We start from the raw sequence: 56,172 nt of genomic DNA, 5'->3' as shown, positions 1-56,172 counted from the left end.
GCCGGCGAGCAGCTTGGCAACGTTACGGATGGCGGTGCGGCCGATTTCCGCCGGCTGCTGGGCGACATCGGCGCCGGCCGGCGAATTCGGATCGGCGATGAGCTGCAGCACTTCCGGGCTGCCATCGACACCGTAGGTGCGGATCTCTGTCCGCCCGGCTGCCGCCAAGGCCTGGGTCGCGCCAAGCTGCGGAATGTCCCAAGCTGACCAGATCGCCTTGATCGACCCCTTTTCCGGATATTTGTTGAGGATGGCCGTGATCTGCGTGAAGGCGTCCTGCACGGTATTCGGGATGACGTCGCGCAGTTCCGGCTGGAGGATTTTCACCTTCGGGAAATATTTGACGACATTGACCAACTGGTCGTAGCGGATCGCGCAGGGGGTTACGCCGTAGAAGCCGTTGAAAACGACGATATTGCCTTCGCCGCCGATATCGGAGACGAGCTGCAGCGCCAGATCCTTGCCGATGCCCCAGTTATCGGAGGTGGTGTTGTTGATCGAATTGGTCGAACCGACGTCGACGGTCAGAACCGGGATCCCGGCATCGCGCGCCTTCTTCAGCCAGGGATCGATGACGCTGAGCGTGCCGAGGATTTGAACGATCGCATCCGGCTTCTGAGCAATCAGCGTCTGCAACTGCGAGACCAGCTTGCCGTCGTTGCGTCCGGCATCGACGGCGATCGGCTCGCCGCCGAGGCGCTTTACCTCCTCGATCTGGGCATTGTAGGCCTGCAGATCGAAGAAGTGATCGGTGCCGGTTGCGCTGATGGCGATGCGCTTGCCTTTCAGCGACAGTTCTTCGCCGGCGGCAAAAGCCGGCTTCTGCCCGATGAGGGATGCACCGGCGACGGCGACCCCGGCCGCGGCAGACAGTTTCAGCAGATCTCGTCTTCCGAGACCCTTTTCAGACTTTTCGATACTCATCGCAATTTCTCTCCAATTAATTATGTCTATAGATTAAATGGATTAATGCGGATGGATAGGAACGAATTTCCAAAAGAACGATCTCCGGTGGAAAGAGTGGACGGAACGAAAGCTCATCCCTGGCCGCGGTTTCCCGCGACCGGGAATGATTTCGGATGCCTCGGCAGTTTTCAGAGCGGTCAGATGAGTCTGCAGCCACCGATCAAGAAGAATATGCACTGCATAATTCTTGCGCATGCGACCAAATTTGCCGAAGGTGAACTCCTGCTAGGCCGCGGTGCCGCGTGGCGCGACAGCAGGCGTAAAGTCACGATTTCATGGGCACCGTCGGGTTTTATGCTGCGACGTTGATATCTAGCGAGAAGCTTGGCTTCCACTTGGCGCGCAACTTGCCTCTCTGCTGCCAGGGAGAATGAAACAATGCCCGATATCGACCCGCAGATTTTCTCAATAAGCCGGCCATCCCTTGGAGGCTACAAGGCCTTCGTACAACGCGACATGATCGTCGAGACCTATCGCAGCGCCGCAGGGCAAATGGTGTCGAGGGGCTCCCTTCATAGAATTTCGATCAACCGCACCGCGCACGGCAAATATGCCTATCGGCTTGGAAGCGGGGCGTTCCGCAAGGTTGAGAGGCCGCCGTTCACCCTGGGATTTCAACCGGCCGCCACGGTCCTCGAAGTCGAGGGCGATGCGGCGGATTATATCTCGATCTTCCAGTCACCTGCGCTTTACAGCGGCATCGGGGGCTCTCGCTTCGATCCCGAGCATTGGGATAGTGACGCGCTCAGCGCGACGACTGATCCGACAACGCTGCAGGTCGCGCTCTCCCTCGCATTTGCCGCCGAGAAGACCGGGCGCGACGACCTGCTTTTGATGCAGCATCTGGGGATGGCGCTCGCCTGCTGCGTCGTAAAACTGCTGGGCGCCAAACCTGAAACCGGCGATCGTCCGCTGACATCGGACAATCTCCGGCGTGTGATCGATTACATCGAGAACCTGCTTGGCAAATCCGATCTGAGTGTCGAGGAGCTGGCCGGGGTGGCCCATATGAGCCCCTTTCACTTCAGCCGGGAATTCAAACGGGCGGCGGGTTTGGCGCCGCATCGCTTCGTTCTCGAACGCAGGATCGAACGAGCACGGCTTTACCTCGCCGATGGCAAGGAGACGCTCGCAAACATCGCTTATGCCACGGGCTTTTCAAGCCAGGCGCATTTCTCCAGCGTCTTTCGCCGTCTGATGGGGGCGTCCCCGAAAGAATACCAGCGTTCGGTCCGTCTTTGAGCCGGCTCTTGCCGATGACAGATCAGCAGCTTTGCGAAAGACAACCGCACGAATTTGAAATCTCTTGAGGCTGCGGTCTGCGAGGCTTTTCCCATCAGGAGGCCCATATGACCGCTTTTGCCCAAACCAATCCGATTACCGACATTTGCTTCCTGGTCGAGGATATCGACAAAGCATCGGCTTTCTATGTCGAGCGTCTTGGCTTCAAACCTCGCCGCCGTGCTCCCGGCTTTGCCGATTTTAAAGGGGCGGGCGTGACGCTGGCGCTCTGGGAGATCGAGCATATCGCCGAGAATACCGGTGTCTCAAGCCGCCGTGCCCCTCCAGGTGCGCACAAGGCCTGCGCAGCCATCGAGCTCGCCTCGCCAGAGCAGGTCGATGCTGCCTATACGGAGCTGAAAGCCGCGGGCGTGCTCTTCCATGCGCCGCCGCAGGACTATGTCTGGAACGCGCGATGCGTCTATTTCGCCGATCCTGACGACAATCTCTGGGAAATCTATGCGTGGTCCGCAGGCGGCCCGATTGGTGACATCGACCCGCAATAGCGAGCGCAATCGGCCGGTCGTCCAAAAATCCAACAAGGGGAAAGGCAAGCAAAATGAGCGGGGATGACAAACAAATCGTGGTCGGCAGGCGTACCGTCCTGAAGGGCGGAGCCTTTGCCCTTGCTGCAGCGACGGCAGGGATCAGCGTGTTCGTGCCGCGTCACTCCAAAGCCGCCGCATCCAAGGTCGTCATCAAATATGACTGGCTGATGAGCAACGGACAGATCGGCGATATCGTCGCAGTCAAGCAGGGCCTGTTCCAGGCCGAGGGTCTCGATGTCGAGTTTTCCCCCGGCGGTCCCAATTCTGCAACGGTGCCGCCCGTGATCACGGGTGATGCGCAGCTCGGCCAATTCTCGGATTCGGCACAGCTTCTTCTAGCCCGTTCATCCGGCGTGCCGATCAAGATCTTCGCCTGCGGTTTCCGCATGGCGCCTTTCGCCTTTTATTCGCTGCCCAAGGCGCCGATCCGCACCGTCAAGGATATGATCGGCAAGCGCATCGGCATCCAGCCGACGGCCCGTTATGTGCTCGATGCCATCCTGCTGAAGAACAATATCGATCCCTCGAGCCTGACTATCACCAATATCGGCTTCGACATGACGCCGCTGATGACCGGCCAGGTCGATGCCGTCACCGGATGGATCACCAACACGCAGGCCCTTTCCATCATCGGCCCCGACCGCATCGATCTGATGATGAAGGATACGGGCCTGCCCTCCTACGCCAACGTCTATTTTGCCACCGACGATGCCGTGAGCGGCCATGCCGAGACACTGGCAAAGGTGCTGCGTGCCGTCGCCAAGGGCTGGGCCTGGACGCATGAACATCCTGAAGAGGCAGTCAAACTGACGGTGGAAGCCTATCCGCAGCTCGATCTTGCCGTAGAGCTGAAGACGGTGTCGCGCATCCTGTCGCTGAGCTTTGACACGGCGACCGGTAGGGATGGCTGGGGCAGCTTCGATCCGGCCGCGCTTGCCGAGCAGATTTCCGTCTACGACAAAATCGGTCAGTTCAAGAGCGGCGCGCCGAAGCTGGAGGATTGCTATACGACTGAGATACTCGACATGACGGCGGACGACCGTCCGAAGATTGCGTGAGAGCGGATTTGCCTGAAGCAGCGGCCATCGAAACCAAGGATCTGGCTGTCGGCTATGCCGGCACCGCCGAGACGACCCGCATTCTGTCCGGCGTCGATCTCAGCGTCGGCAGGGGCGAGTTTCTGACCATTCTCGGTCCTTCCGGCTGTGGCAAGTCGACCTTGCTGCGTGCGGTGGCGGATCTTCTCCCGCCGCTCGACGGGCGGCTGTCGGTGCTCGGCAGGACAGCCTCGGAGGCGCGCCGGCGGCGCGAGGTCGCCTTCGTCTTTCAGGACGCAACGCTGCTGCCGTGGCGGACTGTGAGGGAGAATGTCGCGCTGCCGCTGCAGGTGGGGAAGAACAGCGTCTCGCGATCGGTCGATCCGCGGCCCGACCACTGGATCGAACTGGTCGGCCTGTCGCATCTGGCCGACCGCTATCCGCATCAATTGTCCGGGGGCCAGCGCCAGCGTGTCGCCATTGCGCGCGCGCTTCAATGCGAGCCGGATATCCTGCTCATGGACGAGCCCTTCGGTGCGCTCGACGAGATCACCCGTGAACGACTGAACGACGAGCTTCTGGACGTCTGGCGCCGGACCGGCACGACCATCCTGTTCGTCACCCACAGCGTCGTCGAGGCGATCTATCTCGGCGGACGCGTGCTGGTCCTGGCCGCCAATCCGGGCCGCGTCCAGGCGCTGATCGACCTTGCACCGCTGAAAGACGAGCGTGGGCTCTGTCGGCGCGAGAGTCTCGATGTCCAGGAGACAGCCGCCCATCTGCGCCATTTGTTGCAGCTGGGGAGTTCGGCTGCATGATGCATCGTCCGTTGTCATTCGCCGAGGCAATCGGCCTTCCTGTTATCGGCGCCCTTTCGCTGCTCCTCGCCTGGCAATGGCTGGTGCCGGCCCTCGGCGTTCCGTCCTATATCGTTCCAACGCCGCTGGCGATCCTGCGCACGCTTGGCATCGAATGGCGCTTCCTGCTGTCGAACGCCGTCCCGACATGGGGTGAGGCGGGCCTCGGCTTCCTCCTGGGCAATAGTCTCGCCGTGATCCTGGCGGTTGCCTTTGTCTATAATCCGCGGTTCCAGGCCGCCTATTTTCCCGTTGTCCTGCTCTTCAACACCATCCCGGTGCTGGCGCTCGCGCCGATTATCATCCTCATCTTCGGCCTCGGCATGCTGCCAAAGGTCATCATCGCTGCTCTCATCTGCTTCTTCCCAACCCTGGTGAATACCGCCCGGGGCCTCAATCTGGCAACTGCGAGCGAGCTTGACCTGATGCGTGTGCTTTCGGCGAGCGGGTGGGAGACGTTCTGGCGCCTACGCGCCCCACGATCCGCCCCCTTGCTCTTTGCATCGCTGCGCATTTCGGCAACCACCTGTGTGATTGGCGCGATTGTCGGGGAGTGGATCGGCTCGAACCAGGGGCTGGGCGCTGTCATCATCCAGTCCACATTCAACTATCAGGCGGAAAGGCTCTTTGCCGCCGTCGTGCTCGCCTCTTTCTCCGGCATCGTCTTTTTTGCCGCTGTTGCCCAGATCGAGCGGATTTTCCGTCGGCTGCAGCCGGCTCGCAACTGAAAGCGTTCAATGCGGGCAGCACATCTCCATGACTGGCTCCTCGCCTGGGCAAACAGGGGATGGCCGAAACGCTGACGCTTTCCAGGATATGGCAAGGCCTCCCGCTTTATCTGCGGGAGGCCTTGTTTCCGCTATTCGTCCATCGTCTTCCCGATGTCGGAGAGATCGATGCCATGGGTGTCGAACCACCAGTCGGGACTCATCTCGGAATGGCGGTCACGCAAACGCAGATATTTGGCACGCAGTCGCTTCTGGCGTTCGACCTCTTCCGCGAAGAAGGGATGATCGAGCGTGCCGCCCATCTTGTGGATGCGACGGAGCAGTTTTCGCAAGACGTATCCCTGCTCCTTGTTGCCCGGCCGGTAGCCACTTTCTACGATTGTCATGACCGTCTCGCACAGCGTTTCGAGCGCATCGACCTGCGGCGTGCCGTTGACGATCATGTCGAGACGCTCGAGACCGAAGCCGACGTCGATGCAGGTTCCGAGCGGATTGACGATGTTTCCGATCTCGACGCCTTCCTTATAGAACTCGGTGCAGTATCCGCTGATGCTGCCATCGCTCCACATGCATTCCGGATCCGGCACAATGGGCACGCGCCCGCGATAGAGCGGCGTCCATTCCACCAGGCGGTCGGGATGGATCGTCACATGATCCGGCACGAGCCGCACCGTTTCCAGAAACTCGAGCCAGAAATCGATGGCAACGCCGACGGCCATTTCCCTAAACGAGAAAAGGCCGAGCATGGTGAAGTGGAGAAGGTGAGTTCCGTCGCCGATCTCGTCGAGGTCGCCCATGCGCAGGCAAGCCTGGCTGTTTGCGACTGTTCCACTATGGGAGGGATCGGTGAAGAGGGGCTTGTACTGCTGCATTCCAGCGCTGCAGAAGAGTGTGGTATCATCATGCGGCCGTACGGATTCTATGCGTATGAAATCGATGCCCTTGGAAAGGCAGAAGTGTTGATATTGCTGGATCAGGCGTCCCGCGGTGACATAGGCAACCTCCTTTGCTGTTCGTGTGCCTTCGGGGAAGATAGCGATCTAGTGCGCCTGCGGCAATCCGCTGCTCGGCTGGCGAGGATCAAAAACCGGAACGGTGCACTTGATAACAGGATCACTTGAGACTAAATATAGCCTCAAGTGAAAAGGAGCCGTTACCATGATGGGATTTGCCGGTATCGCCGATGTTCTCGGGCTGCCCGCCAGGGAGCCGGTATCGCGTTCGGCCTTCGGCCTGCTCTCCAGCATCGAGGAAGGATTGCCGGTCAAGGCGCTCGACCGCATGGCGCTGCTTCTGGCGCCTGATGACGCCCAGTTCAAATACCGGCTGGTTCCGAAGGCCACCTATGAACGGCGCAAGTCCAAGCATCGGCTCTCCTCAGATGAAGGCATAAAGCTTGCCCGTCTCGCGCGTGTCTGGGGTCAGGCGCTCGATGTCTGGCAGACCGAGATCGAGGCCCGCGATTTCCTGTTTCGGCCGCATGCAATGCTTGAGGACAGGCGGCCCATCGACGTGGTCATTCAGAGCGAGATCGGCGGCGAGCTCGTGCTCGATATTCTCGGAAGCCTGAAATACGGCAGTGCTGCGTGAGCGCACAGGTTCTTGATCGTACGCTGACATCCGTTCGCATCGGAGATCCCCATGGAAACTATCCGATCTTCGACGCCACCGGCTCGACCATCGCGCCGGGGCGGTGGAACACGTCGGGCAGCCCGATCATCTATACGAGCGAGCATTATTCGACCGCACTGCTCGAAAAGCTCGTCCATGGCAGCGGAAGGCTGCCGCCCAATCAGCACTATGTCACGATCACCCTGCCGCGTGGGCTAAGCTACGAGGTCTTCTCCGAACCCGCGCTGCCCGGCTGGGACAGCATGCCGGCAAACGTCAGCAAGGCTTTCGGCGAAAAATGGTGCCAGGAAAAACGCAGCGCCATCCTGCTGGTGCCAAGCGTCGTCGCCCGCGTCGACAACAACATATTGATCAATCCGGCCCACCCGGAATTCCCGTCGATCACGGCAAGCCTTCACCAACCGGTTTTCTGGGATCGCCGTTTGTTCGGCATGTGATGGGGTTGGCGGTGCAATCAACGTTTCCGCAGAGCAGAACCAAAACGCCGGCCAGATGAGCCTTGCCCCGCCGATTTACGATGCAGCCACCAAACGCATCGACGGCATCATCTCTCGGCTCGAGGTAGCCGAGGCCTCTACCCATTGCGACGTCAGAAGACTGAGTTTCTGCGGTGAGCGCTGGTTGCGGGGCTGCTCACGCGTCCGTCTCCCATGGATTTATCACCGCTGCGCCGGTATCGTCGAAATCGCCGACATTGCGAGTGACCACAATCAGATCATGAACGATTGCGGTTGCGGCGATCAGCCCGTCGATATCGCCACGCGGCCGGATGGCGGCGATGCGGCCCCATTCGACGGCGATCTCGTCGGTCACCGGCAGGATCCGGTCACCATGATCATAACGCAGCTTGCGCAGCCACTCGGTGAGATGGGCCGCGGTCTTCGGATCCGACTTCTGTTTGAGGGCAATGCCGCGCATGATCTCGCCAAGCGTCAGCGCGCTCAGGTGGATGGTGAGCGGATCGACGGAGCGCAGCCAGGAGACCGCCTGCGGCGTGCCGCGTCGCGCCTCCGAGACGATGTTGGTATCGACCAGATACATCAGAAGGCAACGTCGCGGCTTGGAGTCTTGTTGCGTGCTTCGACCGCATCGGCGAACTCATCGTCCCAGGCGGGGCCGCCGAGCAGGTCGTCGACGAGCGTCGGCCTGCCGGCGCGCAGGGCGTCGTAGTCGCGGGCGGACAGAACGACGGCCGTGCGTTCGCCCCGCACGGTCACCACCTGCGGCCCTTCTTGTCGGGCCTTCTGCACGACCTTCGAAAATTGGTTTTTGGCGTCCTGCAGTTGCCATTCCATCGATTCTGCTCCTGGCTAGACTGTCTAGCTATGTACGCGCGGAATGCTGGTGCGTCAATGGCGGGACGTTCCTGAACGACAGAGTCCGGCTCTGCTATTAGGTGTCATAACGAAGTTCGAAATCGTTGTGTCGGCGATCGGCGCCAGTCGGCCCTTCTAGAAGCCGCAATCACACCTCCCGCCGCGGCGAGCGGGCCATCAGCCGGGCATAGGCGATGGCCGAGAGCATGTTGACGTGGTTGGCCTTGCCGGTGCCGGCGATGTCGAAGGCGGTGCCGTGATCGACCGAGACGCGGTCGATCGGCAGGCCGAGCGAGACGTTGACCGCGGTGTCGAAGGCGACGAGCTTGATCGGGATATGGCCCTGATCGTGATACTGGGCGATGACAAGATCGAAGGCGCCGTTATAGGCGCGGGCAAAAACCGTATCGGCCGAGATCGGACCGACGACGTCGATGCCCTTTGCCTGCGCCTGCTCGACGGCGGGCGCCAGGAATTCCGTGTCCTCGGTGCCGAACAGGCCGTTTTCGCCGCAATGCGGATTGAGGCCGGCGACGGCGATGCGCGCCGTTTTGCCGAGCCGCAGGAAGTGCCTGTGGCCGGCTTCGATGGTTGCCAGCACCCGCTCGGTCTTGGCGCGCTCGATCGCACCCTTCAGCGAGATATGGGTGGAGACGTGGATGGTGTTCAGCCGCTCGGAGGCAAGCAGCATGAAGGAACTCTTCGAGCCGGTGAGATGCGCAAGCAGCCCGGTATGGCCGTCATGGTGATGGCCGGCGAGGTTCATCGCCTCCTTGTTGATCGGCGCGGTGACGATGACATCGGCTTGACCAGACATGGCGAGATCGACGGCGCGGGTGATATAGCGCACCGAGGCGTCGCCGGCGACGGGACTGACCTTGCCGATCTCGGGCAGGGCGGCGGCGAGCGCGACTTCGTCGACGGCGATCCTGTCGTCACCGGGTGCATCGGCAGGCCCGAACCGCAGTCCGGTGCCGGTGACGCGGTCGGCGCGCTCCAGCGCTTCGACATTGCCGACAATGACGAAATCGCGGCGCTCTTCTCTTGGAAGGGCTGCCAAGGCCTTGACGATCACCTCGGGGCCGACGCCAGAGGGATCACCGAGCGTCACAGCGACTTTCGCATTCCTGTCCATCGATCGAGTCCCTTCTAAAAAACCTTACCGCTTAAAAAGCAGCCGCGTAAATCGCGCGGATGTCGGCGCGCGCGAGATCGCGCGGATTGTTATCGAGCAGACGGCGAATGGCAAAGGCGTCGTCGGCCATGGCGTCGAGATCGCTTTCCGGCACGCCGAGGCCGGAAAGTTTCATCTCGATACCGAGTTCGGCGCAGAAAGCGTAAGCCGCATCGAAGACGGAGGTGACGTTTCCGGAGGTTTCACGCCCAAGCGCTTCCATCACCGCCTTGGTTTTTTCAGGCGCGGACGGTGTATTGAAGGCGAGAACATGCGGAAAAATCAACGCATTTGCCGCGCCGTGGGCGACATGCCAGCGCGTGCCGAGGGGATAGGCGAGCGCATGGCCGCCGGCGGTGTTGACCGGGCCGAGGCAAAAGCCGCCGTAAAGCGAGGCGAGTGAGAGGCCGGCGCGCGCCTCGGCGTCATTGCCGTCCCTGACGGCGCGAGCGAGATACTTGCCAACGAGGCGCGTTCCCTCGATCGCATAGATGTCGACCATCGGATGGGCCTTGCGGTTGGTGAAGGCCTCGACGCAATGGGCCATGGCATCGACGCCGGTGGCGGCCGTCGTGCGGGCAGGGACGCTGAAGGTCAGGGCCGGATCGATGACGGCAATATCGGCCAGCATATGCAGGCTTTCGACGGCAAGCTTTGCCATCGTCGCCGGATCGGTCACGAGCGCACGGATGCCGGCCTCGCTGCCGGTGCCCGATGTCGTCGGCACCTGGGCGAGCGCCACCTTGCGCGGCCCATGCACCTTGTTCGGACCGACGACCTCGTGCAGCGTCTGGGCGGAGCCGGCAAGCACGGCGGCAAGTTTTGCCAGGTCCATGGCGCTGCCGCCGCCGAAGCCGACGATCAGCTCGGCATCGGCGCGATTTGCCGCCGCCAGGACCTTTTCGAGATTGGCCGTATCCGGCTCGGGCGTCACTTCGGCAAAGACGGATACCTCGCCCTTCAGCTCCAGCACGTCGATGCGCGAGGCGTTGAAAGCATCGGAGATGACGAGCGTGCGCCGATAGCCCTTTTCGGTCGCCCATTTGCCGAGCTTTCCCGCCGTGCCGACGCCGAATTCGATCAGATGCGGCCGAACTATCGTGATCGGCGAATCCAAGCTGGCCATGAACCGGTCCTCCCTGCAAGATCTTGCGGCACTATCGTCGCCCTCTTTAATGTAAAGTTGTAAGATAAATGTCAAGCCGGCATTCCAGGGGGCGGAATTTTTTATCTTTCGATGTGCGATCTGTCGCGCTTCAAGTTAGCGTTGACGCGCAAATATCGACAAAAATATCAATGCGTTATAGGAACTGCATCGATGAAAACGGCATTTCAGGCACAGCTGGCCATCATCTTTGCCACGGCGGCGAATAATCCGACCCTGTTGTCAATTTCTCCCGTCACTAAACCCACAGCCGTTGTCATCCTGAATCTTTCCGCATGCGATCGGATGCAGGTTTACAATTTTCCTGCTGCCGCTTTGCTCACGGCAGGGAGTGCGGGGCGAGGCTGATATATTTGATGGCGCGCCGGTAGTAGGTGTAGGCGATATGGAGCGTGCCGTCGTCGCCCTGGACGATCGAGGGATAGGAGAATTCGCGGTTCAGCGAATCCTTCGAATTGTTGCTGAGGCAGAAGCCGTCGCCGGTATCGAGATCGATGCGATGCGGAAAGCTCTTGCCGCCATCCCTTGATATCGCCAGGCTCAGCGGCGCACGCGGAACCCCCCAGACAGCCTTGCGTGCGCTGCTATCGGCAAAGACGGCGGTCCCTCCAGCCTCGCCACCCTCGATTTCGTCATAGAGAGACTGGCGCCGTGCATCCGACATGCCGGCATTCGAATGGTTGTAAACCATTGCGATGGCTCCGTCATTCAGGAGCGTGGCCTGGATCGAGGAGTTGTTGTTCGGCAATTCGGCGGGCTCGGGCGCACTCCATGTCTCGCCGCCATCGGAGGATCGGCTGAACAGGATGTTTTCGGCGAAACGGTTGCGGTAGAAGGCGATCATCTCGTCGCCGCCAAGCGGCAGGATGTTCATGTGCACCGCGCCGATACTGTCTGGAATATCACGCATCTGCCAGCTCGCGCCGCCATCACGCGACATCAGCACCGCAGCCGTATCGGCATCGCCGCTCCAGCGCTGGCCGTTCAGGCCAACGCAGCGGAAGATCGGAAGCAGCCAGTCGCCCCTGCCGTTGACGACGATCTGCTGGCGAACGAAGGTGCCGGGACTGTCGCTGAGGATACGAACCGGGCCGAAGGTCTGGCCGCCATCGCCTGAAATCCGGCATTTGACAACCGAGCCGTCCTGATTTCCGGAAGTCTGCGAGGTATAGAGCAGCCATATTTTTCCGTCTGGAGCGTTGAAAATCAACGGGTTCTGTTCGGATTTCTCCGAATCGTCGCTCATCTTTTCCGGCACGGACCAGCGCTCGGAGCCCGGCGCCAGCCGCGACATGTAAATCGAGATATCACCCATGCCTTCCATCGTGCCGCCGAACCAGACGCAGGTCAGCGTGCCGTCGGGCAGAAAGGCGAGATTTGCGGCATGGTTCTGGATGCAGGGGGAGGGCAGATAGGCATCCGCTCGACCCTCGACCGTGGGGTGAGGGGCGATGGCCCCGGTCATCAGGGCCGGAACGGCTTCCGGAGGCAGGCCGGTAAAACTCATGACGGATCTCCTCAAGGCAGCTTGGCATAGCTTTCGGCGAGTGCGGCATAGTCGGCATCGCCGAGCGGCATCAACGGCGCGCGCGTGCGCTTCCAGGCGGGATTGCCGGTCTTCAGCCCAACCATCGCCTTGATGGTCGGGATCTGGACGTAGGAATTGGAAAGCGTGCGATAGGCGTTGATGCGCGCCTGCGCCGCCTCGACATCGGCGGCGCGCGCCTCGTCATGGACATGGTCGTAGACGGTGCGGAGCGAATTCGCCACGAGATTGGAGGTGGCGGTGATGCAGCCGGCGCCGCCCGCCTTCAGCAACGGCAGCAGCAGCGGATCGGCGCCTGCGAGCACCGAGAAGCCGGGATAGGCGGCGATGATCGCCTGCATGTTATTGAAATCGCCGGCAGATTCCTTGATGCCGACGACCGTTTCCGGGAAGGCCGCAATCAGCCGTCCGATCAGCGGAATGGACAGCGGAACGCCGGAGACCTGCGGAATATGATAGAGGATGACCTGCAGGCGGGTGTCGGCGACCTTTTCCAGCACTTGCGAATAGGCGGCGAAGAGACCGTCGTCGGAGACGCCCTTGTAGTAGAAGGGTGGCAGCATCACCACCTTGGTGACGCCAAGCGACAGCGCGTGCCGGGTCAATTCCACAGTCTCGGGAATGGCGACGACGCCGGTGCCCGGCAAAAGCCTGTCGGCGGGAATGCCGGCCTTCAGTGCCGCTTCCAGAATGGCGCGGCGCTCGGCGCCGGAGAATGAATTGGCCTCGCCCGTCGTGCCGAGCAGCGCCACGCCATGGCATCCCTCGGCCAGCAATTGCCGGCAGTGATCGGTGAAAAGGGCGAAATCCGGCCTGTTGTCCGCCGTCAGCGGCGTTGCGGAGGCGCTGAAAACGCCGGTAATCCTGTGATGGCTCATTCCGCCCTCCTCGGCGCGTCCTGTCTTGCCGATCCGTATTCGAACCGGCGCGCTGCGCATTGCAATTGTCATCCGTCCGTCGCGATGGAGTGCAAAGAACTTTTATATTGCCGCGCTTTTGTCAAGAAGACAAAATGCCGTGAAGCCGACGCGAAAAGTTATCCATCTGTTATGACTTATATATTTTCAGTAGAAAATTTTGTTCGAATGGAAATTGCGATTTTTTGTTGACATATTTACAATAACGAGAGAACGATACGGAACGGATTGTGCTGCGCCTGGCAGGTGCAGGGAGAGCGCTGCCGAATTCACTCTGGGAGGAATGCCATGTCTGATCAATCGGATAAAACCAATATATCACGTCGTAACGCGCTGAAGCTCGGCCTTGCAGCCGGCGTCGGACTCACCGTTTTCGGGATGAATGCCCGCATCGTCATGGCCGATGAAGGCCAGGTCCTGAAGGTCGCGCATCCGGCCTTCGACCAGGACTGGTCGCCGCTGCGCGGCGGCGGCAGGACGTTCCGCTGGAATTCGATCTGGTGGGCATCGCCGATGTATTTCGACAGCCAAGGCAATATCAAACCCTACGTCTTCACCAGCTGGGAATCGGCTGACAACACTGTTTGGACCTTCAAAATTGACCCCAAGGCCGTCTTTTCCGACGGCAGCAAGATCACCTCGGCCGACGTCAAGGGATCGTGGGAAGTCGCCTCGATGCCGAACACCAAGAGCCAGCGCGCCGACCAGGTGCTGAGCAAGGTCAAGGGTTACGCCGAAATCTCCGCCGGCTCCGGCAACGAGCTGACGGGTGTCGCGACACCCGACGAGGGGACGGTCGTCGTGACGCTTGGTGCCGCCGACCCGATCTTCTTCATGCGCCTGGCAAACCACATCGCGCCGATCACCAAGGCATCGCAGTCGCGCGGCAGCGACGGCGAGGAGATCATCGATTGGTATAAGCCCGATAGCAAGCCGGTCTTCTCAGGTCCCTTCAAGCTGACGAGCATCGATATCGACGCCGGTAAACTCACTTTCGAGCCGAATGAGAACTTCTTCGGACCGAAGCCAAAGCTTGCGCGCATCGAGGTCACTTCGATCGAGGACAATGTCAGCGCGACGTCGCTGATCAAGTCGGGAGAGTTCAACGCCCATACCGAACTGATCACCTCGACCATCATCCAGGATCTCGGCCCGGAATTCTCGGCCGGCCCGCTGATCCCGACGAGCCAGCACTTCTGGTTCAACATTTCCCGTGCGCCGATGGACGATCCGAAAGTCCGCCAGGCACTGATCATGGCGGTCGATCGCGATGGCCTGTTCAAGGCGTCCTATCCCGACGGGCCGCATAAGAAGGCGGACCAGATCCTCAATTCGGTCCCGGGCGCGGAGAATTCCGGCTTCGAGCCCTATCCCTATGATCCGGAGGCTGCCAAGAAGCTGCTTGCGGAATCGACCTACGGCGGCCCGGAGCGCCTGCCGAAGATCCTGTTCGTCGGCATCTCGGGGCCAGCCATTCAGGCCGCCGCCCAGTTCATTGCCGAGCAGTGGCGCCAGAATCTCGGCATCACCGCCGTCGACATGAAGCCGCAGCAGGATTCCTATGCGGGTCCGGATCAGAACTCGGTCCAGATCTTCCGCGACGACGTCGGCACCCGCGTTCCCGATGCCGTCTCCTATCTGGCGGGCAGCATCGCCTCAACCTCGTCGAACGCCCAGAACAAGCTCGGCGGATACAAGAACGACAAGGTCGACAGTGCCCTTGCCGAGGCCACGACCAAGGCTGCGGATGATCCGCAGCGTATTGCTCTCGCCCAGGAGGCCCAGAAGGCGTTCCGCGAGGATTGGGCCTTCATTCCATGGTATTCTCAGGCGATGTCGCGCTGGGCCACCAAAGAGGTCAAGGGCCTGGAAAAGAACCTTGACTGGCAGGTCGTCGAACCCTGGAACATTTCCATCGGTTGATCCGGCGGAAACCGTCCCAATCGGCAATAACCCGCGCGAAGGCCGCAAGGCCTTCGCGCAAGTTTCAAGAAGAAGAGATGCGATCGCAGCCAAAAGCGGGAACGCATCGAACAACAGGTGAGAGGTGGCCATGCTGCGCTACGTGCTAACCCGATTTGCCATCTGGATTCCGTCCGTTCTGGTGGTGATGCTGGCGGTCTACGCGCTGGCCTTCTATGGCGCCGGTGATCCGATCAAGCTGATCTTTCTGCGCGCGCCTGGCGACGTCGCCTATAATCCGCAGCGCATCGAAGCCATTCGCGAAAGCGCCGGCCTCAACAAACCCTTCATCGTCCAGTTTGGCCTTTACATCTGGAACCTGCTGCACGGCCAGTTCGGCAATTCGCTGACCTCGGGCCGCTCCGTCTGGGCGATGGTCTCAGCCGCGGCACCTGTCTCCTTCCAGCTTGCCATCTGTTCCATCATCCTGACGGCCGTCGTCGCGATCCCGCTCGGCATGATCGCCGCGCTCAACCAGAATTCACGCATCGATTATGCCATTCTGGGCTCCGCACTCTTCCTCTGGGCGATCCCGGCCTATGTCGCCGGCCCGCTGCTGATGGTCGGCCTCATCGTGCTGCTGCCGGGTGCGAGCGTGCCTTATGGCTGGGGTGGCATCCTCGATGTCCGTATCCTGCTGCCGCTGCTCGTCCTTTCTTTCCAGCCGATCGCGCTGATCGTGCGTCAGACGCGTGCCGCCGTCATCGAGGTACTATCGGAGGATTTCGTCCGGACCGCCCGCGCCAAGGGCGTACCCGAAATCATGGTGGCGTTGCGCCATATCTTGCGGCCGGTGCTGACGCCCGTCGTCACGCAGCTCGGCCTGATCATGATCACCATCGTCAATGGCGCGATCTTCGTCGAACTCGTTTTCGGCCTGCCGGGTCTCGGCCGGTTGACGGTGCAGGCGCTGATCAATTCCGATTATCCGGTCATTCTGGCGATCACGCTAATCGGATCGTTTCTGGTGATGGTGTCGAACCTCCTGGTGGATGTGCTCTATCCGCTGCTCGATCCGCGCGCCAATGATTCAAGAAGGAGCCGCTGACCATGTCCGCAATCCCTCTTTCGACCATCGAAACCGTCGAAGAGCCAGTCAGCCTGTGGCGCGACGCCTGGTATCGGCTGAAGCGCAACAAGCTCGCCGTCTTCGGTCTCGTCATCGTCGTGATCCTCGGCTTCACGGCTATCTTCGGGCCTTATCTCACGCCCTATGACTATCTGAGCCAGGATCTCAACGCCCGCAATGTATTGCCGTCGATGAGCCACCTCTTCGGAACCGACGATCTCGGCCGCGACGTCTTCAGCCGCGTGGTCTTCGGCACGCGCACCGCTTTCCTCGTCGCCGTCATCGTCACCGTCTTCGCCGTGTTGATCGGCCTCGTGCTCGGCGCCGTCGCCGGTTTCTTCGGCAATCCATTCGATCGCATCATCATGTGGCTGACCGACGTGACGATGTCGGTTCCCAACCTGCTGCTCGTCGTCGTCATCAACGCCTCGCTGAAATCGCCGATCAGCAAATGGATGGAAGCGCGTTATCTCGAGACCCTCAATCCCTTCTATCGCGAAACCATGTGGGTGGATTTCGCCCTCGTCTTCGGGTCTATGGCGCTGATCTCCTGGCCGCCATACGCTCGGCTCGTGCGCGCCCAGGTGCTGTCGATCCGCAGCCGGCCCTATATCACCGCGGCCCAGGCGCTCGGGCTTTCGAACTGGATCATCATCAAGCGTTATGTCATTCCGAATGCGCTAGGCCCTCTGATCGTCTCGGTCAGCGCCGGTCTTGGCACGGCGATGGTGCTGGAAAGCGCCTTCAGCTTCCTTGGCGTCGGGGTCAATCCGCCAACGCCGAGCTGGGGTAACATGATCTCGGATGGCCTCCGCGTCTGGCAGCATTATCCGCATCTTCTCGCCGCTCCGGCGGCCGTGCTCGGCCTTGCCTCGGTTGCCTTCAGTTTCCTCGGCGACGGCCTCAACGACGCGCTCAATCCGCGGGGCAGCAAATGATGGACACGAAAAGCACCACCCGCCTGCTCGATGTCAGGGGCCTCACCGTCGAAATCGACGGCCGCAACGGCCCCGCCATCGTCGTCGACGGCATCGATCTCCATGTCGACAGGGGCGAGACCCTAGGCGTCGTCGGCGAATCCGGCTGTGGCAAGAGCCTGACGATGCTGAGCCTGATGCGGCTCCTGCCGAACAAGATCAAGGTCACCAAGGGATCGGCGACATTCGACGGCCGCGACCTGCAGACGATGTCGAATAGAGAGCTGCGCAAGGTGCGCGGCGGCGATATCGGCTTCGTCTTCCAGGATCCGATGACCTCGCTCAACCCGGTCATGCGCGTCGGCGACCAGATCTGCGAGCCGCTGGTCTATCATCGCGGAATGAAAAAGGCGGCGGCCCGCGCCCGCGCCGTCGAACTTCTGCGGCTTGTCGGCATTCCCGGCCCGGAAGAGCGCCTCCAAGCCTATCCGCACGAGCTTTCCGGCGGTATGCGCCAGCGCGTGATGATCGCAATCGGCCTTGCCTGCAATCCGAAGCTTTTGATTGCCGACGAGCCGACGACCGCGCTCGACGTCACCATCCAGGCCCAGATCGTCGATCTGGTGAAGGACCTCAGGACTAAGCTCGGCATGTCAGTTGTCTGGATCACCCATGATCTGGCGCTGATCGCCGGCCTCGTCGATCGTGTCGCCGTGCTCTATGCCGGAACGGTGGTCGAAGATGCGCCGGTCGACGAGCTCTATGCCCGCCCGAGCCATCCCTATACGCGCGGCCTGCTGTCATCGATCCCGAAGCTCTCGGACCCGCCGGCAAGCCGGCTGAGCTCGATCGGCGGCACGCCGCCGGAGCCCGGCCGCCGGCCGAAGGGTTGCCCATTTGCGCCGCGCTGCCCGCTTGTCGAGAACATCTGCCGCGAGAAGGTGCCGCAGCTCGAACCGTTGAGCGGCAGCAGCAATCACCGCGCCGCCTGTTTCGTCGTCCAGAGAATGCAGGAGGCCGCGTGATGGGTGCTCAGCCGCTGCTCAAGATCGAAAACCTGGTCAAGCATTTCCACGTCAAGCTCGGCGCCTTCGGCGAACGCTCGGCAACCGTCTATGCACTCGACAATGTCAACCTCGACATCATGGAAGGCGAGACGCTGAGCCTGGTCGGCGAATCCGGCTGCGGCAAGTCGACGACCGGTTTCACCATCCTCAACCTCTACAAGGCGACCAGCGGCAAGGTCGTTTACAAGGGCCAGGATCTCGCGACGCTCGACGAAAAACAGATGCGGCCCTTCCGCCGCGACCTGCAGATCGTCTTCCAGGATCCGTATTCGACACTCAATCCGCGCATGACGGTGGGCGAGGCGATCGGCGAGCCAATCCTCTTCCACAAGCTCTGCACCAAAGCCGAACTGAAGGATAGGGTCGCGACGCTGCTCACCGATGTCGGCCTGCCAACACGGTTTGCCCAGCGTTACCCGCACGAGCTTTCCGGCGGCCAGCGCCAGCGCGTCGTCATTGCCCGGGCGCTCGCCTGCCAGCCGAAATTCATTGTTTGCGACGAGGCGATTTCGGCGCTCGACGTGTCGATCCAGGCGCAGATCATCAACCTGCTGCTCGATCTGCAGGAAAAATATGGGCTGACCTATCTCTTTATCGCCCATGATCTCGCAGTCGTGCGCCATATCAGCACCCGTGTCGGCGTCATGTATCTCGGGCGGCTGGCCGAACTTGCCACCCGCGAGGAACTCTTCGACAATCCGCTGCACCCTTATACCAAGGCACTGCTATCTGCCGTCCCGGAGACCGATCCGGAACATGAGCGCACCCGCCAGCGCCAGATTCTTCAGGGTGATGTGCCGAGCCCGCTGAACCCGCCGACCGGCTGCCGCTTTCACACGCGCTGCCCGATTGCCATGGATGTCTGCAGCAAGGTCATCCCCGCCTGGCAGGAAGCAAAACCCGGCCACCTCGTCGCCTGCCATGCCGTCAACACCGGACAGACCGCATGACGCTGAAGGCCGCCATCATTGCCGATGATCTGACGGGCGCGCTCGATACCGGTACGCCCTTCGTCGAAGCCGGCCTTTCGGTTGCGGTCGCCGTCGATGTCGAGGCCGCAGGGGATGCGATCGCCACCGGCTGTGACGTTGTCGTTATCAATACCGCCTCGCGCGCGCGCGGTGAGCGCGAAGCTGCCGAAAGGGTGCGCTTGGCGACCGAGGCGCTTCGCGGCGTGAAGCCGGCAGTCGTGATGAAGAAGATCGACTCCCGCCTGAAGGGCAATGTAGCAGTGGAAAGCCTTGCTCTGGCAGATGCGCTCGGCCTGGAGACTATCCTCGTGGCGCCCGCCGTTCCCGATCAGGAGCGTGTGACCTATCGTGGCTGTGTCGTTGGCCGCGGCGTCGACAAGCCGCTGCGGATCGCCGATCTGTTCGAGAGCCGCACGGGCAATGTTGCTGTTGCCGATGCGGAGGATGATAGTGATCTCGATCAGATCGTTGCCGATCATGACTGGCGGCGGGCACTTGCGGTCGGCGCACGGGGTCTGGGTGCCGCACTTGCCCGCCAGCTCGGCGAAACAGGTCGGCAGCCGGTGCCGGAATTTGTAGCGACCCCACGCACCCTGTTCGCCTTTGGCTCGCGCGATCCGATTACCGCTACCCAGATGGAGCGGCTCGAAGCCTCGGGGGTTCTGCGCATGGTGGTGGACGCGCCGATGGGGCAGGTCGAAGGCGGGGAGGGCATGGCGCTGCCGGCGCTGTTGCGCTGCACCGGCGATATGGCAGCCGATGCGGCATTGGTCGCCCGCCGTTTTGCGGCAGGCGTCAGATTGGTCATCGACGATACCAGGCCTGACATGCTGATGGTCGGCGGCGGCGATACGGCGCTTGCCGTTTTCCAGGCGCTTGGGGTCCGAGTGCTGGCGCCGAAGGGTGAAATCGAGGCCGGCGTGCCGTGGTTCGATGTCACGGCAGCCAACGGGCGGCATTTTCGGTGCGCCGTGAAGTCCGGGGGCTTCGGCAAGCCCGATAGTTTGCTAAGACTGGTTCTTTGGAATCGGGCGGCATAGTAAGATACCGCCGGGGAGAATGACGTGGCTGAAGTGAATGGCGAATCTTTGAACGCGGAAGCCGGCCCACCGGGCAAGCCCGAACGCGGCAAGGCCGTCAAGCTGGTCGATCGCGTCTTCGACCAGTTGCTCGAGCGTATCCGCGGCGGAAACTATCCGCCGGATTCACGCCTTCCCGGCGAGCATGAGCTTGCCTCGATGCTGGGTGTGTCGCGGCCGATCGTCCGCGATGCGCTGGCGCGCCTGCGCGATCAGGGTATGGTCTATGCCCGGCAAGGCGCCGGCACCTTCGTCAGCGCGCACGGATCGCCGACGACGCAGCTTGCATATTCGCCGGTCAAGACGATCGCCGACATTCAGCGCTGCTACGAATTCCGCCTGACGATCGAGCCGGCGGCCGCCTATTTCGCCGCCAAACGCCGCAATGAGCAGGCGATTCAGAAGATCGCCAGCGCGCTTGCGGATCTGCGCGAGGCGACCAGCCATCAACTTCACCGCACCGACGCCGATTTTCTCTTCCACCGCGCGGTGACGGAGGCTGCCAACAATCATTATTACACGGCCTCGATCGATGCGCTGAAGGCCCATATCGCCGTCGGCATGCATCTCCACGGCCTCTCTTTGCTCGGCCCCCGCCAGGGGTTGGAACAGGTCTACGAAGAGCATAACGCCATCTACAAAGCGATCGCCGATGGCCGGCCGGACGATGCGCAAAGACTGATGAAGGCGCATCTCGAAGGCTCCCGGGACCGTTTGTTCGAGGGCAGGGTGCTCGACCTATCCTTCTGACGCGCATCCCAGGCGGCTATCAACTCAAAAATGGCAGCGAGTTCATGCCCCCTCCCTGTGCGTCTTGCGGAGAGCTTGGCTCGGAGGCAACCGTTTTCGGCAATGAGGGGGCCGTGGCCGTATACATCGGATGGGTAGCAGTCCAGGCGTCTTCACCGATCAAGGGAACGAAGCGCACGCCGCCGAGGTCTTCTTCCTCGAATGCCGCGGCGCTGGTGCGCGTGAGCCGTTTCAGGCGCTGCCCTTCACTACCGCCGACCGGGATGATGAGCCGCCCTCCGAGGTTCAGCTGTTCTATCAAGGCGGTTGGCACCTCGGGTGCGCCCGCGGAAACGATAATGGCATCGAACGGAGCGGCTTTCGCCCAGCCCTTGCTGCCATCGCCGACGCGAACGTCAATGTTGCGGTATCCCAGTGTCTCGAACCGTTCCTTGGCCTGAAGCGCCAGCTTTTCATGTCGCTCGATGGAGTAGACATGCCTTGCTATCCGGCTGATGAGGGCCGAAGCATAGCCGGAGCCCGTTCCGACCTCGAGCACTTTGTCACCGGCATTCAGATCGGCCTTTTCGAGCATCAGAGCCACGATGAACGGCTGCGAAATTGTCTGGCCCTCGCCGATCGACAGCGGCGCATCCTCGTAGGCGAATTCCTCGGAGCCTGGAGGAACGAATTTTTCGCGCGGTACCATGCGCATCGCCTCGATCACGCTTTGATCGCGAATGCCACGACGCGTCACGTGGTGCTCCACCATGCGATTTCGGATGCGCGTCATATCCATGGATCAGCTCCATTGTCGCCGATTGCATTTGGGGGCAAACTTCTGGGCGGTGCAAAATGTAAAACAAATGGGCGACCGGGGAGTTCCTACGAGGAGCAGGTTTTCGGCAAGCATCGAGACCACCGGGCTAAGGCCGTGTGGTGTGGAAGTTGGAATGTCCGCTTTCTGGGCAAAGTAGAAAGCCACTTTGAGCTCCCACAGGCATGACGACCAGCCCCGATCTGAGCGGCTGGTCCGTGTTGCAAGATCAGATCGGGTCGGGTCGGGTCGGGTGAAGGGCATCTCTCGGCTATTGCTTTGAGCTTATGAACCCAGACCGTCATTCCGCTGCATCAAGCCTAGAAAGCGCCCGCCGACGCCGGGCTATCACCGCCGGATCGTTCATGAAGTCCTCCGACATCACGGCCCCCAAGCACGCGGCACACAGCCGTTCTTCTCGCCAATGCTCCCGACCTGCCCATGCCTTCGAATGCCCAGCGAGGAAGGCCCGAAAGATTCAGGGTCGATCCGATCCATCAAATGGCGGGACGGCCTCGCGCGAGATCGAGCGCGGTTCACTCGAAATAGTCAAACTCGTGTAAATCCATGATGACGTCCTGCGCAAACCGGATCATGGCTCCGCAAAGGAGCATCGTCGCCGTGATGAAAAGAATTCCGGCTCCATACGAATACTGAAGAGCGAAAAATCCAGTAACGAAAACTGTTCCGAGCAGCAGACCTGCGCATAAGCCGCTACCCAGCGATAGTAGGATACCGCTTTTAAGTAGCCTCGCTCTTGTCTTGAGACGCGGAATGTCATCTCTCATATGCGCTTTGTCCGAGTCTTGCGGGATTGCATTTAGAAGTCTGGCTCGGGCAACCACTGTACTCATTCTCGCTGTCAGCAGGGAGATAAAGGCCGCAACCGCTCCAAGGAAGAAAGCGGGAGCTGCGGCTCGCGAAAACATCTCCGTCATTGCGGCGACCGTCGGTACGAAGCTCATGGTTTCCCCTATCGCGCCACAAAGTCTTGCGGTTCGACATAACCTGCCACGCCGGCAACAATATGGGTACGGAAAGCATGAATGCATATGGAGCGAAAACCAACACGCTAGAGGCTCGGGCCCGTGGCCGCCAACTGCATTTACATGGCCCTGCGACATCGTCGTTCACTATCTCAGCAACCTCAAGCCGTCGTATCTCAACCAAACTCTACGAGCCGCTGGTCGAAACAGAATCGCAGGCGTGATAACTCGAACGCGAGCAACGTTGTCGAGGGAAGCCCATCGTGCCGGGCAAAGTCGCGACGATCACGGCGAACGCCGGGAGCCCATCGATGGGGTGTGCGGCGTGAGCGCGGAACGAGGTGGCGAACGCAGCGTACGAGAGGGGTCGCCCATCTAGGGGCCATTGTTGTCATTGCTGGCCGGTCAACGCTTAGAAGGCAAGATCGCACCTGTGGATCGCAAGCGAGATCGGGGGCCCTTGCACCTTCTCGGCCTGCCATCAGTTCGTGCAATTCACGGAGGTAACTGTTTTGCAGACGGCCTTGGATTTTGTGCCCGGCACACGCTTCGGTCCCAGCGCTTCGATCTGGCTCGAAAAGTTGTCGCGAGTATGCCACAGTATCCACCCCACCCTGTGCTCCGATGGCGACGATGCACGTCCGTGGTTCCTCGCCGTTCCTATCTCCGGCTGCGCTATACGCCCGCTTGCCGACAACTTGAAGGGTGACCCGGCGCCCTGGCGCTTCGGCGTCGTGAATGATGCCTTTGCATCGGTAGACGCTGGCCGGGAGTTTGCGCGCGGCTTCGCCCAGTGCCTCGAGCGAGAGCGGCTCTGACGCTTCGTAGTTCCAGGTGCTGAAGCCTGCGCGTGGTTATGCCTGTGATAGTGAAGGCGATGCCCGCAATTGTGATCTCGGCAGTCAGAAGAATGACCGGAATCCCTGACCGGCGGGCTGGCGTCGAGATGGAAAGGATTAAACCGACCGACTGACAGCAGGACTTCCAGCGGCACGTTTCCGTGCGACGCCTGCACGAGTCGATAACGGCTGAGCCGGTCGTCGAGCCATGCCTTGGTCGTTTTCGGTTGTCATAGTTTTTCTCCTCGATTGGTCAGGCAAGGTCGACGGCTGCATGGAACGCTTCAAATGTGGACGTTGTCCACCAATGGCGGGCGACCTGCGCGGGCCTCGGCGCTCGAAACAAAGCCCGAAACGCCGAACGACGTCTGCTCCCCGATTCAACTTGGCTGTAAGCGGAAAGCTTCCCGGCTTATGGGGTGTACCAAATCGGCGAGGTGTAAGCTCGCTCCTGTATCTTCATCGCTGCTTCCGCTGGCATTTCTCTGCCAAAATATTTGGCATCATACGCCGTCCATCGCGGCGTTGGAATCTCGATGACGCGGCCGTAGTAGAAAGCCCGTTGGGCGCCATCGAATTCAGGATCCTTCCACACCGAGATCAACTCCGTTGCCCCTACCGTATTGCTCCAGGTTGCGTTAGCGATGTCCACAGTGTCGCCGACCGGTGGCAGTTTGCCGTCACCGCTTGGCTTGCGATCTCCCGACCAAGCCACGTCATACACTTTTTCATGGACCTCACCCGCAGCATCGAGCCAGCCCTTGACGATCTGGTATCGATCGAGATTGGCCCCGATTGGATCCTTCAGCGCCGCGACGAGGAAGGTGGGCACCTTTCCGGCTGGCGCTGGACCTATGTCGCCCCCCATCGGCACCCCCTTGGTGTAACCGGAGATCGCAGGACTGCGCGTATTGGCGTCACTTGCTTCGAAGTCGAAGCCACCGAAGAAGCGGACCAGCATCCGGGGACCAGTGGTGGCGTAGGTCTCGCGACGTTGCATCGCATCGAAAAGCGCCTCGCGCGTGTTTTCGGTCGCCCACACACCAGCGTAGCCGGAAGCCGTCTGCTCCCATCCCATGATGACGCGATCCCCTTGCTTTATGAAGGGGTGCGAAGCCCGCTCCGCGCCTGGTTCACTGCTGGATGTCTTGCCGAAGAAATTGTCCTCCTCGACCGCCGTAAGTCCGGTATGGGCATCGGTTGATCCCACCAGTCCGAACTTGTAGGGGTTGACGCCGAGTTTCTCCTCCAGCTTGAGGCCGTTCTTGAAGGCCGAGCGCGCATATTCGTATTCGAGCATGTCGGGCGTCTTTGCGACAGTCAGGTCGAGATTGCCCTTGTCCCAGCGCTCGAAATTGGCGAACTCGTCATTAGGCGACAGGAAGGGATGGCTCTCGCCGTCGCCCTTGATCTGCGTCACCTCATAAAGTCGCTCCCACTTGTTGCGGATTTCCGCGTACTCGCGGTCGATCGGAGAATTCGTCCCCGGCTCGATCATCGGAAACATTCGCCCGTTCGACAGATTGCCATTATGTGCAATCGCAAGAACGCTGCCGCCGGTCTTGTCCTCATAGCCGGCCATCCACTTCCACAGATCGCGAGGATTGTCGCTTCCAGGCGGCAGAGTAGTGTACGGAACGACCTGACTTGCCCTGTCGCCATTATCGCGGAAAATTATGTTGCGGTGTAGATTGTTGCCCCCTGTATTCGAAGTCCACTCGTAGCCGATGAAGGCCGTGAACCGGCCAGGCTCATTTGCCTCCTCGGCCGCCTTGATCGTTGCTTGCCAGGCCCCGCGATAGGCAGTTGAATCGGGGGAGTAGAGGATTGGTCCTTTGAATTTGCCGGCACCGAAAGCAGTAATGATATCGACGGCCGCCGCCGCGCCCTGGCCAGATTGCATCATATCGTACCATTTGCGTCCCAGTGGATCCGCCAGAAGCTCGGGCTTTCCCGCCAATAGGTCAGGGAAGAAACCCATATTGTCGGAATGATCCGCCACGACGAGGAAATCGAGCGGCCGCGACAGCTTCGCAAGTTGGCCGGAAGAGGCCATGATCTCCTCCCCCTTGGCGAAACGATAAGCGTCGGCGGGTCCAAGCCGCGCGCCGAACGCGCCAGCGTCCATCGAAAAGGATGTATGCAGATGAGTGTCGCCGAAGAAGGGACGCGAGGGGAAGTTGCGTCCTGCCCAAGGCGAATAAGGCCGCTTGGCGGGATAAAGCTTCGCGGCCGTGTCGGCGTCGAACGTTCCGACGTCAGTTGCGACGCCGTCCTGTGCCCAGCCCGGGTAACAGAGGAAGGCCGTAAAGAGTCCTGCAAATGCGGCTCCACAAAGAAGACCTGTTCTGGCTTGGACCGCTTTCATCGACTTCCTCCTCTAAGATCAAAATTGTGAGAACATGGCATCCAGCCGCTGGACGCTCCAGAACGCTGCTATGATGCCGATCGCATATGCCGAGCCGATGATGGCCCGTCGCGGGATCGCGACGATACGCCTCACAGAATAGACCGCAGTCAGTATCACAGCGATGAAGGCAAGCTGCCCGAGCTCCACGCCGACATTAAAGGCAAGCAGCGCCAAGGGGATATCGTTTCGCGGCAGGCCAAGCTCAACCAAGGCGCCCGCAAAGCCAAATCCGTGCAGAAGACCAAACGCGAAGGCCACTAGCCACGGGCTGGTGATGGCCAAGCTGAGCTGGCCGCGTTCCATACGAACGACCTCGGCAGCGACCAAGACGATGCTGATCGCGATCATGGTCTCCACGGGAGCCGATGGAAGGGTAACCCATCCGAGTGTAGCGGAGGTCAGGGTGATGGAATGGGCGGCTGTGAACGCGGTGACCGCTTTCACCAGCTTGCGCCAGTCGCGCACGATCAGCATCAGCGCCGCAACGAAGAGCAAGTGGTCGAAGCCGAAGGCGATGTGCTCGATGCCGTGGCGCACGTAGACAGCAAAAACTGTCCAACGGCTTTGGGCGGCAGGGATGGCGGCGGAGGGTTCATTGGGCGTTAACCGCGTTGTCCATGTATTGCCGTTGGCAAGCATGACATGCACAAGGGCATCGGTCATGCTGTTCTGCAGCCCGTCGATTAAGACGTTCTGGCCAGAAAGCGGCTCGACGGTGCGCATGTGCCATGTTTGGACCATTGCATCGCCCGTCTGTCGGGAAACCACAGGCGTGAGGGCCTCGACCCTGCCCGAAAACAGGGCAGCCAAGGCGAGCCGCGCATCGCCTTGCATCGGTGTCTTGAAAAGCACGCTGAACTCGCCTGGCATCTTTTCCTCAACGCTCAGGTAAGCCGGTCTAACTTCGTGGGAATGGGCCGAAGCAACAGTCAAAAGTGCGATCACCAAGGCAGAAACGCACCGGCAAATCTGGCTTGATAACGCTGTGCCGAGCCACTTCATTTTGCTGCCACGCTCGGTGCGCTTTGCGGTGTCAGCAATTCTTTCGTACTCTCATCGTACTGCACGCCATATTTGTTGCGCAGATCGGCGAGGTAGGCACGGCTGATGTCTTCTTGCTTGCTATTCCGCCACTGCGCCATTACGGCGTCTCTGACGGTGTCGAAGGGTCTGGGCTCGGTCGGTGTGCGTTCCGTCACCATGACGATGTGCAGGCCGTATCCTGACTTGACCGGCCCTTTCCACTTCCCCGGCTCCAGCGCGAACACCGCATCGGCAAAATCATCTCCGAACATTCTGGAAACGGCGGAATTCTCTAACCGCTGGAAGTCGTCTCCGAGCAGCAACCTATCGCCCGCAACAGAACCGCCGTTTTCCTTTGATTGAATCTCGACGATCAAAGCAGCGGCATCCGCTGCTGGATCCTTATGCTGCTCAGGATTGAAGTAGATTTGCTTGAAAGAGACGGTGCCAAGTCGGGCGAAGCTCTCAGCATGGCTGGCGTAAAACTGCAGCAACTCTTCGTCTGTGGGTTCGGTCAACTGGGCGGTGTCGTCGATCAGGAACTTTAGCTTCTGCGCCAGACGCCGGCGGATGATTGTATCATTTTCCCCGAGGCCCATTGCCTCCGCCTCTCGTGCCAGAAGTTGTTCGCCAACGAGATCGTTCACCAAACCGCTCAACTCCTCGATGGTGGGATCGCGAAGCCATTGGCTCGACCATGTCTGTTTCAGCCACCGCACATCGCCTTCGCCGATGTGTATGGGTACCGCTCGGTCAGACTTTGGTAAGCCGGGGTCCAGCCAGTGATAGCCGCCGAACAATGCTGCGCCGACGAGAGTGAAATGCAGCAGCGGCTCCCTCCAGAGTGTGCGACGATTGTGAGGACCTGTCTGAGCCATGTCGACAAACGCTCGTGTTAGGGAGAAGACCAGAATATCTGGCAGGCAGTTGCAGTGTTCGCGTGCGGCAGCACTTTGCCGCCCGCAACTCCACAGCCTAGCAGTAGTACACGCCGGCGGCGCAGCGGCGCACAGTGCGCCGGGCAACGCCTGCGACGCTGACGGGCGTCAGAGGTCGCCCAACCCTGGCTTCGGCGGTTCCGACAAAGCCCTGCAGGTGTGGGATCGGAAGCTCCGATCCCGCCTCGATCACAAACAGACCTATCGTTCCGGTCAGCACAACGATCTTCAGTTTCCTTAAAGCGTTCATTTTGCACCTCCCACGGCAAAGACATCTGGAAGTTCATCGGTGTTTACAAGTTTTTTCGGGTCATCGACCTTTTTGGCCTCGGTGGAGTTTTTAAAACTATAATCCTTCGCGACGACGCTCGACCCGGTCCTCCAATCGCTTATCTGGACGCTGTATTGGGGACCTTGGTCTACTTGGGTTGAAGTGATGACATATCTGCAGGGATAGGGATTTTCGCCTTGGGCGATCCAGATCTGCCAGTCGACCTCCTTGGTCCGAAACGCGAGATGGTCGCATTCCGTGCCGCCGATCACACCACTGCCGAGGTCCTTTACGTCGATGACGTCACGCATTAGCTCCTCGTAAACATTGGTCAGGAGAAGATCGGCGCCAGGGACGGGCTTTTGGTACTTGTCTCTCAACTCGTCGATCAGATGGTCGATTGTACCGGGCACCTCAAACTGGGCGTAGAGGTTGTCATCCTTGGCAAGTAGCGTCAGGGTTTTCCCGTCGAAACTCATCTCGACATTGGCGAAACCTCCAAACCGGGTCGCGCGGAATTTGTCAGGTCGGCCCATTTCAACTTTGCCAGAGCTTGCAAGGAGCAGCTTCTGATGATCTCCGGTAACGACCTCAAAATTGGTATCGTAGGCAAATGATATGGCCTTTTGTCCCGCGATATAGTCGGACATCGCCTTTAGCATGGTCTTTGCCTCAGCCTCGTCTGCCAACGCCCGTGAAGATGCGCCTGATACGACGATCACGGACAGCGCCACCGTTGAAAGTGCGATCGCTGTGCGCCAGACTGGAATTAGCCTTATGGTTCTCATCGAAGTGTCCTCCATTTTGAAGTTGACGCAGATGTCGACTTGATCCGAATGGGGCCCTTGAGACTTGTCTACGCAGGATCGTTCCTGATCAGGACGACTGCATATTTAGAAGAAAACACCATACAGGCTTGCGCGCCTGAATGCCCGTAGCATCGGGTATGTTACAGTATCCTAGCACCATCCAGGAAATACGTTGAACAGCCCAGAACCGTTGCTGAAATTCGCTATGATCGAGCACACCTTCCGGCAACGCGGGCAACTTGTGTATCTTTCCCATGCCCCTCCCTGTGCGTCTTGCAGAGACCTTGGCTCGGAGGCTACGTTCCCGGCAATGAGAGGGCAGTCGCCGTGTACATCGGATGGGTAGCAGTGCAGGCGTCTTCGCCGATCAAGGGAACGAGGAGCACCCCGCCGATCTTCTTCCTCGCATGCCGCGGCGCCGGTGCGCGGGAGGCGTTCAGGCGCTGCCCTTCACCGCGGCCGACCGGGGTGATGAGCGACCTCCATCCGGTGACATCCTCTTTACGAGCTGTTTACGAGCTCGATCGCAGGCGTCGTGCCGGTCGTGTGGGAGCCGATCTACACGGCCTCGAAATTCGCAGTTCAGGCCTTTGTCCATTCCACGCGCCGGCAAGTGGCGCAGCACGGCGTGCGCGTCGGTGCGGTGCTGCCAGGACCTGTCGTCACGGCCTTGCTCGACGACTGGCCGAAGGCGAAAATGGAGGAGGCGCTGGCCAATGGCAGCCTGATGCAGCCGAAAGAAGTGGCCGACGCCGTCCTTTTCACCCTGTCGCGGCCGCGTAATGTGACGATCCGCGATCTGGTGATTCTGCCGAATAGCGTGATCTGTAAACACCGGCCCCAGACTGCAGTTAGCCTGATCCTTGCCGACTTCAAAGGAGAGACCATGAGCGACACATCTCGCATGCCAGAAGCAGATGCCAAACATGTCATCGGCGTCGACGTCGGCACCGGCAGCGCTCGCGCCGGCCTGTTCGACCTGACCGGGCGGATGCTGGCGTCCGCCAAGCGGAATATCACCCTGTTTCACGAACCGGGTTCGATGGTTGAGCAATCGAGCACCGAGATCTGGGCGGCCGTTTGCGCGGCAGTGCGCGACGTGGTTTCCTCGGCCGGAATCGATCCGGCGTCCGTCATGGGGCTCGGGTTCGATGCCACCTGTTCGCTCGTCGTCCTTGGCGAAGGCGGCAAGCCGCTTCCCGTCGGGCCCTCGGAAGATCCGAACCGGGACATCATCGTATGGATGGACCACCGCGCCGTGCCGCAGGCGGAGCGCATCAATGCGCTCGGCCATGACGTCCTGCGTTACGTCGGCGGCCGTATCTCGCCTGAGATGGAAACGCCCAAGCTTCTCTGGCTGAAGGAAAATCGCCCTGAGGTCTTTGATGCCGCGTGGCAATTCTTCGATCTTGCAGATTTTCTGACCTGGCGAGCGACTGGCGATCTGTCGCGTTCGACCTGCACGGTCACCTGCAAGTGGACCTATCTCGCCCATGAGAAGCGCTGGGATGGAGATTATTTTCACCAGATCGGCCTCGGCACGCTCGCCGACGAAGAGTTTGCCCGCATCGGGCAGGCTATCGTCGAGCCCGGTTCGGCACTCGGTCGAGGACTGACCGCGGCTGCAGCCGGCGAGCTCGGCCTGAAGCCGGAAACGCCCGTCGCTGCCGGACTGATCGATGCCCATGCGGGCGGAATCGGAACCGTTGGCACGGGTGCCGGTCCACAAGCCAATCTGGCCTATGTCTTCGGTACTTCCTCCTGCACGATGACATCGACAGCTGAGCCGTCGTTCGTGCCCGGCGTCTGGGGGCCTTATTATTCGGCGATGGTGCCAGGTCTGTGGCTGAACGAGGGTGGCCAGAGTGCCGCCGGCGCTGCGATCGACCAGTTGCTCTCCTTCCATCCGGCTGCCGCGGAAGCGAGGGAGCTTTCGAAGAAGGCGGGCGTTCCGCTGCCGGTTCTGCTCGCAGATATGGCCGCCCGAAAGGCGGGCCGTTCTTCGGATGCCGTCACGCTTGCGACCGGATTGCACGTCGTTCCCGAGTTCCTCGGCAACCGCGCGCCCTTTGCCGATCCGCATGCCCGCGCAATCATTGCCGGTCTCGGGATGGAGGACGATATCGGCAGCCTGGTTTCTCTTTACGTCGCAGGGCTTTGCGGTATCGGCTACGGCCTCAGGCAGATCATCGAGACGCAGGCCGATGCGGGCGTTACCATCGAAAACATCGTCATCAGCGGTGGCGCCGGCCAGCACGACTTCGTTCGCCAGTTGCTTGCCGATGCGAGCGGCAAGCCGGTCATCGCGACAAAGGCAGAAGAACCGGTCCTCCTGGGGGCCGCCATCTTGGGCGCTGTCGCCAGCGGGCTGTTTGCGGATGTACGCCAAGCGATGACAACACTCTCGGCGGTCGAAACGACATTCCTGCCATCAGAAGGTCCGATCCCCGATATTCATCATAAACGCTATGAAGGATTCAAGGAGCTTCAGGCTCTGGCGCGCAAGCTGCGTATCGACGGTTAGATATCCAACGCCAATCCGCAGAGGTCCATCAGCGATCGATCGGCCAAGAGCTAGCGCCGAACGATGACCTGGGTTCCCGGCTGGACGATCTCGTAAAGCTCTTCGACATCTTGACGGTACATTCGAAAGCACCCGCTCGACGCATTGGTGCCGATAGACGAGGGGTCGTTGGTGCCGTGGATGCGCAGCAGGCCATCGGCGAGATAGATCGCGCGGGTTCCAAGCGGATTGGCGGGGCCGGGCTTCACGACCGCTGGCAGCCGAGGGTTCTTCTGCCGCATGCCGGCTGTGGGTCGCCATTCAGGATGTGCTCGCTTCGACACGACACGCGTAGATCCATACCATTGCTTGCCCTCACGGCCGACCGCGATGGGGTAAGCGAATTGCTCGCCCCAAGGGGTGGTGTAAATCAGCGTATGCTCGCTCGTCACGATTTCGATGGTTCCTTTTGCACGCCCTGTCGGCGATTGTCTGCGATCATGCAGGGGCTCTTGATAGGGAGGCGCCGGATCGTAATCGAGTGGTGGCGGATAGGGGCTGTAGGGATCGTCGTAACCATATCCATCAAAGTCTTCATAACCATCATACGGCCCATAGATCTGGGCTTGAGTCTGAAAGACCGTCAGCAAAAAGGCCGCAGCCACGAGAGCCAGCAATCTCATCTTGTTGCCATCCGCTTGTTGAACAAGCTTGATTGGGCTGAATTCTGTGGCGGCACTATGACTGCTCGCCGCAGGATCTTGAAAAGCCGCTGATGATGCTGCGGTCGCTCAACCGGTCGGCTCCGATATCGAACAGGAACTGGCTGAGACCGATCCTCGTCCTCAGCCCGCCTTCCAAGACGTTTCATGTCCATTCCTGTCGGAGCGATAGCGCACATGATCGACGAGGGCGCGCAGCTTCGGAGGCAGATTTCGCCGATCCGCGAAATAAAGAAAGAAACCTGGGAACGGCGGTAGGTACTCCTCCATCAGCGACACCAGTTCTCCCCGGTCGAGATATGGCCTGAACGTTTCTTCCATGTCGAATGTCACGCCTCCGCCGGCGCATGCTGTCCGCACCATGACACCCATGTCGTTTGTCGTGATCCTCGGATTGACGGCCACGTCGAACTCCCGACCATTCTCCTCAAACTCCCAGCGATACGGCGCGACATCCGGCGCCGGACGCCAGCCGATGCAGCAGTGCCGCGAAAGCTCTGATGGATTTGCGGGCCTTCCGAAGCGTTCCAGGTAAGACGGCGCGGCGACGACGAGCTGCCGCTGGTTGCCAGAGACCGGTACCGCGATCATGTCCTGCTCAATCACTTCGCCGAGCCGCACACCCGCATCGTAACCCTCGGCGACGATATCGAACTCCTCATCCGTGACGTTTACATCGACCTGCACGCCCGGATAGGCGTGCGTGAAGCTCGCAAGCAGCGGCCCGGAAATAAACCGCTCGGCAATCGACGATACAGCGAGGCGCAGGAGCCCTGTCGGCTGGGCCCCCTGATCCTGGGCATCATCCAGTGCCAGTTCGACTTCGGCGACAGCGGGCCCAACGCGCTCGTAAAGCCGCATGCCCGCTTCAGTCAGGCTGACGCTCCGCGTCGTGCGCTGTATGAGAGCAACTCCCATCCGGTCTTCCATCCGTCGGATCGCCTGGCTCACCGCCGAGTGGGTGAGGCCGAGGCGCTCAGCCGCGCCGCGGAAACTCTTCGCTTCCGCGACGGCAAGGAATACGGATACGAGTTTTAGATCGATGGCCATTGGTCAGTAAAGCTTACCAAGCTTGTCACCATTCGTAAATTGTTTCGCCGTCGTGTCCGCCGTACTTTTTGACCCAGAAGACATTCGGATAAAAATCCGGCCCCCTCGCAAGATATCGGGCCGGTCGCGGCGGGCTTCGTTTCACCGCTCTCACCCGGCCGGTCACATTTGGCAAAGGTCCGGGTTGGGGCGCTGACGAAAGCGGAGCGGGAGGGTCCTCAGGTCTCGCGTCCGACAAAATGGATCGAACAAGGAGAATTTCCATGTATCAGAATATCCGCTCACACTTTGCAGCCGCAGGTACTGCGGCGCTCTTGGCCGTGTCGCCGGATGTGGTCTTCGCTCAGACGGTGGAGGAGCGCCGCGAACGCGGTGCTGCTGTCATCCGGAGCCTCAACAACGGCGCGACACAGCCAAATTTAGAAGCGATGCGGCAAGAGTTTCCGTTCCTCGCCGAAGCGACCGAAGCCTACGCTCTCGGAGACGTGTGGTCGCGTCCGGGTCTCGATAACCGCACGCGCCAACTCGCCGCCGTCGCTGCATTTGCAGCAATGGGCCTGACAGACTTGATGAAGGTTCACGCCGGATATGCGCTCAACATCGGCGTTCCCGAGGAGGAGCTCAAGGAAGTGATCTATATGATAACGGTTCCGGCAGGCTTTCCCCGTGCCATTGCTGCGTCGCAAGCACTGTCTCGGCTTTTTGCTGAGCGATCGGACGCCGTCGACAATAAGCCAGCGGGAGCCAGGCCGTAGTCACGGTCTTGAAGCGCGCAATCGCCGCTGACGCGGACCTACGTGAAAACCCTGCAAGCCATGGGGATCCCCTACAACCCGGACTTTAACGGCGCACATCAGTTTGGCGTCGGATTCATGCAGCATACCATAGACTGGAAGACCAGAAGGCGGTCCAGCGCCGTCGATGCCTTCCTCGCACCGGTGATGAGCGATCCGCTGCTGACCATCGAGACGGAAGCGACTGTCACCTCGATCAGGATGGATGGAGATCGCGCCACTGGCGTCGATTACATACGCAACGGGAGCCGGAAATCCGCGAGCGCAGGGGAGATCATTCTCGCCGCTGGAGCCTACCAGACGCCAAAACTGTTGATGATTTCTGGTGTTGGACCGGATGGCGAACTCACCAAGCATAATATTCAGAAGAAGGTCGTGCTGCCTGGCGTCGGCAAGAACCTGCAGGATCATTACGAGTGCCCGGTCGTTGCAACCACGAAGGGGGCCTTTGGCTATTACGGTGCGGACCAAGGCTGGCCAATGATCAAGGCTGGGCTGCAGTATCTCATGTTCAAGACGGGTCCGGTCTCGACGACTGGGGTGGAGACCTGCGCTTTCTACGACCCTGACGGCAATAACGATCGACCGACGATCCAGTGTTCTGTGTGCCGACCGTCTACCTGGACCGGGACGTCATGGGCACCGAACCCGGTGATGGCGTCACGATCAACTCGCTTCTGCTTCGTCCAAAGGCGAGGGGATCGGTGACGTTGGCGTCGAGCGATCCATTCGAAAACCCGATCGTCGACACCCAGATCTTCGGCCATCCCGATGACCTGCGCCTGACCATTGCAGGGTTCCGGTTCGCCCGGACGGTTCTCGAAGCCTCCCCCATGTGTGAGCTGATCGAAAAAGAGATATTCCCTGGCGCGGACGTGACAAGTGACGAGGCCCTCGCCGCTCATTGCAAGCGCACTGTTAAAACCGGCTATCACCCTGTCGGCACGTGCAAGATGGGTCAAGACAGCGACCCGGAAGCGGTCCTGGATACCAGCCTCAGGGTCCGGGGCACACGAGGCTTGCGGGTCGTAGACGCGTCGCTGATGCCAACGATCGTCAGCGGCAACACCAACGCCGCCGTCATGGCTGCGGCAGGCAAAGCTGCCGGCCTTATCCTCGCATAGACTGGGCACATCATGAAGATCATAAAATCACAACCTACAGGCCATCGCTGGAGCAATTGGAATCGCCCCTCTAGGAGATAGGTCTGTTATGCGATCTTCGGCTGCGATATTCTCGACCGATGAAACTCAGTCAGACCATACGGTTCTGTGCCTCCGAGGACGGCACCCGTATCGCCATGGCGTCTTGCGGGCAGGGTCAGGTGATCCTGCGGGCGGCGCACTGGCTGAGCCATGTCGATTACGATCTCGAAAGCCCGGTGTGGCGGCCATGGCTGCAGGCGCTGTCCGCCCACAACCGGTTTGTGCGCTACGATCCGCGCGGCTGCGGTCTGTCGGACCGGCATGTCTTTGACCTCTCGGTGGAAGCGTGGCACGCAGACCTTGCTGCCGTGGCAGCGTCGATCGAGGAGCCGCGTTTCGTCCTCCTCGGTCTTTCGCAGGGCGGCGCACTCGCTATCGCATACGCCCTCAAGTATCCCGAGCGAGTATCGCATCTCGTGCTCTTGAACGCGTACGGTCAGGGTGCCCGCGCCAGAGCCCAGACCGAGGCGGAGCGGCTGGAAGCCGAGACCCTTGTCAATTTCGTTCGCATCGGCTGGGGACGCGATAATCCGGCGTTTTGCCGGTTCTTCACCAATCTCTTTATCCCCGACGGCACGCCTGAACAGCATCGCTGGTGGGGCGATCTCGAGCGGCAAACGGCAACGGCCGACGTCGCCGCACAACTGCTTTGGCAAATGCAGGGGATAGATGTGATGGACCTTGCGGCGATGCTGCGCGTCCCGACGTTGATCGCACACAGCCGCGGCGACATGCGCGTGCCGTTTGACCAGGGTTGCAAGCTCGCCGCCGCGATTCCGGGCGCGCGCTTCGTGCCGCTTGAGAGCAAGAACCATGTGCTCTTGCCGGACGAGCCTGCGTGGAACCTGTTTCAAGCCGAACTTGCCGCCTTCCTCGGACAGGATCGAGCCGTGCAGCCGCGCGCAGTTCGTGAGGCCGGTCTGACACCCGCCGAAGCCGCCCTTCTCGACCTCGTCGCGGAGGGGCTAGACAACCGCGTGATTGCAGAACGGCTTGGCAAGAGTGCAAAGACGGTGCGAAATCAGCTGTCGGTGATCTTCAACAAACTCGGCGTGCATAGCCGCTCGCAAGCGATCGTCGTCGCGCTCTCCCGATAGTCCCGCTTCTACGGTGCCGATGGGACATGTGTCCCGTCCAAGGAGCGGATTTCTTCGCAGACCTGGGACAACCGCCTCATGCCCCCCGAGGCGGCAAGCTTCATCCTTGGCGTCACGGATGGCAAGACGCCGTCCGAAGACCGGGAGGAATTCGAAATGACGGAAATCAACGAAACAACGCTCAATGAACTCGTGGGCCGCGTCCTTGGCGACCTTGGCGGAGCGGTTAGCGTGCCGCTGGTCCGGATAGGAGATGCTCTCGGACTATACAGGTCGCTTAAGGAGATCGGGCCGGTGAAGGCCGACGAACTTGCCGATGCCTCGGGATGCGCACCTCGCTATGTGCGAGAGTGGCTGGCGGCGCAGGCTGCCTCGGGTTATGTGCACCATGAGCGAGGATTGTTCTCGCTGACCCCCGAACAGGCCTTCGTGTTTGCCGAGCCGGACAGCCCGGTCAATCTGATCGGCGCGTTCGATACCGCTGCTGCGATGGTCGAGAACCAGCCGAAGGTGCAGTCCGCCTTCAAAACCGGCCGAGGCGTTGCCTGGGGCGATCAGGCTGGCTGCATGTTCTGCGCCGTCGCGCGGCTGTTCCGCCCGGGTTATGTCAATGCCCTTGTGCAGGACTGGCTGCCGGCGCTCGACGGTGTCACCGACAGGTTGAAAACGGGTGCGAAGGTGGCGGACGTCGGATGTGGGCACGGGCTATCGACGATCCTGATGGCGCAGGCGTTTCCCAATTCCCGGTTTGTGGGCTACGACTTCCATCCAGGCTCGATTGCTGCTGCGTCCGCGCACGCCCAGGCACACGGTTTGACGAACCTGCACTTCGAGGTCGGCCGGGCGCAGGACTTCGACGGCCGAGATTTCGATTTGATCACCTGCTTCGACTGCTTGCACGACATGGGCGACCCGCAAGCCGCTGCGGCTCATATCCGAAAGGCATTAAAAGAGGGCGGCGTCTGGATGGTGGTCGAACCAATGGCCGGAGATACGCTGGAGGAGAATATCAATCCGGTTGGACGGCTCTACTACTCAGCCTCGACGATGATCTGCGTTCCGACCTCGCTTGCGCAGGAGACAGGGCTGGCACTCGGTGCGCAAGCGGGAGAGCGGCGATTGTCCGAGGTGATCCGCTCAGGCGGTTTCACTCATATCCGGCGTGCAGCCCAGACGCCCCTCAACATGGTTCTCGAGGCAACCTGAGAGTGTCGCAGCCTCGCGTGGGAAATGGCCACGCCGCATTCCCGGTCTCGTCAGGAAAGTCGACGAGTGCGGCGGCTGGCTTGCAGGAGCACGCCAGCAGGAGCCTGATGAAGGTGGATGCGCTCGCTCCAGGTTAAGCGCATAGCCGAAGGCTTTGCTCTTGGCAGGCTGTGTGGTAGGAGCGGGTCATGACATCACTGATCGATTTCGATTGCCGAAGCTGTGGAGCCTGCTGCTCCTTTTCGTCGACCTGGCCCAGATTTTCCACCGAAACAGACGCTGCTCTCGATTTGCTGCCGGCGCATTTCGTCGCCGCAAACGAGCAGGGAATGCGTTGCGACGGTGCGCGCTGCTCCGCATTGGTCGGTCGCGTCGGTTCAGAGACATCCTGTCAAGTGTACGATCTTCGGCCTGACGTCTGCCGCGCCTGCGTCCCAGGGGATGACGCATGCTTGACCGCGCGCGCGTTCTTCGGGATCGGTCAGCCAAGTTTGCCGCCCAGTCACATCGATGCGGAACTGCCAATGAACTGAGATGCGTGGTTCTGTCCGGCTCCTCTCTTCGTCCCGTCTCCTCCGAGAGCGAGTAGGCGCCTGCTGATCCAATCCACGCTGACGTTGAATCCCTCTTCCACTCAGCCGAAAAGAACTCTTGGCTACAGAGGGAGATGACTTATGGCTGACGAAAACAGGACAGGCCCCGTTACCGCGGTTGCTGAAACGGATGCAACGGCAAAAGTGCCGGCGGCGAAAAAGCAGCGCACCACGGCGCCCGAAGGCAGTTGCCGGAGCAACGGGTCGCAACTGTACTCAAAGACGCTCGATCTTACGGACCGCTTCGTCAATAATATCCGCAACATCCAACTGAAGGTCACGGGTAGGGTCTCCCGCCAACTTCTGACCCAGGGCGGTCTTCAGCCCTTGCATCGCGCGTCCGACAGGACCGGCCGACACATCAGTGCCACGAAAACGCAAAGCCTCGATCCTTGCCAGCACACCCTGCGCCTCCGTGCGATGCTCATCGAGGTAATGTTTTCCATCCGCGTTCAGCACATACGCACGTTTCTGATCGCTCGGCGCCGACGAGGCTAGGAGCATCTGATCCATCATCATGGAAAGCTTTGGATAAACGATCCCCGAACTGGGTGCGTAATTACCACCGGACCGCGTTTTGATCTCTTTGATTAAATCATACCCGTGCCGCGGCACTTCGCCTTCCATCAACAGCAATAAAAGATATCCCAACTCATCGCCGTCGAGCATTCGACGTCCAGCGGGGGCTTCAACATTGATATCATTCTTTGCCATGCTAGCTCTAAGCCATCTCTAAGATATATCTTGACACTGATTTAATGCGTTGTATACATGACGCCGACGCCGCACTCGATTGTCAATGCGGCTCATTCAAGCGTGAGAGCGAAAATGAAGAAAGTTGCAGTCATCGTTGGCTCGCTGCGTCGCGAGTCCATCAATAAAAAATTCGCGAAGGTCCTCGCTCACCTGGCCAAAGATCGCCTTCACTTCGATATCGTCGACCTCAGCAATGTCCCGCTTTACAACGACGACCTCTGGGAAACCGCACCGGAGTCCATTTTGGAGCTTAAGCGGCGTATCTCGGAAGCCGATGGCGTGCTCTTTGTGTCTCCCGAATATAATCGCTCGTTCACCCCGGTTCTCAAAAACGCCATCGATTGGGGCACGCGCCCTTATGGAAAGAACGTTTTCTCGAACAAGCCGGGCGCTGTGGTCGGCACGTCGCCCGGTGCAATCGGTTCGGCTGTCGGTCAGAGCCAGTTGCGGACAGTCTTGGCTTCGATCCACGTCGTCACGATGGGGCAGCCCGAGGTTTACCTTTCTTGGAAGGAGGATTTGTTCGACGCCGACCTAGACATCGTCAACGAGTCCACACGGAGCTTCCTGGAGACCTGGGTGGATCACTTCGCCCGTTGGATTGACCGAATGGGTGGAGAATTGACCAGCTCGTGATGCCGCCGCGCTATTGCCGCTGCCCTCAAGGAAGTTTGTAATGCCCCACAAGTACAGGGTCGCCGTGGAAGAAATCGGCGATGAAGCGGTCACCAAGGAGCCTCTGGTTTTCGAAGTGACCAATCATGATGACCTGTTGCACATCCTGAAACTGGTTCAGGAAAAGAGAGTCGTTCCACCCGAAGAGGCAGCCGAGCTGACGATCGGGTTCAAGTTATTCGCTGAGGTGCTGCTGCGTCATCGCGCCAAGCCGCCGTTTGCAGACTTCTTCCCGCACGTCAAAGAATTCATGCAACAGTTGAAGCGCTACGAACCTCGGTAGCGCTCTATGCCTTCCCAGAAAGCTTTCGATGACGACCGACCAGGATCTGTTGATCGCCGTACACGCCATCGTAGGCGTTGATCGTAAACTAAATAGCCGCGACCCCTCTGAACTGAGAAGGATCGCAGAATCCTTACATCAGCAGCATCCGCATCGCACATCTGACGAAATTGAAGAGCGCATAAAGAGCATCCTGCGCAACAAGCGCTGAGTTTCCGCAACGGCCATAGGCCACAAGCGAACGCGATGACATTGCCAGGCTCTCGGGCATGTGTCTTGATTACGAAGGACAGGGGTCTGCTCTATGCATAGACCTGAAATGCGGGAGTTGGTGGCTTTTGTAGAAGTGGCACGCCAGCTCAACTTCACGCGGGCTGCCGCGAATGTGGGCGTCTCGGTCCCGACTTTTAGTCAAACTCTACGCGGCCTTGAAGAGAAGCTCGGCGTCCGCCTTCTGACACGAACCACCCGCAGCGTCTCGCTGACGGATGCGGGAGACGAGTTCCTGAAATCATTGGAGCCGCTGCTCGAAAGCCTTGATGTGGCGCTGGACGATCTAAACCGCTTCCGCAGTGAGACCGGTGGACGCCTTCGGATCATTGGTTCGCGAACTGCTGCGACACTGCTTGCTGCGCCACTGATCGGCCAGTTCTTGTCTACCCATCCGGATATCGAAGTTGAAATGCTGGTTGACGATCTTCACGTCGATCTCGTTGAAAACCGGATAGACGCGGGGATCCAAGTTGGAGAGCGGATAGAAAAGGACATGGTCGCCGTTCGGCTCGTCGATGCATTCGAAGAGGTTTTGATGGCATCGCCCGACTATCTCCGAAATCGGGTGGCTCCTGCCACGCCGTCCGAGCTGGGCGAACATTGGTGCATCCGCTTGCGGTCCTCCTGGGACGGAATTGTTCGTCCTTGGGTACTGACGAACGGCGATGAGAAAGCTGAACCGGCGACCGGTATGCATTTCGTGGCAAACGACCTTCGCGTCCTGGCCTCAGCCATTCGCGGCGGAGGTGGCATCGGCCTGGTCCCGAAGGTGCTGGTCAAGGAGGCGCTCGCCACTGGCGAGCTTGTCCGGGTTCTCGACGGTTGGAGCTCTTGGGTCTCGGGTATTTACCTGTTTTACCCAAGCAAGCGGCAGATGCCTGCCGCCCTTAGTGCTTTCATCAAGTTCATGCGGGAGAACAAGCCAGGCCCCGAATGGTTGCTAGCCCAATGACAACCGTTTGTGATGGTGCCGCTCAATCTCGAGCGAGATCGAAAACACAACCAAGGCTGCGATACCGAGACCGACACCCACAACACCTGTCGATGCAGGCCCAAATCTCGTCGTGATGAGCACTCCTCCAAGCGCCGCTCCAACTGCATTGGCAACGTTGATCGCGCAGCCATTAAGCATCGCACCCAGGCTTTGAGCGTGTCCGGCCACATCCATCAGTCGCGCCTGCAGCGGGGCGACGAGGGCAAGGGCAGAAAATCCTGCAAGAAACGCAGCAACGGCAATCAAAACGGCGCTGTGAACGCTGACCAGAAACAGGGCAAAAGTGATGACATTCAAGGTCAACAGAAGCCCAATCGCACGCATGACGCCCTTATCTGCCAACCAGCCTCCGAAGAAATTACCGACAACCATTCCGCAGCCGATGATGACGAGAAACAGCGGCGCCTTCTGCTCACCGATCCCAGTCACCGAGATCAAGGTCGGCACGAGGTACGTGTAGACTGCGAAAAGACCAGACAGGCCAAGGGAGCCGATCGCAAAGGTCAACCAAACCTGTGGCCTTGCCAGAGCGCCCATTTCCTTGGCTGCGCCGGAACCTTCAGCAGCGGGCATCTTCGGTATCGCTAGGTGACATGCCAAGGCCGCTACCAGGGCAACCGCTCCGAGAAGGAAATAGGGAATTCGCCAGCTTGTGCTTTCGCCAATGAAAGTGGCGATCGGCGATCCAAAGAGGTTGGCGACACTTAGTCCCATCATGACGCGAGCTACAGCCTGTGCCCGTCTGCCATGCCCAGCCATTGCGGCCGCGATCAGCGCAGCTATGCCAAAATACGCCCCGTGCGGCAGTCCGGAAACGAACCGAGCAACGATGAGCATGGGGAAATTTCCGGTCAGGGAGGTCAGGATGTTCCCGACAGCGCCAATGGCGAGGAGTACCAGGATAGATAAGTGTCTCGGCGTCCGGGCCGAGACGATTGCGATCAGGGGAGCGCCGAAGACCACACCCAGGGCATAAGACGTGACGGAGGCTCCAGCGACATCGACGGCCACACCGTTTGCCTTCGCCATTTCGGGAAGGAGACCCATTGCCGCAAATTCCGATGTCCCGAAGATGAAGCCGCCAAGGATCATTGCCGCTTCTGCCGCAAGCGTCCGAAATTTTTGACGATGGTGGGTCATGGGGTCTTCTTGTCCATGGTTGGAGGCAGGTTTGGCCGCAGGCCGGACATGGGGTATTGTCGGCCTGCGGGTCTTAAAGCGGTCGCGTCAGTGTTCTAGGGAAGCGAAACTGACGTACGGGATTGGAACGCCACCATTTTCGTCATGGCGTAGGGACGAAAATGTCTCGGGAGTAGGCAGGGAGTGACGTGACCGAGATCAAGCTCTCCGAGCCGTCAAAGACCGTGGCGAGTTTGCCGCCGGTTGCTTTGAAGGTGTAGGAATGAAGACGATCGCTCTTCGAGCCCGCTGCCTGAACCACGTCGGCGGCTTCATTGTAACGGTAGATGCGCGAGAAGCTCGGCTTCAGCTGCGAGTAAACGTGGCTTTCAGCTTTCTCCGCGTTCAGCGGACCGCGCTCGAATTCGGTCTCCAGCGAAACCATCTCGCCACCGCCTTCGAAGGTCCATGCCTCTTTCACCATGGTTGGCGCAGAGCTGTACTGGACGGAGCGATAAACGTTGTCCGTTGCCTGTTCAGCAATTCCATAGGGACCAGCGCCACCACGGGAGAGTCCATCGAACAGCATAAGGACATCTTGGTCGCTGCCCTTGTGATGGACCGGGAACCCGAAGAGCACGTACCGATAGGGTGCGCCAACTTTGCCGTCGGCTCCAACGGCGAAAAGCTGGTCGACGAACTCGACCTGTAGATTTGCGCCTGCGGAGGGGCCTTCTTTGAAAGTGCTCAGTTCCCAGCCTTCCGGCACGAACTTTCGAAGTGCGGCATCCGACGCCTTATAGGCGAGGATCGTACGAACGTCGGCGTTGCTTCCGCTGAACGTTTCTGCGGCTTCGGCGGCCGTGGGCATTGGCAGCATCGATATGATTGGGGCTGCCAGAGCAGCGAGAACCAATGCCACATCCAAGTGATGAGCCTTGAACATGATATCTTTCCTTTGATTGAGAAGGAGTTTTCGGTGCGGCCGCGACTTACATCGCAGCGAGGCCAGCCTTTGCGCAGACGTCGTCCTGGTCGCCGGTGCCGCCGCTGGCAGCCATCGCGCCGATGATCTTGCCGTCCCTGACTACCGGCCAAGCACCAGGAGCGGCGAGTACGCCGGGCATCGTCAGCATGAACGGACCGGCCTTTGCGGTTACATCATAGAAGGCGCGGGTCGGGCGCTTGTAGAGAGCGGCTGCGGCAGCCTTTTCTTGAGCCGCCTGTGCGCTGCCGAGTTCGGTGTCGTCCATTTTTTCGTAGTAGACAAGTGCGCCATGCGTGTCGGTCACGGCAATAGCCATCGACCATTTGCGAGCCGCACATTCTTTGACCGCAGCGGCGGCGATGACTTTCGCGGTGTCGACGGAAATGTCTGTGCCGTACTTCGGTTCATCCTCGGCGTGGGCCAGGGAAGACATGGAAAGAACGCCAATCGCAGCAGCGACAGTCCAGTTGGAAATCGACATAGGTGTATCCTTTCGTTCTTCGCTTTGATCGGCCCGCGTTTTGCGAGCTTTCGATCCGGTTCCGGAAGGCCGAGCAGGATGAGAAGTCTGGGTTCGTCTACCGCTGGTCTTGAACCCAGAATTACGCCCGGCGACGGGCGTTCTGAATGTCGAAGACTGAAATGGACTATTAGGCCATACCTAAGAAATGGCGGACCGAATTTCGGCAAAAGCGATTTGAGGTAGCAGAATGGCGAATGAAGCTGCCGCGTCTGCCGGGCGAACATGTACGACAAAATTCCAATCCGTGTGCAGGGAAGCGACGCTTACGGACAGCTGCGAGCCTCTTCGAAGCTGGCGTTGGAAGTCCGAGATAACGTTGACGACAGCTATCTTCATGCGCTAACGTTAGCAAAAAGGAGATCGAGATGAGGATTGTGCGATACGAGGCGGCCGATGGGATTCACTATGGGGTCGAGGACGGTGACAGCGTCCAGCGCATCGCTGGTGAACCCTTCAGCGCCATAGAGAGGACTGGAAAGGTGGACGATTTGTCCGAAGTTCGCCTGCTGTGCCCGGTCAATCGTCCGCGCATTTTTGGCGTGGCATACAATTACCGAGAGCACACCAACGAGTCCGGGAAAGAGCAGCCGACACTGCCGGTCCTGTTTATGAAGCCTAGCACTGCGGCGAGCGGCAATGGAGATCCGATCGAATTTCCGCGAGACGGCGAAATCGTACATTACGAGGCTGAGCTGGTCGCGATCATTGGGAAGGGTGGTCGACACATTAGCAATGACGATGCGCTTAGTCATGTCCTTGGATATACATGCGGCAACGACATCAGCGACCGCATCATCCAGCGTCAGGAAAGCAAGTTTGGCTGCCTTTTGGCGGGCAAAGGATACGATACCTTTGCGCCCATGGGTCCGGCGATCGTAACCGACCTTGATCCGGCGAATCTCGACGTCATTCTTCGTCAAAATGGCACCATCAAGCAGTCCGGAAACACCAGCGACCTAGTTTACTCTGTGGCTGACATCGTCGCTTATCTGAGCCGCTTCATGACGCTTTTGCCAGGCGATGTGATCATGACAGGCACGCCCGCTGGGGTCGGCCCGATCAATCCAGGTGATGATCTTGAAGTGGAAATCCCCGGCATAGGCATTTTGAAGAATCCAGTGGTTGCTGCGGCATATTGAGCCCATCCACAGCTTCAAAAGGGCACCGCGGATATCGGTGCCCCTCCGCATCAGCCGTAGCCCGCTCTAACTGTGGCGATTGCCAACTCCAAGGGGCGTGACCCGGAGTCTCGCCTATATGTTGGCAGGAGAAGAATTTGGTTGACTTCATGTTGCCGGGTGATATTGATGCTAACGTTAGCACTATGTTGGATTTTTGCTGCCAACCGTTTTCTGGCACTTGAATGGTGAAAATTGTCGAGACAAGCTGAGGGTAGAGAAATGGCGCGAGTTAGATACGTTCCGAATTCGGAATTGGCAGAAACGCAAGCGGCACTCAATGGGCGCCTGCTTGCGGAAAGAAAGGTGCCGACAGGAAACATTTTTCTAGCACTGGCGAACGCGCCAGCAATTTTGAATGACTTCTTGACTTATGCCAACGCAGTTCGCGCTGCCGACATCAGTCCGAAGCTGAGGGAGATGGCGATCCTAACCGTGGGGTACTGCACCAACTCGGAATATGAGATCGTTCATCACCATTCGCACGGGCTGAAGGCAGGGCTCACCGAAGAGCAGTTCCAAGCTATTCGTTATTTCGAGACCTCCGCCCTTTTTTCTGAAGAGGAGAAGGCGGTCATGGCCTTCGCCAAGGACTCCACTCTAAATGTCGATGTCTCCGACGAGGTTTGGAACGAGGTCGCCAAATTCCTTTCCGAAAAGCAGTTGGTCGAATTGGCGATCAACGTTGCCTGGTACAATTCTGGCGTGCGGTTGATGGGCGCATTGAAAATTGATCTCGAGGACGCATACAAGAAGTAGCGCTCGTGGATCTCCCCGCTACTTCAAGTTAGTCTGGTTTCTGTGTTGTGCGCCGGTTATTTCGAGCTCATAGCGTCCTTGTTCGAGGTCGCGGCGGCGGGTAGGAAGTAGACTTAGGAAAGAGGTGTCGTCGAATGGCGGACACCTCTTTCTGCTTTTGGCTATCAATGATTGGATGGTGCGGCCGTACTGCCTCGAACAATCAATTGGGGTGGAGATATGAAGCTGTATGGCGTGTCTAGGTCGCCCTTATTCTGAAGGTGGTGCAGGAACCAAAGTCCACAAGCGGTCGCGAGCTGCGAAACAGGCAGCTGTACCGTTGTTAATCCTGGCCCCCACCACCGATACCCGAGTTCATCTCCAAAGCCGACGACTGAAATATCTCGCGGTACGCTCAACGCCTGATCCTGTATCTCATCGATAACGCCTGATGTATTCTGCACGGCACCGATCACGAGGGCCGTGGGCCGCTCTTTCAGGGACAGCAGTCGTCGTACGGCTTCCCTGCCGAACTCTGGCGACGAGGGCGCGCCGAGTTCCTCGTAGGTGTCAATCTGATGAGAAGAGGTTTTGACCGCTTCCCGGAATCCTTGAACGCGGGCTGCACCTGTTGGCAAAGCTTCTGTACCGCCGATGTAAGCGATCCGTCGATGACCTACGCTCAAGATGTGCATTGTGCTTTCGTAGAGCGCTCGCCTGTCATCGATGCCGAACCATTGCTCGCCAAGCAGCTGTTGCTTCCGTAGCAGTTGAATGTGAGGGGTCATCTTCAAAAACCGAGCGGAGTCGGGAAGAGGTTTCGCGCTCGGGACCAAGATTATCCCGGCTACGTTTACACTCGTCAGCTCCTTGATGTGACGGAGCTCAAGCAGACGATCGTCATCCGTTTCGCAAAGCGTCAGCTGGTAGTTCGCAGAGAGAAGGCAGCGGGAGAGGGCGTGAGCGATAGTCGAATAAAAGCTGTTCCGAATATCTGGTACGATCAGGCCAACCAAATTGCTCTCAACGCCGCGCATCATGCGGGCCGCCTGATTGGCGACATATCCCACTTGAGTTGCCGCTTCGTTCACCTTCCGCTTCATTTCAGCGCTGATGCGCCGATCATCAGCAAGAGCGCGTCCTACGGTCGATGGTGAAACTTGCAGTATTGCTGCGATGTCTTTGATTGTTACCATAGTTGCCTAGCCCGAACAGTTTTCTGCAGCCAACGATAGCATTGACTCGGCAGTTGTCAAAGCACTGAATTGCACGCAGTTCCCGAGATGTAGCAGAGAGGCTGATTGACGCCCGCTCCGGATTTTCGGCCATTGGTCAAGACTTGTATTTAAAAAAATCATTTGATATCAGATAGATAACTCTGAGGCTGGCGGTTTCCTTCATGGCGCAAAGCTCTGAAACAGTTGTTTAGCTGCGGACATGCGTCATGAGGAAATGGCTTGAATGTCCTTGACATCAAACCTCCATTGTGAAAGTTTGTGCGAACGTTAGCGCAATGGAGGAGGCATAGCGTATGAGTGTCGTATTCATGTCGGTGCCGGTGTCGGTCATCGTGTCCACCGAGAGACGCAAAATCCGATGACCGCCACTCTTTTCTTGCAGTCCGCGGTCGGCGGTATTTTGCTCGGGGGAATTTACGGCCTGCTAGCGATGGGGCTCAGCCTGAGCTGGGGTCTGCTAAAGCTCGTAAATCTCAGCCATTTTGCTCTGGCCTTTCTTGGTGCCTATCTAACCTATGAACTCGGAACCGTGCACGGTATTCCGGCATATCTCAGTGCGCTGTTGATAGCTCCGCTGTTCTTCCTATTCGGCATTGCCCTTCATAGCGTGTTTGTCCGCTTCAAGGTGAAGGAGTTCGCCTCGCTATTGGTTACCTTCGGTGTCACGATCCTGATCGAGTCGCTGATTCAGTGGATCTGGTCGGCGGACTTCCTCCGCTACGAAACGCCCTATGCACAGACTACTTTTCGCATTGGTTCGATCTTCGTCCCCGTGCTGGATTTGTCGGCGTTCGTTTGCGCGGTGCTGCTGGCGGGAGCCGCTTGGATCGCGTTGAACAAAACTATGCTCGGCAAAGCACTGCGTGCCGCCGCCCATGACCCCTCCGTCGCCTCCGCTTTCGGCATCAACTCTACCCGCGTGTCATACATCCTAGCAGGCCTTTGCTCGGCCATTGCCGGTATCGCGGGAGTATTCATTGCCTTGATCGGGACATTGGCGCCCTCACAAATCGAGTCCTGGATCGGAGTTGTCTTTGCTGTCGCTATTATTGGAGGATTGGGTAGCCCCGCGGGTGCATTGGCAGCCGGGATGCTGATCGGTCTGGCCGAGAGCCTCACGATGACTGTGGTGAATCCTGCTTGGGCGCCGCTCGTGGCATTCAGCGTGCTCATTGTCATCCTCCTGCGCAAACCGGTGATATGACTATGAAAAAGCTTCTGATCACGGCGCCGGTATTGGCGGTTTTGGCCTCGCTGCCTTATCTTGGATTGGCTGACTATTACCTTTCCTATCTCTATATCATCTTCTTCTGGGTCGTCCTGGCAACGAGCTGGGGCATCCTCAGTGGTTACACGGGTTATTGGAGCTTCGGACACGCCGCATTTTTCGGAATTGGCGTGTATACGACGGCCACTCTTGCTACCCAGTTTTCCTGGCCGTTCATCGCCACGATACCGGCTGCCGCACTTCTCGCTGCGGTCGTTGCGGTTCTCGTTGGCCTGGTGGTCTTTCGCTCCAGATCCCTGCGCGGAGAGTTCTTTGCTCTGCTGACGCTGTCGGTGACATTCGTTGTGGCGGCGATCGTTTCCAACACCTCGCTGGATTCAGGGACAGGAGTTTTCCTTTCGGGCATCGAGATTCCGATGATCGGGGTTACGGCGTCGGGCTCTCTATACCTGTTTGGGCTCATCGCGGCTTTGATCGCATTGGCGACGTCATACTTCATCTTTCACAGCAAATTTGGCCAAGGGCTGCTCGCAATCCACGACGATGAGGACGTTGCTGAAGTGAAGGGCGTACCAACGTTCCGCTACAAGCTGTTCTCCTTCGCGGTGTCGTCGGCGCTCGCAGGTGGAATGGGCGCGATCCACGCCGTCTATGTCGGCTATGTTACTGTCGGCGAGACCTTTGCGGTAACGGTCCCGCTGTATGTGGTCCTCATGAGCATTCTTGGCGGTGCTCGCCACTGGGCAGGCCCTGCGATCGGTGCGGCTATCATCACCGTGCTTCAAAGTGCCATCGTCAGCGGTGCTCATGCGGAATTTGGCCGTGCTGGCGTGGCTCTTGCGCTGATTATCGTGATCCTCGTGCTGCCGTCCGGTATCGTCCCGAGCATTCTCCGCAAGTTTGCCGACAAGCGTAGTGGACTGGGAGGCAGTGACAGGATCACTCAAGTAGCCGCCCACCTCTCGCCTGCCACCAATGGAAGTTCGAGCCCTGTCCTTTTGAAGTGCGAAGACGTCACCAAATCATTCGGCGGTCTTCGCGCCCTGAACGGGGTAACGCTGGACGTCCAGAGGGGGGAAATCCTTGCCCTGGTGGGCCCAAATGGTTCCGGCAAGTCGACGTTGATCAACATGATCAGCGGCCACTACGCCATGACTTCCGGTACCATTACGCTTGAAGGAGAACAGATCTCCGGCAAATCACCTCATCAGATCGCTCAGAGCGGCATTGCGCGTACGTATCAGATCCCCCGTCTGTTCAATAATCTCACGGTCCTTGAGAACGTGCGGATCTGTGCGGAGTTCGGTAGCGTGAGCGGCATGGGCGTGGCTGGTGCCGATGAGGTTGCCAAGGCCGCTCTCGTCTACACTGGACTGGCGGAAAAGGCCAACGTGCTTCCCGAGGCCCTGAATCTCCACGACAGGAAGTTTGTCGAGTTCGCAAGAGCACTCGCCGCCAAACCTCGTCTTCTCTTACTCGACGAGGTGCTCTGTGGCCTGAATCCGGCTGAGATCGACCACGCTGTTGAAATGATCAAGCGAATTAAGGCCGGTGGCACGACGATTATCTTCGTTGAGCACCTAATGAGGGCCGTCGTCGCACTCGCAGACCGTGTCGCCGTGCTGGATCAGGGCAAGGTTCTTGCCCTCGGACAGCCGACCGAAACGATGCGAGATCCAGCGGTCATCAGTGTATATCTGGGGGGCGGTCATGCTGCTTGAAGTCGCAAATGTTGAAGTCGGTTACGGCGACGCCACCGCTCTCTGGGATGTTTCTATCAGCGTAAAGCCGGGTGAGATCGTTTCCGTCGTCGGTCCGAACGGAGCAGGGAAGAGCACTCTTGTAAACGCCATCGCCGGTATCTTACGTCCGCGCAAAGGGAAGATTGTTATAGAGGGGAACGATGTTTCCAAGGTGCCAAGTCATCGGGTTTGCGACTACGGCATCGCCATCGTCCCGGAAGGTCGTCGTCTTTTCACGGAAATGACCGTGTTGGATAACCTCCTGCTCGGCGCTTTCCGATCCGCAGCCCGAGCCGACCGAAATGCCACTCTTGCGGAAGTCTTCAAGCTGTTTCCGGTGTTGAGAGATCGCCAGGATTCGCTGGCGGGCTCATTGTCAGGGGGCCAGCAGCAGATGGTTGCCATTGGTCGGGGCCTCATGGCAAAGCCTCGCATCCTCCTCATGGATGAACCGTCGTTAGGCCTATCGCCGCTGATTGTCGGGGACATGTTCAAGATCATCCAGATGATCAATGAGCGGGGAGTGGCCGTGCTGCTCGTCGAGCAAAACGTAAACAAGGCCCTTGAGATCGCGCATCAAGCCTATGTGTTTGAACAGGGTCGCGTGACTGCGTCCGGGCTGCCGCAAGTTCTCATCAATGATCCAAGCATCAGGGAGGCATACCTTGGTATCTGACAACTCAAACGGCAAACTGCCGATCAACATTCGACGCGTGGTCACGGAACACGATATGAGGGGGCACGCCACCTTTTCTCAGGACGGCACTCCACCGAGGACAGACGTGTTCAAGTCCATCCCCGGTCTGGTCTCGCGAATGATTTGGGCGACACGGTCGTCGACCGCTATTCCGTTTGACGGAACCGATCCCACTCCATTGGTTACGGACTTCGTTCCCGAGCCCGGAGAAACACGGTTTTTAGTGCTAACGTTCCCACCAGATACGGTGTTCGCCTCGCCTGATTTTGACCCGCAAGCGGCAATGGCCGAAAATCTGGCCGTCAGTCCTGGGCTGGCTGAGCGCTTCGAGCCAGATGGCAAACATCGAACTCCGACGGTCGATTACGGAATCGTGCTCGACGGGGAGATCTGGATGGAACTCGACAACGGCAACGAGACCCGTCTGGGGCAATTCGACACGTTTGTGCAGAACGGAACGCGCCATGCCTGGCGCAACAAGAGCGACAAACCAGCGACCATAGCAGTGGTTCTGATTGGTGCACGAACGCCTGATGAGCAGGACTATGAAGACGGTCTTTGACCTATCGAAAACGCAAATTTCAATCTGACTATGTGGACCATTTGAACATGAGCAGCACCGAAATTCGAAAAGTACAAGGCCGTCGCGTCTGGGATTCCCGCGGCAGGCCTACAGTCGAAGTAGAGATCACACTTGCTTCTAACGTCACCGGCAGGGCCATTGCGCCCGCGGGGGCGTCGACCGGCACTGGCGAAGCACTCGACCTTCGTGACGGCGGTAGCGCCCTTGGTGGCCTAGGCATCAACACGGCTTTGGCTGCCGTAAACGGCGAAATCGCCTCCTTGCTGATTGGTCGCGACGCTAAAGACCAAGCCGAACTCGACCATGCCCTGATCGAGCTGGACGGTACTCCGAACCGGAGCAGGCTGGGAGGAAATGCGACCGTTGCCACGTCGATGGCTCTGCTGCACGCCACTGCTGCTGCGTCGGGTCATCCCATCTGGCGGCATCTTGCCGGCCCCGACGGAAGGGTCATTATGCCACTGCCGGAAATCCAGATTTTCGGGGGTGGGGCACACGCGGCACGCCGCGTCGATGTGCAGGACTTCATGATCATGTGCCCCGCTGCCTCGTCTTTCTCGGAGGCGCTGGAGTGGACCGCTGAGGTATACCGTGCGGCCGGGGACATCATGAAACGCGCCGGGAAGCTCCAGGGTGTAGCGGACGAGGGAGGCTACTGGCCCGCCTTCGCAAATAATGAAGAGGCGCTGGATACCTTGGTGCGTTCGATCGAAGCCGCAGGTTTGAAGCCGGGCAGTCAGGTCGCAATTTCACTCGATATCGCGGCCTCTGAGTTCGGTCGTGGCGGCAAGTATTCGCTGGCGTTGGAAGACAGAAAGCTTGATACCGCCGACATGATTGAAATGCTGGGTGGGTGGCTGAAGGCCTATCCGATCGTATCGATTGAAGATCCACTCGCCGAGGATGATCCGGCGGGCTTCGAAGAATTTACCTCCCGGTACGGCTCCAGTTGCCAGATCATTGGCGATGATTTCCTCGTGACGAATGCCGCGCGAGTTACTGAGGCGATCAAGACCGGCAGCGTCAATGCGGTTCTGATTAAACCGAACCAGGCTGGAACGATTACGGAGACCTTCGAGGCGTTGTCTGTCGCCAAGAAAGCTGGCTTCCGAACTATCGTTTCCGCTCGGTCTGGGGAGACCGAGGACGTTACAATTGCTCATTTGGCGGTGGGTTGGGGTGCGAAGCAACTCAAAGTCGGCTCGTTCTCTCGCTCCGAACGCATGGCCAAGTGGAATGAGGTTCTTCGCATCGAAGAAGTGCTCGGAAAGGAGGCCGTGTTTGCTGGTTGGTCGGCACTGAACCTGGCTGAAAACCCGGTCTCAGCGGCTGCGGTGGGATGACATTCCATGGGCCAAATGTGCATTTCACTCAAAAACAAGCGTTGACAAACAAACCGGCCTTTTTATGCTAACGTTCGCAAAGATGGATGAGGATGATATGCTTCCGGCTGTTAATTTGAAGCCGCCTTTCAACATCACACGCTTCAGCCACATTGTGCTTGAGGTGAATGATGTTGAACGTAGCCGCGATTTCTACGTGAACGTCGGAGGCTTGGTTGAAACCGAATTCGCGGATGGCGTTTCTTATCTTCGCGGATTGTCCGAGGCCTGCCATCACAGTCTCGTTCTTTCGCCGGCCAAGGGGAGGCCGACTTGCAAACGAATTGGTTATCGGGTGTTTCTGGAGGAGGACCTCGACAAAGCCAAAGTATTCTTTGACGAAAAGGGCCTCCCGGCGGAGTGGGTTGACGTTCCAAACCAAGGGCGGACCCTTCTGGTAAGTGATCCCGCAGGCGCTCGCATCGAACTTTGCGCCTCGATGACTGTCCATCCCCGTAAATTTTTGGAGGTGCATGAGCATCGCGGTGCACGGGCTCAAGGTCTGGATCACTGCCAGGTCATTGTCCCTGATCCGCTGGCCTTGAGCGCTTTCTACGGGGAGCTGGGCTTCCGGACTTCAGAGTACATCGCGGCAGGCAATGACCTCCTTGCGAACTTCATGTATCGCAAGGGCGGATGTCTGGATCTGGCCCTGGTGCCGGGCGTCGGACCAAGAATGCATCACTTCGCTTATATTGTTTCGGAGAGCAGCGACATCTTCGCCGTGTGCGATTTTGCCAGCCGTTACGGATATGCCGAGAACGTAGAACGCGGACCGGGACGGCATGGTCCGTCAGGCGTCCTGTTTGTCTACCTGCGCGATCCGGATGGGCATCGAGTCGAGTTCTTCAACAATCATTACACCACGATTGACGTCGAGCTGGAACCGATCCGTTGGGACGCGGCATCACTGAGCACCAACGTGCATTGGGGCCTGCCTGCGGTTTCCAAATGGTACTTCGAGGCCAGCGATTTTACGGGGGTACGGCTGGAGCACCCCGAAAAGTTGCCGAACCCGATGACGCTGGAACGTTACGCCGAAGGCCTCACAAAGGGCTGACAATACCGCCGTCGATTGTGTCGGCGGACGACGTGAGGACTAACGCCAAGTCCGCTGTACTGCGATGTAGTTAACTGGATGCATCTGGGAGGATGAGATGAGTGTAAATTCCATTAAAATGAACAGAAGGTCGTTTCTGGGTTCTGCAGCAGCAGCGGCAGTTTTTAGCTCGATGCCAAGCGCTTTTGCGCAGGAAACGCCCATCCGGGTAGGTGGCACGCTACCGTTGACAGGCCCGCTTGCTGGCGTGGGCGCAATCCACAAGCTTGCGGCGAATGTCTTTGTCGAGCAGATCAATGCCAAGGGTGGTATCCTTGGCCGCAAGGTAGAATTCGTTCTGCTCGACGACCAGTCGCTTCCTGCGAACGCTCGCACGCTCTACGAACGCCTGGTAACTGCCGACAAGGTTGATCTGCTGATGGGCCCTTATGGCACGTCCTCGATCATTGCAGCGATGGGTGTCGCTGCACGCTTCAAGAAACTCCTTGTCCAGAGCAGCTTGGGAGATCCGAGCCTCGCGCCATATCCACTGCAATTCCCGTCTCTTCCGATCGGGCCCGAGCCCCATCTCACTGATACGGAAGTGGTTTTGGATGCATACGCGAGCCTTCCAAACCCTCCGAAGACGATCGCATTTATCACCAGCAAGTTTCCCTCCGCGCTGACTATCGCAAAGGGCGGGAAAGAGGTGGCCGAGAAGCGCGGAATCGAGAATGTTCTCAGCCTTGAGTATGAATTCGGCACGAAGGATTTCGGCGCAATCGCAAACCGCATCAAGGCAGCCGATCCGGATCTGCTGTGGTCAGGTGCCATTGGCATGGAGGCCGTCCAGCTCCTCGATGCAATGAGCCGCATCGACTACCAGCCCAGGAACCACTTTTATCTCTTCCCGGCTCCAGGCCCGACTGCCGCCCATCCCAAGGCCAACGGCTTGACCTCGCTGACCTGGTTTGAAGCGCAAGAGCCCTTCCTTTCGTATCCGGGTGCCCAGGAGTTCGTGACCGCCTACAACAACAGTGCGAAGGCTGCAGGTTTCCCGTATCCGCGCACCGAATATCAGGCTGCTGTCGAATTCGCTGCATGGCAGATCCTTGCCGCGGCGGCAGAAGGCGCAGGAAAATTCGACGACGCAGCAATGGCTGCCTGGCTGCGGTCCAATACGGTGGAAACCGTCGTAGGCCCGAGAACCTTCGAGGGCAAATTCAATGCCGGGAAGCAGTCGACGAAGCTCAAGCAGGTCCAAGGAAATGATTGGGTCACCGTTTGGCCCACCGAATTCCGTCCGGCCGAGGCGAAGTTTCTCGCACCCTAATGAATATTGCTTCGGCGCTTTGCCGAGCAAACTTTTATGAAACAGCAAAGATGCAGTCGGTCGGGCGAGGCCCGGCCGGTGCGCCCTATGGAGGAGTTAATGGTTAAGACTATGATCGCAGCTCGGTTGCATGCTCTGCATCAGCCGATGTCGTTGGACGAGATCCCGGTTCCGAAGCCCCGGCCCAGCGACGTCCTTGTACAGGTCAGGGCCTGCGGTATCGTTCCGAATATGGCAAATGTCATCAATAACTGGCCAACGTGGTTTCCGCACCAGCCGCTGCCGAAACTTCCGGCTGTTTTTGGCCTGGACCCTGCCGGTGTGGTTGCCGAAGTTGGTGAGGCGGTTACGAATGTCAGGGTCGGGGACCGGGTTTATGTGAGCCCACTCAGGTCCTGTGGCTCCTGCAAGGCGTGCCGGTCCGGCCATCGCAGCCAATGCCGATACTATACCTTGAACGGCTATTTCAGTACCAGCCGCGATGGTCAGAGGATCTTCGACCTTTACCCATATGGCGGTTTCAGCCAGTACATGACCGCGCCGGAATATTCACTTGTCTGCCTGCCGGACAACCTTAGCTTTGAACAGGCGGGCCGCTTCGGCTATCTCGGTACTTCCTATGGCGCTCTGAAAAATGCGCAAGCTGGACCTGGTCAGGTCGGCCTCATCGATGGGATCACTGGCACCCTTGGCCTCGCCGCAACGAAGCTCGGCCTCGCAATGGGTCTTTCCAAGATCCTTGGAACAGGCAGAAGCAAGGAACTGCTCGATCGCATAAAGGCTATCGCCCCTGATCGTATCGACACGATCGTGCTCGGGGAGGGCTCGACCGGAGAATGGGCGAAGGCCCAGACCGGCGGCGAAGGCGCCGACTTCGTTATCAGTGCTTTGGGTGCCAGGGCACCGGCATCTACTATGATCGACTCCATGCGCGGCGTTCGTCGGGGCGGTCGCGTGGTTGTCGTTGGCGGCGTCTCCGAGGATGTTCCGGTCGACGTGAAGTGGCTGATGGACGAGCAAGTCCAGCTCATCGGTTCCAATTGGTTCACCGCTGCGCAAGGGCAGGAAATGGCGGACATGGTGGCGACGGGTGCGCTGGACCTTTCATACCTTGAGCACAAAATCTATCCTCTTGAGCGGGTGAATGAAGCGATTTCCGGCATAGGCGAACGCGATGGC

At 59.3% G+C, this 56,172-nt stretch carries 58 protein-coding genes and 1 pseudogene (1 of these 59 running past the window's edge); 36 read left to right on the top strand and 23 right to left on the bottom strand.

All coding sequences use genetic code 11. The annotated features are described in order from the left end of the window. Window positions 1–924, bottom strand: the 5' portion of a protein-coding gene (locus HX899_RS09035; RefSeq protein ID WP_138334275.1) for a sugar ABC transporter substrate-binding protein. It extends 90 nt beyond the left edge of the window; only the first 924 of its 1,014 coding nucleotides appear in the window; its start codon is at window positions 922–924; the stop codon falls past the left edge of the window. Window positions 925–1,344: 420 nt separating this feature from the next. Between HX899_RS09035 and HX899_RS09030 the strand changes: the two genes are divergently transcribed. From HX899_RS09030 to HX899_RS09010, 5 genes are all read left to right on the top strand, one after another. After that, window positions 1,345–2,208 (top strand): AraC family transcriptional regulator, encoded by an 864-nt coding sequence (locus HX899_RS09030; protein WP_181292274.1) that lies wholly within the window; start codon window positions 1,345–1,347, stop codon window positions 2,206–2,208. Window positions 2,209–2,315: 107 nt separating this feature from the next. Further along, window positions 2,316–2,753: a VOC family protein gene (locus HX899_RS09025; RefSeq protein WP_181292273.1), complete on the top strand. Its 438-nt coding sequence runs from the start codon at window positions 2,316–2,318 to the stop codon at window positions 2,751–2,753. Window positions 2,754–2,806: 53 nt separating this feature from the next. Continuing rightward, window positions 2,807–3,853 carry an ABC transporter substrate-binding protein gene (locus tag HX899_RS09020; protein WP_138390007.1) on the top strand — a complete coding sequence of 349 codons (1,047 nt, stop codon included), beginning with the start codon at window positions 2,807–2,809 and terminating at the stop codon, window positions 3,851–3,853. 8 nt (window positions 3,854–3,861) lie between these two features. Continuing rightward, window positions 3,862–4,650: an ABC transporter ATP-binding protein gene (locus tag HX899_RS09015; RefSeq protein ID WP_181292272.1), complete on the top strand. Its 789-nt coding sequence runs from the start codon at window positions 3,862–3,864 to the stop codon at window positions 4,648–4,650. After that, window positions 4,647–5,417: an ABC transporter permease gene (locus HX899_RS09010; protein ID WP_181292271.1), complete on the top strand. Its 771-nt coding sequence runs from the start codon at window positions 4,647–4,649 to the stop codon at window positions 5,415–5,417. Before HX899_RS09015 ends, HX899_RS09010 begins: the two co-directional genes overlap by 4 nt. Before the next feature lie 131 nt (window positions 5,418–5,548). Here HX899_RS09010 and HX899_RS09005 read toward each other — a convergent pair whose 3' ends face one another. Continuing rightward, a complete protein-coding gene (locus HX899_RS09005; RefSeq protein WP_181292358.1) occupies window positions 5,549–6,451 on the bottom strand; it encodes an alanine--tRNA ligase-related protein in 903 nt (300 codons plus the stop codon). A 124-nt stretch (window positions 6,452–6,575) separates the two neighbouring features. On the opposite strand from HX899_RS09005, the gene HX899_RS09000 reads away from it, so the two are divergent. Both HX899_RS09000 and HX899_RS08995 read left to right on the top strand, forming a co-directional pair. After that, window positions 6,576–7,007 (top strand): antitoxin Xre-like helix-turn-helix domain-containing protein, encoded by a 432-nt coding sequence (locus tag HX899_RS09000; protein ID WP_003552236.1) that lies wholly within the window; start codon window positions 6,576–6,578, stop codon window positions 7,005–7,007. After that, on the top strand, window positions 7,004–7,486 hold the full coding sequence (locus tag HX899_RS08995; protein ID WP_171599611.1) for an RES family NAD+ phosphorylase: 483 nt from the start codon (window positions 7,004–7,006) through the stop codon (window positions 7,484–7,486). The genes HX899_RS09000 and HX899_RS08995 overlap by 4 nt, the downstream gene beginning before the upstream one ends. A gap of 196 nt (window positions 7,487–7,682) precedes the next feature. Here the strand turns inward: HX899_RS08995 and HX899_RS08990 are convergent, their stop codons facing one another. The 4 genes from HX899_RS08990 to HX899_RS08975 form a co-directional block, all read right to left on the bottom strand. Further along, window positions 7,683–8,090 (bottom strand): type II toxin-antitoxin system VapC family toxin, encoded by a 408-nt coding sequence (locus HX899_RS08990; protein WP_012760169.1) that lies wholly within the window; start codon window positions 8,088–8,090, stop codon window positions 7,683–7,685. Further along, window positions 8,090–8,344 (bottom strand): type II toxin-antitoxin system Phd/YefM family antitoxin, encoded by a 255-nt coding sequence (locus HX899_RS08985; protein WP_011649626.1) that lies wholly within the window; start codon window positions 8,342–8,344, stop codon window positions 8,090–8,092. Before HX899_RS08985 ends, HX899_RS08990 begins: the two co-directional genes overlap by 1 nt. A 169-nt stretch (window positions 8,345–8,513) precedes the next feature. Beyond that, on the bottom strand, window positions 8,514–9,500 hold the full coding sequence (pdxA, locus tag HX899_RS08980; RefSeq protein WP_181292270.1) for a 4-hydroxythreonine-4-phosphate dehydrogenase PdxA: 987 nt from the start codon (window positions 9,498–9,500) through the stop codon (window positions 8,514–8,516). Between the two features lie 31 nt (window positions 9,501–9,531). Then, on the bottom strand, window positions 9,532–10,665 hold the full coding sequence (locus tag HX899_RS08975) for an iron-containing alcohol dehydrogenase (protein ID WP_171599607.1): 1,134 nt from the start codon (window positions 10,663–10,665) through the stop codon (window positions 9,532–9,534). A gap of 192 nt (window positions 10,666–10,857) precedes the next feature. Here HX899_RS08975 and HX899_RS08970 point away from each other — a divergent pair, with 192 nt between their 5' ends. Beyond that, window positions 10,858–11,052, top strand: a complete 195-nt coding sequence (locus HX899_RS08970) for a hypothetical protein (protein ID WP_138334261.1) — start codon at window positions 10,858–10,860, stop codon at window positions 11,050–11,052. Here HX899_RS08970 and HX899_RS08965 read toward each other — a convergent pair. Further along, on the bottom strand, window positions 11,024–12,211 hold the full coding sequence (locus tag HX899_RS08965) for an exo-alpha-sialidase (RefSeq protein ID WP_181292269.1): 1,188 nt from the start codon (window positions 12,209–12,211) through the stop codon (window positions 11,024–11,026). The two genes, HX899_RS08970 and HX899_RS08965, sit on opposite strands and share 29 nt — an antisense overlap. Window positions 12,212–12,222: 11 nt before the next feature. Then, window positions 12,223–13,128 carry a dihydrodipicolinate synthase family protein gene (locus HX899_RS08960; RefSeq protein ID WP_164047394.1) on the bottom strand — a complete coding sequence of 302 codons (906 nt, stop codon included), beginning with the start codon at window positions 13,126–13,128 and terminating at the stop codon, window positions 12,223–12,225. 327 nt (window positions 13,129–13,455) lie between these two features. Here HX899_RS08960 and HX899_RS08955 point away from each other — a divergent pair, with 327 nt between their 5' ends. The 7 genes from HX899_RS08955 (at window position 13,456) to HX899_RS08925 (ending at window position 20,982) form a co-directional block, all read left to right on the top strand. After that, window positions 13,456–15,090, top strand: a complete 1,635-nt coding sequence (locus HX899_RS08955) for an ABC transporter substrate-binding protein (RefSeq protein ID WP_138334256.1) — start codon at window positions 13,456–13,458, stop codon at window positions 15,088–15,090. 130 nt (window positions 15,091–15,220) lie between these two features. Then, on the top strand, window positions 15,221–16,177 hold the full coding sequence (locus tag HX899_RS08950; protein WP_003549486.1) for an ABC transporter permease: 957 nt from the start codon (window positions 15,221–15,223) through the stop codon (window positions 16,175–16,177). Window positions 16,178–16,179: 2 nt separating this feature from the next. Further along, on the top strand, window positions 16,180–17,136 hold the full coding sequence (locus HX899_RS08945; protein WP_138334254.1) for an ABC transporter permease: 957 nt from the start codon (window positions 16,180–16,182) through the stop codon (window positions 17,134–17,136). Continuing rightward, window positions 17,133–18,140 (top strand): ABC transporter ATP-binding protein, encoded by a 1,008-nt coding sequence (locus HX899_RS08940; RefSeq protein WP_138334252.1) that lies wholly within the window; start codon window positions 17,133–17,135, stop codon window positions 18,138–18,140. The genes HX899_RS08945 and HX899_RS08940 overlap by 4 nt, the downstream gene beginning before the upstream one ends. Beyond that, on the top strand, window positions 18,140–19,132 hold the full coding sequence (locus tag HX899_RS08935; RefSeq protein WP_026236973.1) for an ABC transporter ATP-binding protein: 993 nt from the start codon (window positions 18,140–18,142) through the stop codon (window positions 19,130–19,132). The genes HX899_RS08940 and HX899_RS08935 overlap by 1 nt, the downstream gene beginning before the upstream one ends. Next, a complete protein-coding gene (locus tag HX899_RS08930; protein ID WP_181292268.1) occupies window positions 19,129–20,193 on the top strand; it encodes a four-carbon acid sugar kinase family protein in 1,065 nt (354 codons plus the stop codon). Before HX899_RS08935 ends, HX899_RS08930 begins: the two co-directional genes overlap by 4 nt. A gap of 24 nt (window positions 20,194–20,217) precedes the next feature. Further along, window positions 20,218–20,982, top strand: coding sequence for a FadR/GntR family transcriptional regulator (locus tag HX899_RS08925; protein WP_003549481.1), 765 nt, complete (start codon window positions 20,218–20,220; stop codon window positions 20,980–20,982). 34 nt (window positions 20,983–21,016) lie between these two features. Here the strand turns inward: HX899_RS08925 and HX899_RS08920 are convergent. From HX899_RS08920 to HX899_RS08885, 8 genes and pseudogenes are all read right to left on the bottom strand, one after another. Beyond that, window positions 21,017–21,760 (bottom strand): annotated as a pseudogene (locus HX899_RS08920) (protein-L-isoaspartate(D-aspartate) O-methyltransferase); the annotation flags it as partial. 554 nt (window positions 21,761–22,314) lie between these two features. Next, window positions 22,315–22,743, bottom strand: coding sequence for a DUF2721 domain-containing protein (locus HX899_RS08915; protein ID WP_171599600.1), 429 nt, complete (start codon window positions 22,741–22,743; stop codon window positions 22,315–22,317). 197 nt (window positions 22,744–22,940) lie between these two features. Next, window positions 22,941–23,558, bottom strand: a complete 618-nt coding sequence (locus HX899_RS08910) for a GTP-binding protein (protein WP_246697087.1) — start codon at window positions 23,556–23,558, stop codon at window positions 22,941–22,943. Between the two features lie 457 nt (window positions 23,559–24,015). After that, a complete protein-coding gene (locus HX899_RS08905; RefSeq protein WP_181292266.1) occupies window positions 24,016–25,971 on the bottom strand; it encodes a DUF3604 domain-containing protein in 1,956 nt (651 codons plus the stop codon). A gap of 18 nt (window positions 25,972–25,989) precedes the next feature. Beyond that, the gene (locus HX899_RS08900) at window positions 25,990–27,015 is read right to left on the bottom strand and encodes a HupE/UreJ family protein (protein WP_181292265.1); all 1,026 of its coding nucleotides are present in this window, start codon (window positions 27,013–27,015) and stop codon (window positions 25,990–25,992) included. Beyond that, window positions 27,012–27,914, bottom strand: a complete 903-nt coding sequence (locus HX899_RS08895) for a peptidyl-prolyl cis-trans isomerase (protein ID WP_181292264.1) — start codon at window positions 27,912–27,914, stop codon at window positions 27,012–27,014. The genes HX899_RS08900 and HX899_RS08895 overlap by 4 nt, the downstream gene beginning before the upstream one ends. A 97-nt stretch (window positions 27,915–28,011) precedes the next feature. Beyond that, complete coding sequence (locus HX899_RS08890) at window positions 28,012–28,224, bottom strand: hypothetical protein (protein ID WP_138334234.1); 213 nt, start codon at window positions 28,222–28,224, stop codon at window positions 28,012–28,014. After that, window positions 28,221–29,033 carry a DUF2092 domain-containing protein gene (locus HX899_RS08885; protein ID WP_138334232.1) on the bottom strand — a complete coding sequence of 271 codons (813 nt, stop codon included), beginning with the start codon at window positions 29,031–29,033 and terminating at the stop codon, window positions 28,221–28,223. Before HX899_RS08885 ends, HX899_RS08890 begins: the two co-directional genes overlap by 4 nt. 529 nt (window positions 29,034–29,562) lie before the next feature. Between HX899_RS08885 and HX899_RS08880 the strand changes: the two genes are divergently transcribed. Further along, entirely contained in the window at window positions 29,563–31,578 is a 2,016-nt protein-coding gene (locus HX899_RS08880; RefSeq protein ID WP_281408834.1) for an FGGY family pentulose kinase, read from the top strand. 50 nt (window positions 31,579–31,628) lie between these two features. Here the strand turns inward: HX899_RS08880 and HX899_RS08875 are convergent, their stop codons facing one another. Then, a complete protein-coding gene (locus HX899_RS08875; protein WP_181292262.1) occupies window positions 31,629–32,240 on the bottom strand; it encodes a L,D-transpeptidase in 612 nt (203 codons plus the stop codon). Between the two features lie 162 nt (window positions 32,241–32,402). Further along, window positions 32,403–33,329, bottom strand: a complete 927-nt coding sequence (locus HX899_RS08870) for a LysR family transcriptional regulator (RefSeq protein ID WP_181292261.1) — start codon at window positions 33,327–33,329, stop codon at window positions 32,403–32,405. 263 nt (window positions 33,330–33,592) lie between these two features. On the opposite strand from HX899_RS08870, the gene HX899_RS08865 reads away from it, so the two are divergent. The 6 genes from HX899_RS08865 (at window position 33,593) to HX899_RS08845 (ending at window position 38,164) form a co-directional block, all read left to right on the top strand. After that, a complete protein-coding gene (locus HX899_RS08865) occupies window positions 33,593–34,084 on the top strand; it encodes a carboxymuconolactone decarboxylase family protein (RefSeq protein ID WP_181292260.1) in 492 nt (163 codons plus the stop codon). A gap of 42 nt (window positions 34,085–34,126) precedes the next feature. Continuing rightward, complete coding sequence (locus HX899_RS34995) at window positions 34,127–34,831, top strand: GMC family oxidoreductase N-terminal domain-containing protein (protein WP_348647910.1); 705 nt, start codon at window positions 34,127–34,129, stop codon at window positions 34,829–34,831. After that, complete coding sequence (locus HX899_RS34990) at window positions 34,759–35,247, top strand: GMC oxidoreductase (RefSeq protein WP_246697085.1); 489 nt, start codon at window positions 34,759–34,761, stop codon at window positions 35,245–35,247. Before HX899_RS34995 ends, HX899_RS34990 begins: the two co-directional genes overlap by 73 nt. A 119-nt stretch (window positions 35,248–35,366) precedes the next feature. Further along, complete coding sequence (locus HX899_RS08855) at window positions 35,367–36,425, top strand: alpha/beta fold hydrolase (RefSeq protein WP_181292259.1); 1,059 nt, start codon at window positions 35,367–35,369, stop codon at window positions 36,423–36,425. A 156-nt stretch (window positions 36,426–36,581) separates the two neighbouring features. Next, window positions 36,582–37,631, top strand: a complete 1,050-nt coding sequence (locus HX899_RS08850; RefSeq protein ID WP_181292357.1) for a class I SAM-dependent methyltransferase — start codon at window positions 36,582–36,584, stop codon at window positions 37,629–37,631. Between the two features lie 188 nt (window positions 37,632–37,819). Beyond that, window positions 37,820–38,164: a YkgJ family cysteine cluster protein gene (locus HX899_RS08845; protein WP_181292258.1), complete on the top strand. Its 345-nt coding sequence runs from the start codon at window positions 37,820–37,822 to the stop codon at window positions 38,162–38,164. 276 nt (window positions 38,165–38,440) lie between these two features. On the opposite strand, the gene HX899_RS08840 is transcribed toward HX899_RS08845, so the two are convergent. Continuing rightward, window positions 38,441–38,938: a PadR family transcriptional regulator gene (locus HX899_RS08840; RefSeq protein WP_181292257.1), complete on the bottom strand. Its 498-nt coding sequence runs from the start codon at window positions 38,936–38,938 to the stop codon at window positions 38,441–38,443. A 114-nt stretch (window positions 38,939–39,052) separates the two neighbouring features. Here HX899_RS08840 and HX899_RS08835 point away from each other — a divergent pair, with 114 nt between their 5' ends. The 4 genes from HX899_RS08835 to HX899_RS08820 all read left to right on the top strand — a co-directional run bounded on the left by HX899_RS08835 (window position 39,053) and on the right by HX899_RS08820 (window position 41,163). Then, window positions 39,053–39,616, top strand: a complete 564-nt coding sequence (locus tag HX899_RS08835) for an NADPH-dependent FMN reductase (protein WP_181292256.1) — start codon at window positions 39,053–39,055, stop codon at window positions 39,614–39,616. 40 nt (window positions 39,617–39,656) lie between these two features. Continuing rightward, a complete protein-coding gene (locus HX899_RS08830; protein WP_138334214.1) occupies window positions 39,657–39,938 on the top strand; it encodes a DUF3861 domain-containing protein in 282 nt (93 codons plus the stop codon). Window positions 39,939–39,966: 28 nt separating this feature from the next. Then, the gene (locus tag HX899_RS08825) at window positions 39,967–40,149 is read left to right on the top strand and encodes a hypothetical protein (RefSeq protein WP_155739745.1); all 183 of its coding nucleotides are present in this window, start codon (window positions 39,967–39,969) and stop codon (window positions 40,147–40,149) included. A gap of 93 nt (window positions 40,150–40,242) precedes the next feature. Next, complete coding sequence (locus HX899_RS08820; RefSeq protein ID WP_181292255.1) at window positions 40,243–41,163, top strand: LysR family transcriptional regulator; 921 nt, start codon at window positions 40,243–40,245, stop codon at window positions 41,161–41,163. Here the strand turns inward: HX899_RS08820 and HX899_RS08815 are convergent. From HX899_RS08815 to HX899_RS08805, 3 genes are all read right to left on the bottom strand, one after another. Further along, a complete protein-coding gene (locus HX899_RS08815) occupies window positions 41,152–42,345 on the bottom strand; it encodes an MFS transporter (protein ID WP_181292254.1) in 1,194 nt (397 codons plus the stop codon). The genes HX899_RS08820 and HX899_RS08815 overlap by 12 nt on opposite strands. A gap of 142 nt (window positions 42,346–42,487) precedes the next feature. Next, window positions 42,488–43,270 (bottom strand): hypothetical protein, encoded by a 783-nt coding sequence (locus HX899_RS08810; protein ID WP_180196729.1) that lies wholly within the window; start codon window positions 43,268–43,270, stop codon window positions 42,488–42,490. Between the two features lie 46 nt (window positions 43,271–43,316). Beyond that, complete coding sequence (locus HX899_RS08805) at window positions 43,317–43,793, bottom strand: heme-binding protein (RefSeq protein ID WP_181292253.1); 477 nt, start codon at window positions 43,791–43,793, stop codon at window positions 43,317–43,319. Between the two features lie 407 nt (window positions 43,794–44,200). Between HX899_RS08805 and HX899_RS08800 the strand changes: the two genes are divergently transcribed. Together HX899_RS08800 and HX899_RS08795 are read left to right on the top strand one after the other, a co-directional pair. Next, complete coding sequence (locus HX899_RS08800; RefSeq protein ID WP_181292252.1) at window positions 44,201–44,974, top strand: fumarylacetoacetate hydrolase family protein; 774 nt, start codon at window positions 44,201–44,203, stop codon at window positions 44,972–44,974. Between the two features lie 294 nt (window positions 44,975–45,268). Then, window positions 45,269–45,772, top strand: a complete 504-nt coding sequence (locus HX899_RS08795) for a carboxymuconolactone decarboxylase family protein (RefSeq protein WP_246697084.1) — start codon at window positions 45,269–45,271, stop codon at window positions 45,770–45,772. A gap of 164 nt (window positions 45,773–45,936) precedes the next feature. Here HX899_RS08795 and HX899_RS08790 read toward each other — a convergent pair whose 3' ends face one another. Further along, the gene (locus tag HX899_RS08790; RefSeq protein WP_181292251.1) at window positions 45,937–46,947 is read right to left on the bottom strand and encodes a LacI family DNA-binding transcriptional regulator; all 1,011 of its coding nucleotides are present in this window, start codon (window positions 46,945–46,947) and stop codon (window positions 45,937–45,939) included. A 400-nt stretch (window positions 46,948–47,347) separates the two neighbouring features. On the opposite strand from HX899_RS08790, the gene HX899_RS08785 reads away from it, so the two are divergent. The 8 genes from HX899_RS08785 to HX899_RS08750 all read left to right on the top strand — a co-directional run. Further along, window positions 47,348–48,193 (top strand): branched-chain amino acid ABC transporter permease, encoded by an 846-nt coding sequence (locus tag HX899_RS08785; protein WP_138390036.1) that lies wholly within the window; start codon window positions 47,348–47,350, stop codon window positions 48,191–48,193. A 2-nt stretch (window positions 48,194–48,195) separates the two neighbouring features. Further along, window positions 48,196–49,938: a branched-chain amino acid ABC transporter ATP-binding protein/permease gene (locus HX899_RS08780; protein ID WP_180196733.1), complete on the top strand. Its 1,743-nt coding sequence runs from the start codon at window positions 48,196–48,198 to the stop codon at window positions 49,936–49,938. After that, window positions 49,928–50,635 carry an ABC transporter ATP-binding protein gene (locus HX899_RS08775; protein ID WP_138390038.1) on the top strand — a complete coding sequence of 236 codons (708 nt, stop codon included), beginning with the start codon at window positions 49,928–49,930 and terminating at the stop codon, window positions 50,633–50,635. Before HX899_RS08780 ends, HX899_RS08775 begins: the two co-directional genes overlap by 11 nt. After that, entirely contained in the window at window positions 50,625–51,218 is a 594-nt protein-coding gene (locus HX899_RS08770; RefSeq protein WP_181292250.1) for a cupin domain-containing protein, read from the top strand. Before HX899_RS08775 ends, HX899_RS08770 begins: the two co-directional genes overlap by 11 nt. A 47-nt stretch (window positions 51,219–51,265) precedes the next feature. Beyond that, a complete protein-coding gene (gene eno, locus HX899_RS08765) occupies window positions 51,266–52,582 on the top strand; it encodes a phosphopyruvate hydratase (protein ID WP_181292249.1) in 1,317 nt (438 codons plus the stop codon). A 97-nt stretch (window positions 52,583–52,679) separates the two neighbouring features. After that, window positions 52,680–53,681, top strand: coding sequence for a VOC family protein (locus HX899_RS08760; RefSeq protein ID WP_181292248.1), 1,002 nt, complete (start codon window positions 52,680–52,682; stop codon window positions 53,679–53,681). A 97-nt stretch (window positions 53,682–53,778) separates the two neighbouring features. Beyond that, complete coding sequence (locus tag HX899_RS08755) at window positions 53,779–54,993, top strand: amino acid ABC transporter substrate-binding protein (protein ID WP_180196738.1); 1,215 nt, start codon at window positions 53,779–53,781, stop codon at window positions 54,991–54,993. A gap of 111 nt (window positions 54,994–55,104) precedes the next feature. Next, window positions 55,105–56,172, top strand: a 1,068-nt coding sequence (locus tag HX899_RS08750; protein ID WP_181292356.1) for an alcohol dehydrogenase catalytic domain-containing protein, incomplete at its 3' end; no start/stop codon positions are given.

Source organism: Rhizobium sp. WYCCWR 11146 (assembly GCF_013591995.1).
GTDB lineage: Bacteria > Pseudomonadota > Alphaproteobacteria > Rhizobiales > Rhizobiaceae > Rhizobium > Rhizobium indicum.
The sequence above is the reverse complement of the archived record's forward strand: the minus strand, read 5'-3'. Positions and strand labels throughout refer to the sequence as shown.

Coding starts and splice junctions, on each gene's coding strand:
- HX899_RS08820 (WP_181292255.1), top strand. CDS start 40,243: ATGCATAGACCTGAAATGCGGGAGTTGGTGGCTTTTGTAGAAGTGGCA.
- HX899_RS08775 (WP_138390038.1), top strand. CDS start 49,928: ATGCTGCTTGAAGTCGCAAATGTTGAAGTCGGTTACGGCGACGCCACC.
- HX899_RS08915 (WP_171599600.1), bottom strand. CDS start 22,743: ATGAGCTTCGTACCGACGGTCGCCGCAATGACGGAGATGTTTTCGCGA.
- HX899_RS08845 (WP_181292258.1), top strand. CDS start 37,820: ATGACATCACTGATCGATTTCGATTGCCGAAGCTGTGGAGCCTGCTGC.
- HX899_RS08885 (WP_138334232.1), bottom strand. CDS start 29,033: ATGAGAACCATAAGGCTAATTCCAGTCTGGCGCACAGCGATCGCACTT.
- HX899_RS08800 (WP_181292252.1), top strand. CDS start 44,201: ATGAGGATTGTGCGATACGAGGCGGCCGATGGGATTCACTATGGGGTC.
- HX899_RS08990 (WP_012760169.1), bottom strand. CDS start 8,090: ATGTATCTGGTCGATACCAACATCGTCTCGGAGGCGCGACGCGGCACG.
- HX899_RS08965 (WP_181292269.1), bottom strand. CDS start 12,211: ATGAGTTTTACCGGCCTGCCTCCGGAAGCCGTTCCGGCCCTGATGACC.
- HX899_RS08825 (WP_155739745.1), top strand. CDS start 39,967: ATGACGACCGACCAGGATCTGTTGATCGCCGTACACGCCATCGTAGGC.
- HX899_RS08850 (WP_181292357.1), top strand. CDS start 36,582: ATGACGGAAATCAACGAAACAACGCTCAATGAACTCGTGGGCCGCGTC.
- pdxA (WP_181292270.1), bottom strand. CDS start 9,500: ATGGACAGGAATGCGAAAGTCGCTGTGACGCTCGGTGATCCCTCTGGC.
- HX899_RS08785 (WP_138390036.1), top strand. CDS start 47,348: ATGACCGCCACTCTTTTCTTGCAGTCCGCGGTCGGCGGTATTTTGCTC.
- HX899_RS09010 (WP_181292271.1), top strand. CDS start 4,647: ATGATGCATCGTCCGTTGTCATTCGCCGAGGCAATCGGCCTTCCTGTT.
- HX899_RS08855 (WP_181292259.1), top strand. CDS start 35,367: ATGAAACTCAGTCAGACCATACGGTTCTGTGCCTCCGAGGACGGCACC.
- HX899_RS08895 (WP_181292264.1), bottom strand. CDS start 27,914: ATGGCTCAGACAGGTCCTCACAATCGTCGCACACTCTGGAGGGAGCCG.
- HX899_RS08840 (WP_181292257.1), bottom strand. CDS start 38,938: ATGGCAAAGAATGATATCAATGTTGAAGCCCCCGCTGGACGTCGAATG.
- HX899_RS34990 (WP_246697085.1), top strand. CDS start 34,759: ATGGGCACCGAACCCGGTGATGGCGTCACGATCAACTCGCTTCTGCTT.
- HX899_RS08790 (WP_181292251.1), bottom strand. CDS start 46,947: ATGGTAACAATCAAAGACATCGCAGCAATACTGCAAGTTTCACCATCG.
- HX899_RS08955 (WP_138334256.1), top strand. CDS start 13,456: ATGTCTGATCAATCGGATAAAACCAATATATCACGTCGTAACGCGCTG.
- HX899_RS09000 (WP_003552236.1), top strand. CDS start 6,576: ATGATGGGATTTGCCGGTATCGCCGATGTTCTCGGGCTGCCCGCCAGG.
- HX899_RS08760 (WP_181292248.1), top strand. CDS start 52,680: ATGCTTCCGGCTGTTAATTTGAAGCCGCCTTTCAACATCACACGCTTC.
- HX899_RS08875 (WP_181292262.1), bottom strand. CDS start 32,240: ATGAGATTGCTGGCTCTCGTGGCTGCGGCCTTTTTGCTGACGGTCTTT.
- HX899_RS08960 (WP_164047394.1), bottom strand. CDS start 13,128: ATGAGCCATCACAGGATTACCGGCGTTTTCAGCGCCTCCGCAACGCCG.
- HX899_RS08930 (WP_181292268.1), top strand. CDS start 19,129: ATGACGCTGAAGGCCGCCATCATTGCCGATGATCTGACGGGCGCGCTC.
- HX899_RS08905 (WP_181292266.1), bottom strand. CDS start 25,971: ATGAAAGCGGTCCAAGCCAGAACAGGTCTTCTTTGTGGAGCCGCATTT.
- HX899_RS08870 (WP_181292261.1), bottom strand. CDS start 33,329: ATGGCCATCGATCTAAAACTCGTATCCGTATTCCTTGCCGTCGCGGAA.
- HX899_RS08815 (WP_181292254.1), bottom strand. CDS start 42,345: ATGACCCACCATCGTCAAAAATTTCGGACGCTTGCGGCAGAAGCGGCA.
- HX899_RS08830 (WP_138334214.1), top strand. CDS start 39,657: ATGCCCCACAAGTACAGGGTCGCCGTGGAAGAAATCGGCGATGAAGCG.
- HX899_RS08975 (WP_171599607.1), bottom strand. CDS start 10,665: ATGGCCAGCTTGGATTCGCCGATCACGATAGTTCGGCCGCATCTGATC.
- HX899_RS08970 (WP_138334261.1), top strand. CDS start 10,858: ATGAAAACGGCATTTCAGGCACAGCTGGCCATCATCTTTGCCACGGCG.
- HX899_RS08890 (WP_138334234.1), bottom strand. CDS start 28,224: ATGAACGCTTTAAGGAAACTGAAGATCGTTGTGCTGACCGGAACGATA.
- HX899_RS08945 (WP_138334254.1), top strand. CDS start 16,180: ATGTCCGCAATCCCTCTTTCGACCATCGAAACCGTCGAAGAGCCAGTC.
- HX899_RS08950 (WP_003549486.1), top strand. CDS start 15,221: ATGCTGCGCTACGTGCTAACCCGATTTGCCATCTGGATTCCGTCCGTT.
- HX899_RS08865 (WP_181292260.1), top strand. CDS start 33,593: ATGTATCAGAATATCCGCTCACACTTTGCAGCCGCAGGTACTGCGGCG.
- HX899_RS08810 (WP_180196729.1), bottom strand. CDS start 43,270: ATGTTCAAGGCTCATCACTTGGATGTGGCATTGGTTCTCGCTGCTCTG.
- HX899_RS08805 (WP_181292253.1), bottom strand. CDS start 43,793: ATGTCGATTTCCAACTGGACTGTCGCTGCTGCGATTGGCGTTCTTTCC.
- HX899_RS08985 (WP_011649626.1), bottom strand. CDS start 8,344: ATGGAATGGCAACTGCAGGACGCCAAAAACCAATTTTCGAAGGTCGTG.
- eno (WP_181292249.1), top strand. CDS start 51,266: ATGAGCAGCACCGAAATTCGAAAAGTACAAGGCCGTCGCGTCTGGGAT.
- HX899_RS09030 (WP_181292274.1), top strand. CDS start 1,345: ATGCCCGATATCGACCCGCAGATTTTCTCAATAAGCCGGCCATCCCTT.
- HX899_RS08835 (WP_181292256.1), top strand. CDS start 39,053: ATGAAGAAAGTTGCAGTCATCGTTGGCTCGCTGCGTCGCGAGTCCATC.
- HX899_RS08900 (WP_181292265.1), bottom strand. CDS start 27,015: ATGAAGTGGCTCGGCACAGCGTTATCAAGCCAGATTTGCCGGTGCGTT.
- HX899_RS08780 (WP_180196733.1), top strand. CDS start 48,196: ATGAAAAAGCTTCTGATCACGGCGCCGGTATTGGCGGTTTTGGCCTCG.
- HX899_RS09025 (WP_181292273.1), top strand. CDS start 2,316: ATGACCGCTTTTGCCCAAACCAATCCGATTACCGACATTTGCTTCCTG.
- HX899_RS08755 (WP_180196738.1), top strand. CDS start 53,779: ATGAGTGTAAATTCCATTAAAATGAACAGAAGGTCGTTTCTGGGTTCT.
- HX899_RS09020 (WP_138390007.1), top strand. CDS start 2,807: ATGAGCGGGGATGACAAACAAATCGTGGTCGGCAGGCGTACCGTCCTG.
- HX899_RS08940 (WP_138334252.1), top strand. CDS start 17,133: ATGATGGACACGAAAAGCACCACCCGCCTGCTCGATGTCAGGGGCCTC.
- HX899_RS08935 (WP_026236973.1), top strand. CDS start 18,140: ATGGGTGCTCAGCCGCTGCTCAAGATCGAAAACCTGGTCAAGCATTTC.